This window comes from Burkholderia sp. NRF60-BP8, from assembly GCF_001522585.2.
In the GTDB taxonomy this organism is placed as follows: Bacteria; Pseudomonadota; Gammaproteobacteria; order Burkholderiales; family Burkholderiaceae; genus Burkholderia.
In genome coordinates this window covers 1,534,700-1,592,241 of sequence record NZ_CP013373.1, presented here as the reverse complement: position 1 = coordinate 1,592,241, position 57,542 = coordinate 1,534,700, and the positions used below count along the sequence as shown (strand labels likewise).

Here is a 57,542-nt window from a genome sequence, read left to right as displayed (position 1 = left end):
CACGGTTTCACGTATTCTGGTGAAGCTCGCAACAGACCCGCCCCATGCAGACGGGCGTACGGGCAAATCGAACAGACATGCAAAACAAGGAGGATGACAATGATTCAACTGACCCGCCCGTTGCGCGCGATCGCCATTGCCGGCGCTCTGCTCGCGTGCGCAACCCCCACGTTCGCGCAAGCCGACAGCCCAGTCGGCATGTGGCAGACGATCGACGACAACACCCATCAACCGAAGGCGCTCGTGCAGATCGCCGAGGACGGCGACGGCTCGCTGACGGGCAAGGTCGTCAAGGGCCTCGGCGCGAACGATACGCCCGATCGCCGCTGCACCGCGTGCACGGACGAGCGCAAGGATCAGCTCATCAAGGGCATGACGATCATCAAGGCGATGAAGAAGGACGGCGACCACTGGGACGGCGGCAACATTCTCGACCCGGAGAACGGCAAGGTCTACAAGTGCAAGATGACGCTTGAAGACGGCGGCCAGAAGCTCGTGGTGCGCGGCTACATCGGCGTGTCGCTGCTGGGCCGGTCGCAGACCTGGGTCCGCCAGCAATAACGCAGTACGCGCCAAAACGCGCGGCTCAATAAAAAAATCGGCCTGCGACGACGTCGTCAGGCCGATTTCCTTTTGGGGCGTGCACAACGAAAACCGAAGGACATCACGCCGCGTGCTTCATCGCATCCGATGCATAGCTACCCGGTGCACGATACGCGGGCGCCGCGTTGCTACGCGCCTCCGCCGCCTTCGATTGCGTATGCTTGCGCATCCGCGCGGACAGTTCGTTGCACAGATTCATGCCGGCGTCGCCGTAGAGCTCACGCATCACGTTCATCAGCGTGCCCGTTTCGTGCCATACCTTGAAGCGGCGATGGCATGTCTGATACGACGGGTAACGGCGCGGCATGGCCGACCATGTTGCGCCGCTGTAGATCACCCACAGCACACCGTTCAGCACGGCTCGCGTATTGGCTAACGGCCGGCCGCGCAACTCGGTGCGCGGCTGCATTTCGGGCAGAAGCGGCGCGACGCAGCGCCATTCGTGGTCGGTCAAATCGCGATACGGTGTCATGGACATCTCCAGCCTTAATAACCATGACACCACAATATCGGCTCACCTCAACGATGAATATAAGACAAATCCGAAAATACCCGAAGATTCGCTGAATCTAACCGAAATTGACGTTTGAATGACGCCGATTGCGAGCACCCGCCATCCGCTCAGGTCAACGACGTATCGACGATGCGGCGCGGCGTTTCGAGATACTCCTTCGACTGCATCTCGACGATGCGCGAGACCGTACGCGCGAATTCGTTGGCCATCGGGCCTTCGACGTACAACGCTTCGGCCGGCACCGCCGCGGACATCAGCAGCTTGACCTTGTGATCGTAGAGCACGTCGATGAGCCAGGTGAAGCGGCGCGCCTCGGACGCCATCCGCGGCGACATCTGCGGCACCTCGGACAGCACGATCGCATGAAAACGGCTCGCCAGTTCGAGGTAGTCGTTCTGGGAACGCGGGCCGCCGCACAGCGTCGCGAAATCGAACCACACGACGCCGTCCGCCTTGCGCAGCGCCTTCAGTTCGCGCTTCTCGATATGCAGGATCGGGCTTTCGTCGGGCACGGCCGCGAGCTTGCCGAATGCATGGCGCAGTTCGCGATCGGCTTCCGCGCCGAGCGGCGTGTGATACATCTTCACCTGCGCGAGTGTGCGCTGGCGATAATCGACCCCCGCGTCGACGTTGAGCACGTCGAGCTTTTCCTTGATCAGCGCGATCGCCGGCAGCATGCGATCGCGATGCAGGCCGTCCGGATACAGGTCGTCGGGATCGTAATTGGACGTCATCACGAACTGCACGCCGTTGTTGAACAGGCGATCGAGCAAGCGATACAGGATCATCGCGTCGGCGATGTCCGACACGTGGAACTCGTCGAAGCAGATCAGCCGGTAACGCTTCGCGATGCGCCGCGCGAGTTCGTCGAGCGGATCGGCCTGCCCTTTCAGCTCCTCGAGCTCGCGGTGCACTTCCCGCATGAATTCGTGGAAATGCAGGCGCGTCTTGCGCTGCACGGGTACGACTGCGTAGAAGCTGTCCATCAGGAAGCTCTTGCCGCGACCGACACCGCCCCACATGTAGACGCCGCGCGGGAGATCCGGGTGATTGATGAGCTTCTTGAAAGCGTTCGAGCGGCGCGCCTTGTAGTCGACCCACTCGTCGAAACAGCGCTGCAGGCGATCGACGGCCGCGCGCTGAGCGGGATCGGACTGATAGCCGCGCGTGGTCAGCTCGCGCGTGTAGTATTCGGTGACGTTCATCGGGCAAACCGGAAAGAACGAAGGCGAGCGGGAAACCCCGCCCGCCTTCGTCATGAGACGGCTGCGCCGGCCGACGGCCGGCAGAGCGCTACACCGTGCTCAGCTGTTCAGCGAGCGCTTGTCGACCGCGAGCGCCGCTTCGCGCATCACTTCCGACATCGACGGGTGCGGATGGCAGATGCGGGCGATGTCTTCCGACGCCGCCTTGAACTCCATCGCCACCACGGCTTCCGCGATCAGGTCCGACGCGTTCGCGGCGATCACGTGCACGCCGAGCAGTTCGTCGGTCTTCGCGTCCGCGATCATCTTCACGAAACCGTCCGGCGCGTTCATGCCGAGCGCGCGGCCGTTGATCGAGAACGGGAACTTGCCCGACTTGATCTCGCGGCCTTCGGCCTTCAGCTGCTGCTCCGTCTTGCCGACCCATGCGATTTCCGGGTACGTGTAGATCACCCACGGAATGCAGTTGTAGTCGATGTGCGGCTTCTGCCCGTCGATCACTTCCGCGACCAGCACGCCTTCGTCTTCCGCCTTGTGCGCGAGCATCGGGCCGCGCACCACGTCGCCGATCGCGTAGACGTTCGGCACGGCCGTGCGGCAGTGGTCGTCCACGTCGATGAAGCCGCGCTCGTTCGCCTTCAGGCCGATGGCTTCAAGGCCGAGGTTGTCGGTGTTCGGCACACGGCCGACCGACACGATCAGGCGGTCGGCGTCGAGCGTCTGCGCGTTGCCGTCCTTGTCCGTGTAAGCGATCGACACGCCGTTCGCGGTCGTCTTCACGTCGCCGATCTTCACGCCGAGATGAATGTCGAGGCCCTGCTTCTTGAACAGCTTCGCCGCTTCCTTCGCAAGCGCTTCGTCGGCTGCGCCGAGGAATGCCGGCAGCGCTTCGAGCACCGTCACGTCGGCGCCGAGGCGGCGCCACACCGAGCCGAGCTCGAGACCGATCACGCCCGCGCCGATCACGGCGAGCTTCTTCGGCACCGAGTCGAACGTCAGCGCACCTTCGTTGTCCGACACGATCTTGTTGTCGACCGGGATGTTCGGCAGGTGACGCGCCTTCGAACCCGTCGCGATGATCACGTTCTTCGCGGTGACGACTTCGGTTTCGCCCTCGCCGCTCACTTCGATCTGCACGCCGACATCGGTCTTGCCGGTGAACTTGCCATGGCCCTTCAGCCAGGTGATCTTGTTCTTCTTGAACAGGAACTCGATCCCGCTCGTCATCTTCTCGACGATCGCATCCTTGCGCCCGAGCATCTTCGCGACGTCGATCTTCACGCCGTCGACCGTGATGCCGTGGTCGGCCAGGTGATGCGACGCGTTCTCGAACTCTTCCGACGACGCGAGCAGCGCCTTCGACGGGATGCAGCCAACGTTCAGGCAGGTGCCGCCGAGCTTCAGCGCGCCGGCCGGGTTCTTCCACTTCTCGATACAGGCAACGGTCTTGCCGAGCTGCGCGGCGCGAATCGCGGCGATGTAGCCGCCGGGGCCGGCGCCGATCACGACGACGTCAAATTCCTTGGACATGACAATCCTTTCTACTTGTACGCCCGCAGGTTCACGCGTGCGCGCGAACCTGCGAACGGGTCGATGCAGTGAGACTCGGCTTACAGGTCGAGCAGCAGGCGTGCCGGATCTTCCAGCGCATCCTTCATCGCGACGAGCGACAGCACGGCTTCGCGGCCGTCGATGATGCGGTGGTCGTACGACAGCGCCAGGTAGTTGATCGGGCGGATCACGATCTGGCCGTTTTCGACGACCGGGCGCTCCTTCGTCGCGTGCACGCCGAGAATCGCCGACTGCGGCGGGTTGATGATCGGGGTCGACAGCATCGAACCGAACACGCCGCCGTTCGAGATCGAGAACGTACCGCCCGTCATTTCCTCGATCGACAGCTTGCCGTCCTTCGCCTTCTGGCCGAATTCGGCGATCTTCTTCTCGATTTCGGCGAGGCTCAGCTGATCCGCGTTGCGCAGGATCGGCACGACCAGGCCGCGCGGCGAACCGACCGCGATACCGATGTCGAAGTAGCCGTGGTAGACGATGTCGTTACCGTCGATCGACGCGTTCACGAGCGGGAACTTCTTCAGTGCATGAACGGCCGCCTTCACGAAGAACGACATGAAGCCGAGCTTCACGCCGTGTTCCTTCTCGAACTTGTCCTTGTACTTGTTACGCAGTTCCATGACCGGAGCCATGTTCACTTCGTTGAACGTCGTCAGGATCGCGTTGGTCTGCTGCGATTCGAGCAGGCGCTCGGCGATACGCGCGCGCAGGCGCGACATCGGCACGCGCTGCTCCGGACGGTCATTCAGCCACGTCGCTGCCGACGCCGGCACCTTCACTTCCGGCAGCGCCGGCTTCGCGGCGGCGGTCTTCGCCGGTGCGGCGGCCGGAGCAGCCTTCGGTGCGCTGCCTGCGGCCAGCGCGTCGCCCTTCGTGACACGGCCGTCACGGCCCGAACCTGCGACGTCGCCCGTCGACAGGCCCTTCTCGGCAAGCAGCTTCGCTGCGGCCGGCGATGCGGCGGCCGAGCTCGATGCGGTCGCGGCGGCCGGCTGTGCGGCCGGTGCGGCTGCAGCAGGCGCTGCCGCCGGCTTGACTTCGGCGGCGCCTGCCGCTGCTTCGGCAGCACCTGCCTTCGCTTCGGTGTCGATCGTCGCGATCACCTGATCGGCGACCACCGTGTCGCCGTCGTTCTGCAGCACTTGCGCGAGCACGCCCGCTGCCGGCGCCGGCACTTCGAGGACGACCTTGTCGGTCTCGAGTTCGATCAGGATTTCGTCCTGCGCGACTGCTTCGCCCGGCTTCTTCTTCCACTGCAGCATGGTGGCTTCCGACACCGACTCCGAAAGCTGGGGGACTTTGACTTCTACGATAGCCATGTGATTTTCCTGGATGCTTAATCTGGGGTGTGACGAGGTTCGTGCGATTCCTTCGGCCGGTGCGGCGCGCGACGCGCCCGGCAGGCCAAAAGGAACGGGAAAGCGCCGCGCGCCTTCCCGTTTCGCTTGACGTCGATTATTTCGCGATCGATGCGCTCTTCAGGCGGCCGAATGCACCTTCGATCAGGGCCTTCTGCTGCTCGTAGTGCTTCGCGTAGTAGCCAACCGCCGGCGAGGCCGAAGCCGGACGGCCGCTGTATGCCAGCTTCTGCCCTTCCTTCATGCCTTCCTTCAGGTGGTGCTCGACGTAGAACCAGGGGCCCTGGTTCTGCGGCTCGTCCTGCACCCAGACCACTTCAGTCGCGTTCTCGTACTTCTTCATTTCGGCTTCGAACTGCTTGTGCGCGAACGGATACAGCTGCTCGATACGGATGATCGCGACGTCGTTCGCCTTCGCTTCGCGGCGATGCGCGACGAGGTCGTAGTACACGCGGCCCGAGCACACCAGCACGCGCTTGACCTTCTTCGCGTCGATGCCGCCGTCGGTTTCGCCCAGCACCGGCTGGAACGAACCCTTCGCCAGTTCCGACAGATCCGAAACTGCTTCCTTGTGACGCAGCAGCGACTTCGGCGTCGCGACGATCAGCGGCTTGCGGAACAGGCGGATCATCTGGCGACGCAGCAGGTGGAAGATCTGCGCCGGCGTCGTCGGCTGGACGACCTGCATGTTGTGGTCGGCGCACAGTTGCAGGAAACGCTCGATCCGCGTGGACGAGTGTTCCGGACCCTGGCCTTCGTAGCCGTGCGGCAGCAGCATCGTGAGGCCCGACACGCGGCCCCACTTCACTTCGCCCGACGAGATGAACTGGTCGATCACGACTTGCGCGCCGTTGACGAAGTCGCCGAACTGCGCCTCCCACATCACGAGCGTGTTCGGCTCGGCGGTCGAGTAGCCGTATTCGAAGCCCAGCACCGCTTCTTCCGACAGCACCGAGTCGATCACCGTGAACTTCGCCTGACCTTCGGCGATGTTCTGCAGCGGCACGTACGTGCCGTCGTTCCAGCGCTCGCGGTTCTGGTCGTGCAGCACCGCGTGACGGTGCGTGAACGTGCCGCGGCCCGAGTCCTGGCCCGTCAGGCGCACCGAGTAGCCCGACGCGACGAGCGACGCGAATGCGAGGTGTTCGCCCATGCCCCAGTCGAGCGGCTGGTCGCCGCGCGCCATGTTGCGGCGGTCGTTGATCACGCGCTCGACGAGCGGGTGAACCTTGAAGTTTTCCGGAATCGTCGTGATGCGTTCGCCGAGACGCTTCAATTCGGCGAGCGGCACGGCCGTGTCGGCTGCGTCCGTCCACTTGCGGTTCAGGAACGGCACCCAGTCGACCGCGTACTTGCTCTTGTAGTTCGACAGGACCGGATCGACGGTGTGGTGGCCGTCGTCCATCGCCTTGCGGTACGCCTTCACGTAGTTGTCGGCGTCTTCCGCGGTGATCACGCCCTGCTGCACGAGCTTCTCGGCATACAGCGCACGGGTGCCCGGGTGCTGCGCGATCTTCTTGTACATCAGCGGCTGCGTGACGGCCGGCGTGTCCTGCTCGTTGTGACCCAGCTTGCGGAAGCAGACGATGTCGATCACGACATCCTTGTGGAACTGCATCCGGTAGTCGATCGCGATCTGCGTCGCGAGCACGACGGCTTCCGGATCGTCGCCGTTCACGTGCAGCACCGGCGCTTCGATCATCTTGACGACGTCGGTACAGTACAGCGTCGAGCGCGCGTCGCGCGGGTCGGACGTCGTGAAGCCGATCTGGTTGTTGATGACGATGTGCAGCGTGCCGTGCGTGCCGTAACCGCGCGTCTGCGCGAGGTTCAGCGTTTCCATCACGACGCCCTGGCCGGCGAACGCCGCGTCGCCGTGGATCTGCACCGGCAGCACCTGCAGGCCGTCTTCGTCGCCGCGACGGTCCATCCGCGCCTTCGCGGAACCTTCGACCACCGGGTTCACGATTTCGAGGTGCGACGGGTTGAACGCGAGCGACAGGTGGACCGGGCCGCCTTCCGTCGACACGTCCGACGAGAAGCCCTTGTGGTATTTCACGTCGCCGGCCGGCAGGTCGTCGACGTGCTTGCCTTCGAATTCGGCGAACAGGTCGGCCGGCATCTTGCCCAGCGTGTTGACCAGCACGTTCAGACGGCCGCGGTGAGCCATGCCGATGATGATTTCCTGCACGCCGCTCTTGCCCGCGTGCTGGACGACTTCGTCCATCGCCGCGATGAAGCTCTCGCCGCCTTCGAGCGAGAAGCGCTTCTGGCCGACGTACTTGGTGTGCAGGTAGCGCTCGAGGCCTTCGGCGGCCGTCAGGCGATTCAGGATGTGCTTCTTCTTGTCGGCCGAGAACGACGGGGTCGCGCGGATCGATTCCAGGCGCTCCTGCCACCAGCGCTTCTGTTCCGGATCGCTGATGTACATGTACTCGGCGCCGATCGTGCCGCAGTACGTGTCGCGCAGACCCTTGACGATGTCGCGCAGCGAAGCCTGGTCGAAACCGAAGTACAGGTTGCTTGCGCTGTACGTCTGGTCGAGGTCGCCTTCGGAGAAATCGTAGAACGCGGGTTCGAGCTCGGGAATGGCCGGACGCTCGCGACGCTTCAGCGGATCGAGGTTGGCCCATTGCGAGCCGAGGAAGCGATAGGCGCTGATGAGCGACTGGACGTGCACCTGCTTGCGTGCGGTCGCGAGATTGCTGGTGCTTTCGCGCGGAATGAAGGCATTGGCCTTCGCACGCTCGGCGAACGATTCGACGATCGGGAAGTGAGCGACGTCATTGGCATTCGAGCCGTCCGTCGCAGGCACGTTCTGCAGCGCGTCGAAATACTCTCGCCAGTTCTCCGGCACCGATGCCGGATTGTTGAGGTATGCATCGTACAGTTCTTCAACGTACGAAGCATTGCCGCCGAACAGATAGGAGTTCAGCTGAAACTGCTTCATTACATCTGACATTTTACGCTCACCTTTCTTCGAGCTTCTCGAGAAATAGCGGGTTACTCAACCTTCCGCGACACGGCCTGACCGTTTAGCGGATTGCGAATCAAGTCTTGCTTGGAAGGACCTAAAACTTGCGTGCGCGCAGCATATCACAGAACCGATACCGGAGTTCACGGCGAAATGCGCGTGAAAGCACCGCGCGGCGGGGTTTTGCCGGATTGCCGCGGCCTGCGGGAACAGTGTTTTGCAACCGGCCCGGTTGCCGGTCGCGCGAATGCAAAAAAGGCCGCCCGAAGGCAGCCTTTTCCCTGATATGCGGGAACGATCGATGCTCAGTCGACCGCGCCTTCGCGGCTCGCGCGGCGACGCTCGTGCTCCTTCAGGAAGCGCTTGCGCAGGCGGATCGACTGCGGCGTCACTTCGACGAGCTCGTCGTCGTCGATGAATTCGACCGCGTATTCCAGCGACATCTGGACCGGCGGCACGAGACGCACGGCTTCGTCGGTGCCCGACGCGCGCACGTTGGTCAACTGCTTGCCCTTGATCGGGTTCACGACGAGGTCGTTGTCGCGGCTGTGGATGCCGATGATCATGCCCTCATACAGCGCATCGCCCGGCTTCACGAACATGCGGCCGCGATCCTGCAGCTTCCACAGCGCGTACGCGACCGCGGCGCCATCGTCCTGCGAGATCAGCACGCCGTTGCGGCGTTCGAAGACCGAGCCGTCCTTGACCGGCGCGTACGAGTCGAAGATGTGGCTCATCAGGCCCGTGCCGCGCGTGAGCGTCAGGAATTCGCTCTGGAAGCCGATCAGGCCACGCGCCGAGATCTTGTATTCCAGACGCGTGCGGCCGCGGCCGTCCGACGCCATGTCGAGCATCTCGCCCTTGCGGCGGCCCAGCTCTTCCATCACGCCGCCCTGGTGTTCGTCCTCGACGTCGACCGTCAGCAGCTCGTACGGCTCGTGACGCACGCCGTCGATCTCCTGCATCACGACGCGCGGACGCGACACGGCCAGCTCGTAGCCTTCGCGGCGCATGTTCTCGACGAGAATCGTCAGGTGCAGTTCGCCGCGACCGGACACTTCGAACACCGTTTCGTCGCCGGTATCCTTCACGCGCAGCGCGACGTTGTGGTTCAGCTCCTTCATCAGACGGTCGCGGATCTGGCGGCTCGTCACGAACTTGCCTTCGCGGCCGGCGAGCGGCGACGAGTTGACGAGGAAGTTCATCGTCAGCGTCGGCTCGTCGACGGTGATCATCGGCAGCGCTTCCGGCGTGTCGACCGCGCAGATCGTCGCGCCGATACCGACGTCTTCAATACCGTTGATCAGCACGATGTCGCCCGCCTCGGCCGACTCGACCTGCACGCGCTCCAGGCCCTTGAATGACAGCACCTGGTTGATCTTGCGGTTCAGCACGTCGCCTTCCGGGCCGAAACGCATCGCGACCGGCTGGCCCGGCTTGATGCGGCCGCGCGTGATGCGGCCGACGCCGATCCGGCCGACGTACGTCGAATAGTCGAGCGACGTGATCTGGAGCTGCAGCGGCGCTTCCGGATCGGCCGGGCGAACCGGCACGTGCGCGAGGATCGCCTCGAACAGCGGGCGCATGTCGCCTTCGCGAGCAGCCGGGTCGAGCGACGCGTAGCCGTTCAGGCCCGATGCGTACACGATCGGGAAGTCGAGCTGCTCTTCGGTCGCACCGAGCTTGTCGAACAGGTCGAAGGTCTGGTTGATGACCCAGTCGATCCGCGCGCCCGGACGATCGATCTTGTTGACGACGACGATCGGCTTCAGGCCGAGCGCGAGCGCCTTCTTCGTGACGAAGCGCGTCTGCGGCATCGGGCCTTCGACCGCGTCGACGAGCAGCAGCACCGAGTCGACCATCGACAGCACGCGCTCGACTTCGCCGCCGAAGTCCGCGTGCCCCGGCGTGTCGACGATGTTGATGTGCGTGCCTTCGTATTCGACCGCGCAGTTCTTCGCGAGAATCGTGATCCCGCGCTCTTTTTCGATGTCGTTCGAGTCCATCACCCGCTCCGCAATCTGCTGGTTCTCGCGGAAGGTGCCGGACTGGCGGAGCAGTTGGTCGACGAGCGTGGTCTTGCCGTGGTCGACGTGGGCGATGATGGCGATATTGCGAAGGGCGCGGGTCATAGAAACCTGGAAATCGTTTGAACGCGCAAACGCGCGCGCTCGTTTTTCACGGGCGCGCGCGTTGCAGCTTGGAAAGCCTCAAATTATAGCACGTGCGAGTGTCGAGAGCCGACCCGCGCATTGCATTGCAGCAAAACGGGCCGCTCCGCCCTCCTGTGCCGAACGGACGAATCCTCTTCCGCACGCTCGCCGATCGGCCAAAAAAACCTTATCAAGATAAGGGATTCTCGCCAGACACAGCGCGGGTTTTGCCGTTCGATTAACATTTGCCGCGGCAAGCAATTGTGCCTATACTGCTGCCTAGTCAACTATTGCAGCTTCAGGGTTTTATGTCGGATTCTCCTACCTCTCCGCCCGTTTCGCAGTTGTCTTCGTATCAGATGAACGACAGCGTCGGTTATCTGATGTCGCGCGTGAAGTCGGTGATGACCAACCTCGTCACGCAGCGCACGCAGGAAGAGCTCGGCATCACGGGCACACAGGCGAGCATGCTGTTCATGATCGCGGTCGGCAAGTGCTCGACGGCCGCCGAACTCGCGCGCGAATACGGAATCGACGCAAGCGCGGTCACGCGCCTGCTCGACCGGGTCGAGAAACGCGGCCTGCTGTCGCGCGTGCGCAGCATCGAGGACCGACGCGTCGTGCGCCTCGAGCTCACCGACGAAGGCCGTGCGCTGGCCGAACGGCTACCGCCCATTTTTCGCAGCGTGCTCGACCAGGTGCTGGACGGGTTTACGCCGGAAGAAGTCGGGTTCCTGAAGAGCATGCTGCGCCGCATTCTCAGCAACTATTGCGAGACGGCCGGCGGTAGCATCACGTAATAGTTGCCATAACAATTACTTTTGACAGATTAATGTAAGGAAATCCTTGCAGTGTCCATCATTCATTCCGAGTCAGGGGTTAGCGCGATGAAATCCTCCCCGTTGTCCGTGCGCGCCGGGTCGTGCCGCGCCGCCGTCGCCGCCGCGGTCGCCGCGCTGGCGCTGGCGGGCTGCGCGAATTACATCGGCATCAAGAGCGACAAACAGATCGCCCCCGCGTCGCAATTCGAATCCGCCCAGAGCCTGCCGGCCCAGGGCGGCCAATGGCCGGCACTCGACTGGGCCAGCCAGTTCGGCGATCCGCAATTGCCGAAGCTGATCGACGAAGCGCTGCAGGGCAACCCGTCGATCGCACAGGCGCAGGCGCGCATCGCGAAAGCCTCGTCGTACATCGAATCGTCGCGCTCGAACCTGATGCCGAAGGCCGAAGCCAGTTATTCCTGGACGCGTGAACTGTATTCGGCGAACGGACTGTTCCCGCCCCCGTACGGCGGCCAGTGGTACAGCGAAAACAACGCGCTGGCGAGCGCCTCGTGGGAACTCGACCTGTGGGGCAAGAACCGCGAGCGCCTGCACACGGCCGTGTCGCAGGAAAAGGCCGCCGAAGCCGACATGCAACAGGCGCGCATCACGCTCGCGTCGTCGGTCGCACGCACCTACAACTCGCTCGCCCAGCTCTATGCGTTGCGCGACATCGCGCAACGCGAGATCACCAACCGCGAGACGGTCGGCAAGATCACCGACGGCCGCGTATCGGCCGGCCTCGATACCAACGTCGAACGCCAGACGGCCCGCGGCAACATCGCGACCACCCAGGCCTCCCTGTCGGACCTCGACGGCCAGATCACGACGGTGCGCTACCAGCTCGCCGCGCTGCTCGGCAAGGGTCCGGATCGCGGGCTGCAGATCGCGGCGCCGGTGATGAACCCCACTGGCGAAGTCGCGCTGCCCGGCAATCTTCCCGCCGACCTCGTGTCGCGCCGGCCCGACATCGTCGCCGCGCGCTGGCAGGTCGAAGCCGCGATGCACGACGTGAAGGAAGCGAAGGCCGAGTTCTTCCCGGACGTGAACCTCGCAGCCGGGTTCGGCTTCGATGCGTTCGGCTGGGGCAAATTCCTGAACTTCGCGAGTCGCCAGGCGCAGTTCGGCCCGGCGATCCACCTGCCGATCTTCGATGCCGGCGCGCTGCGCGCCCAGCTCAAGGGCCGCTACGCCGACTTCGACCTGTCGGTCGCGAACTACAACCAGACGCTGATCAGCGCGCTGAACGACGTCGCGACGCAAGTCGCGTCGATCCGCGCGATCGATCGCCAGATGGGCGACGCCCAACGCGCGCTCGACGCCTCGACGCGGGCGTACGATCTCGCGGTCATCCGCTACAAGGCCGGCCTGTCGCCGCAACTGCAGGTCCTGACGGCGGACAGCAACCGCCTCGCATCGGAGCAGACGGTGACCAACCTGAAAATGCGCCGGCGCGACATGCAGCTCGCCCTGATCAAGGCGCTCGGCGGCGGGTTCGACGCGACCGGCACGCCGCTCGCCGCGCCCGATGCGGCCACGCCGACCAAACAGGCCGCCAACTGATCCGGCGCCACCACTACGCAGACACTCGAAATAACGGACGGAGAAAATCGCCATGAGCGACCAACAAAACGCCGCCAGCGCGCAGCCGCAGAACAACGGCAAGCGCAAACGAATGATGACGCTGCTCGTCGCGGTCATCGTGATCGCGGCCATCGCATACGGCCTGTACTACTTCCTCGTCGCCCGCTTCCATGAAGACACCGACGATGCGTACGTGAACGGCAACGTCGTGCAGATCACGCCGCAGGTCACCGGCACCGTGATCGCCGTGAAGGCGGACGACACGCAAACGGTCAAGGCCGGCGATCCGCTCGTCGTGCTCGACCCGGCCGATTCGCAGGTCGCGCTGCAGCAGGCGGAAGCCAACCTCGCGCAGACGGTGCGCCAGGTGCGCGGCCTGTTCGTCAACGACGACCAGTACCGCGCGCAAGTCGCGCTGCGCCAGTCGGACCTGTCGAAGGCCCAGGACGACCTGCGTCGCCGCCTGGCCGTCGCGCAGACGGGCGCCGTATCGCAGGAGGAAATCTCGCACGCCCGCGACGCGGTGAAGGCCGCGCAGGCATCCGTCGACGCCGCGCAACAGCAGCTCGCATCGAATCGCGCATTGACCGCGAACACGACGATCGCCTCGCACCCGAACGTGATGGCCGCCGCCGCGAAGGTGCGCGACGCGTACCTCGCGAACGCGCGTAACGTGCTGCCGGCGCCGGTCACCGGCTACGTCGCGAAGCGCTCGGTGCAGGTCGGCCAGCGCGTGTCGCCCGGCAACCCGCTGATGTCGGTGGTGCCGCTCAATGCCGTGTGGGTCGACGCGAACTTCAAGGAAGTCCAGCTGAAGCACATGCGCATCGGCCAGCCGGTCGAGATGACGGCCGACATCTACGGTTCGTCGGTCACGTACCACGGCAAGGTCGTCGGCTTCTCCGCCGGCACGGGTTCGGCGTTCTCGCTGCTGCCCGCGCAAAACGCGACCGGCAACTGGATCAAGGTCGTGCAGCGCCTGCCGGTGCGGATCGAGCTCGACCCGAAGGATCTCGACAAGCATCCGCTGCGCATCGGCCTGTCGATGCAGGTCGACGTGGACATCAAGGACGAACGCGGCGACCAGCTCGTCAACGCACCGAACACCGTCTACGAGACCAACGTGTTCGCGAAATACGGCGACGAAGCCGACGCCGAAATCGCGCGCATCATCGCCGAGAACGCAGGCGGCAACGCGTCGGCGCCGGTCGCGGCGAAGCAGAGCAGCGCCGCGAAAATGATGTAACGGTTCCGACTCCGGAAAGGCAACCGACATGGCACAGGCTCCTGTCTCCCATCCGCCGCTGCAGGGCGGGCAACTCCTGCTCGGGACGATCGCGGTATCGCTCGCGGTGTTCATGAACGTGCTCGACACGTCCATCGCGAACGTCGCGATCCCGACCATCTCGGGCGACCTCGGCGTGTCGTCCGATCAGGGCACGTGGGTCATCACGTCGTTCGCGGTCGCGAACGCAATCTCGGTGCCGCTGACCGGCTGGCTGACCGACCGTTTCGGGCAAGTCCGCCTGTTCCTCGCGTCGATCGTCCTGTTCGTCATCTCGTCGTGGATGTGTGGGCTGGCGCCGAGCCTGCCGTTCCTGCTCGCGTCGCGCGTGCTCCAGGGGGCCGTCGCGGGCCCGATGATTCCGCTGTCGCAAGCGCTCCTGCTGTCGAGCTATCCACGCGCGAAAGCGCCGATGGCGCTCGCACTATGGGCGATGACGACGCTGATCGCCCCCGTCGCGGGCCCGATTCTCGGCGGCTGGATCTCGGACAACTATTCGTGGCCGTGGATCTTCTACGTCAACATCCCGGTCGGCATCGCCGCCGCCGCCGCGACGTGGGTGATCTACCGGAGTCGGGAGTCGGCCGTGCGCCGTGCGCCGATCGACGGCGTGGGCCTCGCGCTGCTGGTCGTCTGGGTCGGCTCGCTGCAGATCATGCTCGACAAGGGCAAGGATCTGGACTGGTTCGCGTCGACGACGATCGTCGTGCTCGCGCTCACCGCCGTCATCGCGTTCGCGTTCTTCGTGATCTGGGAGCTGACCGCCGAGCACCCGGTCGTCGACCTGTCGCTGTTCCGCATACGGAACTTCACCGGCGGCACGGTCGCGCTGTCGATCGGCTACGGCCTGTACTTCGGCAATCTCGTGCTGTTACCGCTGTGGCTGCAGACGCAAATCGGCTACACCGCGACCGACGCCGGCCTCGTGATGGCGCCGGTCGGGTTGTTCGCCATCCTGTTGTCGCCACTCACCGGGAAGTATCTGCCGCGCACCGATCCGCGCTTCATCTCGACGGCGTCGTTCCTCACGTTCGCGCTGTGCTTCTGGATGCGTTCGCGCTACACGACCGGCGTCGACGAATGGTCGCTGACGCTGCCGACGCTCGTGCAGGGCATCGCGATGGCGGGCTTCTTCATCCCGCTCGTGTCGATCACGTTGTCGGGCCTGCCCGGCCACCGCATTCCAGCGGCGTCCGGCCTGTCGAACTTCGTGCGGATCATGTGCGGCGGCATCGGTACGTCGATCTTCCAGACCGCGTGGGATCATCGGAACAACTTCCACCACGCACAACTGGTCGAACAGACGAATCCGTACAACCCGACGTTCAATCAGGCCGTCACGCAGATGGGTAATCTCGGGCTCACGCAGGAGCAGGCACACGGCCTGATCAACAACATGGCCACGCAGCAGGCGGCGCAGCTCGGCGTGAACGATCTGTTCTACATTTCGGCCGCGATCTTCGTGCTGCTGATCGGCTTGATCTGGATCACCAAGCCCGAACGCGCGGGCGGCGGCGATGCCGGTGCGGCGGCGTCGGCGGCACACTAAGCGCTACCCGGCAGCGGCATCACGGCGCGATCACGCCAAACGAAAGGCCCGGTCGAAAATCGACCGGGCCTTTTTCATGCTACTGCGTGCACGTGCGTGCGTCGCTGCGTCATGGCGCCGTCACGACGAGCCGTTCCGGTGCGAGCACGCCATTCGCCTTGCGTGCCACGCCGAGCAATCGCGTTGCGTCGTACACGCGCACGCGCTCGCCATCGGCCGCGTCGATCGGCTCGAGCGCCGACAGCGGCAGGCGCTGGCCGTGCAGGAACCGTTTCGCGGACGCGTCGTCGAGCCGAATGGCCGGAAACGTCGACAGCAACGCATCGACCGGCTGAAGCCATGCATCGCGCGCCGATTCGGCAGCGTCCGACAGCGCATCGAGCGTCACCGCGTGCTCGAGCGTCAGCGCGCCGACGCCCGTGCGACGCAGCATCGTCAGATGCGCCCCGCAACCCAGCGCCTCGCCGATGTCCTCCGCCAGCGTGCGCACATACGTGCCCTTGCTGCAGGTCACGCGAAACGTCACGTCGGGCAGCTCGCAGGCGAGCAGTTCCAGCGCGTGGATCGTCACGTTGCGGCCTTCCCGCTCGACGGTCTGGCCGGCCCGCGCATATTCGTACAGCGGCTTGCCGTCGCGCTTGAGCGCCGAATACATCGGCGGCACCTGCACGATGTCGCCGGTGAAGCGCACGAGCGCGGCTTCCACCGCCGCCCGATCGCATTCGACCGGGCGTGTGTCGATCACGTCGCCTTCCGCGTCGCCGGTGGTCGTGCGCTGGCCGAGACGCATCGTCGCTTCATAAGTCTTGTCGGCGTCGAGCAAGTCCTGCGAGAACTTGGTCGCTTCGCCGAAACACAGCGGCAGCAGGCCCGAGGCCAACGGATCGAGCGTGCCGGTGTGACCGGCCTTCTTCGCGAGAAGCAGGCGCTTCGCACGAATCAGCGCATCGTTGCTTGACAGGCCGACCGGCTTGTCGAGCAGAAGAACGCCGTCCAGCACGCGCCGGGGCACGCGCGGACGTTGGGGTGCAGCATTCGTCATAGGCCGGTCGAGCTCAGTCGTCCTTGGCAGGCGCGTCGGCCTCGTCGTCGTCCTTCGCGCGCGTCGAGTTCGCTTCCTTGATCAGGCGCGACATTTCGACGGCCTTCTCGATCGTCTGGTCGTAATGGAAATGCAGCGTCGGCACCGTATGAATGTGCAGGCGCTTGAACAGCAGGTTGTGCAGGTGACCCGACGCATGGTTCAGCGCCTCCTGCGTCTTGTCCGGATCGCCGGTGAGCGCCGTGAAGTAGACCTTCGCGTGCGCATAGTCCGGCGTGAGCTCCACGCTCTGGATGGTCACGATGCCGATGCGCGGATCTTTGACCTCGCGCATGATGAGTTCGGACAGATCGCGCTGAATCTGGTCGGCGATCTGAACGTTGCGATTGGGGGAAGTACGTTTCCTGGACATGATCGATCCGTGATCCGTTTATCAGGATGAAGCGGCGGCCATTTCGGCACGCCACCATGAAAATGGGCGGGGCAAGCCCAAGCCTGCCCCGCCCATGAGCCGATACGCGACGATTACAGCGTACGTGCGACTTCGGTCACTTCGAAGACTTCGAACTGGTCGCCTTCGATGATGTCGTTGAAATTCTTCACCGACATACCGCACTCGAAGCCTTGCTTCACTTCCTTCACGTCGTCCTTGAAGCGCTTCAGCGATTCGAGTTCGCCCGTGAAGATCACGACGTTGTTGCGCAGCACGCGCACCGACGACGAGCGCTTGACGATACCGTCCGTGACCATACAGCCTGCGACCGTGCCGACCTTCGGTACCTTGAAGACCTGGCGCACCTCGACCATGCCGGTGACGACTTCGCGCTTCTCCGGCGCCAGCATGCCCGACATCGCCGCCTTCACCTCATCCACTGCGTCGTAGATGATGTTGTAGTAGCGGATATCGATGCCGTTCGCCTCGGCCAGCTTGCGTGCCTGAGCATCCGCACGCGTGTTGAAGCCGATGATGACCGCCTTCGATGCCGTCGCGAGGTTGACGTCGTTTTCGCTGATGCCGCCCACCGCGCTGTGCACGATCTGCACGCGCACTTCGTCGGTCGACAGCTTGAGCAGCGACTGCACGAGCGCTTCCTGCGAACCCTGCACGTCTGCCTTGATGATGAGCGGCAGGTTCTGCACTTCGCCTTCGCCCATCTGCTCGAGCATGCTTTCGAGCTTCGCGGCCTGCTGCTTCGCGAGCTTCACGTCGCGGAACTTGCCCTGACGGAACAGCGCGATTTCACGCGCCTTGCGCTCGTCCGGCAGCACGATCACTTCCTCGCCCGCACCCGGCACTTCCGACAGACCCTGGATTTCGACCGGGATCGACGGGCCGGCTTCCTTCGTCGGCTTGCCGTTCTCGTCGAGCATCGCACGGACGCGGCCATAGGCCGTACCCGCCAGCACGATGTCGCCGCGGTTCAGCGTACCGGACTGCACGAGGATCGTCGCGACCGGGCCTTTACCCTTGTCGAGCTTCGCTTCGATCACGATGCCCTTGGCCGGCGCTTCGACCGGTGCCTTCAGTTCCAGCACTTCGGCCTGCAGCAGCACGTTCTCGAGCAGATCGTCGATACCTGCGCCCGTCTTGGCCGACACCGGCACGAACGGCGAATCGCCACCGTATTCTTCCGGCACGACGCCTTCCGCGACCAGTTCCTGCTTGACGCGATCGGGGTTCGCTTCCGGCTTGTCGATCTTGTTGATCGCGACGACGATCGGCACGCCACCCGCCTTCGCGTGGGCGATGGCTTCCTTCGTCTGCGGCATCACGCCGTCGTCGGCCGCCACCACCAGCACGACGATGTCGGTCGCCTTCGCGCCGCGTGCACGCATTGCCGTGAACGCTTCGTGACCCGGCGTGTCGAGGAACGTGATGACGCCACGCGGCGTGTCGACGTGATATGCGCCGATGTGCTGCGTAATGCCGCCCGCTTCGCCCGCGGCAACCTTCGCGCGGCGGATGTGGTCGAGCAACGAGGTCTTGCCGTGGTCGACGTGCCCCATCACCGTGACGACCGGCGGACGCGGCAGTTGCTCCGCATCGGTACCGGTTTCGCCTTCGACGAGCAGCGCTTCCGGATCGTCCAGCTTCGCGGCAACCGCGCGGTGACCCAGTTCCTCGACGATGATCATCGCCGTTTCCTGGTCCAGCACCTGGTTGATCGTGACCATCTGGCCCATCTTCATCATCACCTTGATGACTTCGGAGGCCTTGATCGACATCTTGTGCGCGAGATCGGCAACCGACACGGTTTCCGGCACGTGCACTTCACGGACGATCGGTTCGGTCGGCGCCTGGAACGACGATGCGCTGTCCTGGTGACGGCCGCGACCCTTCGGGCCGCCGCGCCAGCCGCGGTCGACGCCGCCGCTCGAGTCGCCGCGCGTCTTGATGCCGCGACGCTTCGATGCGTCGTCCTGCCAGCCGCCCTTGCCTGCGCCCGGCTTCTTGTTGCGGTCGCCCGCGCCTGCCGGCGCCTGCGTCGTGGCCGGTGCCGCGGCACCGGCCGGCTTCTTCACGGCCGGGCGCGCCTGCGCACCCTCCGGCTTCGCCGGCTTGTGCAGCGTGCCCTTCGCTTCGGCCGGCTTCGCCGCCTCGGCCGGCTTCGGCGGTTCGGGCGCCTTGACCACGGCCTTGCGCGGCGTGTTCATCATTTCGCGGATCGCGCGTGCTTCGGCTTCCGCCGCCGCGCGACGCTTGCTGATCTCTTCCTGCTCGGCGCGCGCCTTGTCGGCCGCCTCCCGGGCAGCGTCCTCGGCCTTCTTCGCCGCTTCGCGCTGCGCCGCACGTTCGGCGGCCGCGCGCGCTTCGTCCTGCGCGGACTGCGCACTCGGTGCTTCCGACTCCGCTGCGGCCGCCTGCTGCGCGGCCGCCTGCTGCCGTGCCGCAGCGGCTTCCGCCGCGGCACGCTTCGCCGCCGCTTCTTCCTCGGCGCGACGGCGCTCGGCTTCGGCCGCTTCCTCGCGGGCGCGACGTTCGGCTTCCTCGCGCTCGAGGCGCTCCTGACGCTCGCGCAGCTCCTGCGCCTGCTTCTCGAGCAGCTCGGCCTCGCGGCGCGCCTCTTCCTCGCGACGCTTCAGTTCCGCATCGTCGTCCGCTTCGGCGACCTGCGCCTGACCCTGTTCCGCACCTTCGCTCACGTCGTCGCGCTTGACGAACGTACGCTTCTTGCGAACCTCGACCTGAATGGTGCGAGCCTTGCCCGTCGCGTCAGATTGCTTGATCTCCGACGTATGCTTGCGGGTCAGCGTGATCTTGCGCTTGTCGCCGTCGGTTGCGCCGTGCGACTTGCGCAAATGATCGAGCAGACGCGCCTTGTCCGTTTCGGACAGCGCGTCGTCTTCACTCGCTTTCTGGACGCCCGCTGCCTGCAGCTGTTCGAGCAGCACACCAGCAGGCATTTTCAGTTCCGCGGCAAATTGGGCTACGTTGTTACTCGCCATTCATTCCTCTTAGTGCAAGGACCGATTCCTTGCGGTTAGCATCGGGTCAGGCCATACGGCCGCCATCAAATCAGTGCGCCATGGTCATTTCTCACTGGAACCAATGTTCACGTGCTTTCATGATCAACGCCTTAGCGGCATCCTCTTCCATCCCGGTCATGTCGACCAGTTCATCTACAGCCAGCTCGGCGAGATCGTCGCGCGTCTGCACGCCGTGTTCGGCCAGCTTCGCGAGCAGCTCCGGCGTGACGCCGTCGAGACTCTTGAGATCCAGCGCTGCGTTCTCGACCTTTTCTTCGTTCGCGATGGCCATCGTCAACAGCGCGTCGCGTGCGCGGTTGCGCAGTTCGTGCACGGTGTCCTCGTCGAACGCTTCGATTTCGAGCATTTCGTTGAGCGGCACGTATGCGATCTCTTCGAGGCTCGTGAAGCCTTCGTCGATCAGGATGTCGGCAACTTCCTCGTCGACGTCGAGACGCGCCATGAACAGTGCACGCAGCCGGTCGCGCTCTTCGCCCTGCTTCAGCGCGGATTCGTCCGGCGTCATGATGTTGATCTGCCAGCCGGTCAGCTCGCCGGCAAGGCGAACGTTCTGACCGCTGCGGCCGATCGCGACAGCCAGTTCGTTTTCGTCGACGACGACGTCCATCGAATGCTTTTCTTCATCGACGACGATCGACTGGACGGCTGCCGGCGCGAGCGCGCCGATCACGAACTGGGCGGGATCTTCCGACCATAGCACGATGTCGATGTTTTCGCCACCGAGCTCGTTGCGCACGGCCTGCACGCGCGAGCCGCGGATGCCGACGCAGGTGCCGATCGGATCGATCCGCTTGTCGTATGCGATGACGCCGATCTTCGCGCGCACGCCCGGGTCGCGGGCAGCCGCCTTGATCTCGAGCAGGCCCTGCTCGATTTCCGGCACTTCCATCTCGAACAGCTTCATCAGGAATTCGGGCGCCGTGCGCGACAGCTCGATCTGCGGGCCGCGCGCGGTGCGGTCGACCTTCGCGATGTAGGCGCGCACGCGGTCGCCCACGCGCAGGTTTTCCTTCGGGATCAGTTGATCGCGGCGCAGCAGCGCCTCGACGCGGCCCGATTCGACGATGAAGTTGCCCTTGTCGAGGCGTTTCACCGTACCCGTCATGATCTTTTCGCCACGCTCGAGGTAGTCGTTCAGGATCTGCTCGCGCTCCGCGTCGCGTACCTTCTGCAGGATCACCTGCTTCGCGGCCTGCGCGCCGATGCGACCGAACTCGATCGACGGAACGGGTTCCTCGACATACTCGCCGACTTCGACGTCGGGCTTCTGCTCACGAGCCTCGAACAGCAGGATCTCGCGATCCGGCTCCTGCAAGCCTGCCTCGTCGGGCACGACGAGCCAGCGACGGAAGGTTTCGTGCTCGCCGCTTTCGCGATCGATATGGACGCGGATTTCAGCGCCTTCGTCGAACAGCTTCTTGGAAGCGGACGCGAGCGCGGCCTCGAGGGCGCCCAGCACCACATCCTTGTCGACGTTTTTCTCGCGCGCCAGCGCATCCACCAGCATCAACACTTCGCGACTCATTATTTGCGGCTCCTAAAGTCAACTTGCGGAATCAGGCGGGCTTTGTCGATATCGGCCAGCGTGAAATCCAGCATGGCTGCCTCGCCCTTCTTCCCCTCAAATTCCAAACCGATCGTTTCGCCATTCGGCGCGTGCAGAATGCCCCGGTACGTCTTGCGCCCGTCCAGCGGCTTTTTCAAGGTCACGGAAACTTCGCTGCCGGCGAAGCGCTCGAAGTCGGCCAGCTTCTTCAACGGGCGGTCGAGCCCCGGGGACGAGACTTCGAGCCGTTCGTAATCGATGTTTTCGACCGTCAAGACGTGCTGGAGCTGACGCGTGACCTTTTCGCAATCTTCGAGCGAGATGCCGGCAGGCTGATCGATATAGATGCAAAGCATGCCGCGCCCGGTGCGCTCGAGATCCACCAACTCGTAGCCGAGCCCGGTGACCGTGGTTTCTATCAGTTCCGTCAGTTGCACAGTGTCCTCTCAGGTGTTCGCGCCCGCCGCTCGCGATTCACCCGCGGGCGCGCGCCTTAGCCGGCGCAGGAAGCGCTACCCGAGATGCCTAACCGTTTCAGCAAAAAAAAATGGGCGGAACGCCCATCTTCTTACTGGTGGTCGCACCTGAGCCGCACATTGAATCCGTACGCCCAGCGACTCCGCGATTATAGCGATTTTTGGCGCAAACGCCAAGCCAGCCGGTAAAAGCAGCGCGTCGGCCGCCTTTACGAACCGAAAATGCGAAATCGGGCTGCCCGATCGACCGACACCCACTACCGAACCGGTGATCGCCGTTGTCGCGGTACGCGACATCATAAATGCAGCCGAAATCCATCAATGCAATGCGTCGCGTCGACAAAACCGGCCGAACGCCGGTCGGACCGGCGAGCCGGCAGCCTCGCGCGCCGCACGCCAATCCAGTCAATAGACGCTTAGCGGCTACGCGTACGACTGCGCTGCGGACGCTGACCGCCGCGCGGGCCGCCGCCGTTGCCGCCGTCGGCGCGATTGCCGTTCGGATTGCGGTTGCCGCCGCCCTTGCTGCCGCCGCGCTTGCCGCCCGCGCCATCGCGCTTGGGGCCCGCGCCATACGACGCGCGATTGCCGTCGACGTCGCGACCACCGCCGGCGCGGTTGCCGTCGCGGCCGCCACCCATGCGATTGCCATCACGACCGCCGCCCATGCGGTTGCCGTAGCCCGACGGCGCAACCGGCAGGCTACCGTAGCCGCTCAAGCCCGGCAGGCCCGGCCCGCCGCGTCGGCCACCGCCGCGACGCGGCTGGTCGAGTTGCCCGTGCGTCGTCAGCACCGGCTCGCGGCCGATGAAGCCCATCGACGTCTGCATCGGATCGGGCTGGCGACGCTCGGTCGGACCGGCGCCGCCGCGCTTGCCCTTCTCCTCGGACGGCGCCTTCAGGCCGACGGTCGCCATCAGCTTGCGCACCTGCGCGTCGTCGAGCTCTTCCCAACGACCACGCTTCAGGCCGCGCGGCAGCGGAATCGGGCCGTGACGCGTACGGATCAGCCGGCTCACCATCAGGCCGACCGCCTCGAACATCCGGCGCACTTCGCGGTTGCGGCCTTCGGCCAGCGCGACGTGATACCAGTGGTTCGTGCCTTCGCCGCCGCCATCGCGGATGCGCAGGAAATTCGCCGGACCGTCGTCGAGCTCGACGCCGTGCAGCAGCTTCTGCCGCATGCCTTCGGACAGCTCGCCGACGACGCGCACCGCGTACTCGCGCTCGACGCTGTAACGCGGATGCATGAAGCGGTTCGCGAGGTCGCCGGAGGTCGTCAGCATCAGCAGACCTTCGGTATTGAAGTCGAGACGGCCCACCGCAAGCCATTTCGCCGTCTTCATCGGCGGCAGGCGGTCGAACACCGACGGACGGCCTTCCGGATCCGCATGGCTGACGATTTCGCCGGTCGGCTTGTGATACAGCAGCACGCGCGGCGGCTTGTTCGGCAGCTTGCGCTTGACCGGCTTGCCGTTGATCCGCACCTGGTCGGTCGGCATGATCCGCTGGCCGATGTGCGCAGGCTCGCCGTTCACCGACACGCGGCCGGCGACGATCAGTTCTTCCATTTCCCGGCGCGAACCCATGCCCGCTTCCGCCAGCACCTTATGGAGCTTCGGCGCATCGTCGTCCGGCGACAGCACACGCTTGTTCGCCGACTGGTTGCGGCCGCGGCGCAGCATCGGCGCACGCACGCCGCTACCGCCCGCGGAGTTGTCCGCGTCGAAGGCGGGCGACGTCACGTACGCGAACAGTTCATCCTCGGATGCATCGCCTTCCACGGCTTTCGCCGCGCCGCCTTCGGCCTTCGATGCACCGCGACGGCCCTGGCCGCCCTGACCACCCTTGGCCGCGCCTTCGCGCTTGCCGGTCGGCTTGCGACCGCCCTTGGCCGCGCCTTCCTTGCGCGGCGCACGCGCAGGCTGCGCGTCGGCAGCGTCGACCGGTTGCGCATCCGCGCCCTCGGCACCCTGCTGCTCGCCTTCGGCGCCCTTCGACTTGGCCGCCGCGCGACGCCGCGCGATCAGGCTGCGCGGGCCGCGCCGCAGACCGCGGCGGGGACGCTCGTCGCCACCCGCGGCCGAAGCATCCTGCTCCGGCGCATCGTCGGCACGCGCCGCCTGCACGGCAGGCGCGGACGATTCAATATCGTGGATATCTGTCAAAACAACCTCAAAATGTCAGGTCTCGCGCCCGGCGCGGGCGCGGCAAGAAGTTGGCCGCGATCAGGCGCGACGCTGTTTGGGTTCTGCTTCGTCGTCCGGCAGCGCGTCGGCGCCGATGGGCGCACTGGCGCTTCGTACGGCATCCGCGAGACTGTCGGACGTGTCGTCCAGCGTCTCGTCGTCCGCGGGACCGGAACGGGAGGCGTCGGCCCGATCGGCCTCGCCGGGCATGTCGCCGGCCGCTTCCGCTCCGTCTCCGGCAGCCGCTTCGGCGGCCGGCTTGCGATCTTCCTCGCTCCAATCCGCACGCTGCGGCTCGGGCTGCACACCGGTCGGCACTGCTTCGGCGCCGACCTGTTCAGTATGTTCCGTTTGCCGGCGATCAGCGTCGAGCGTATCGCGACTCGGAATTTCGTGCGTCGACGCGACGTCGGCCGGCCCCTCGGTCGACCGGCCGTCGGGCGCTTCATCCGCGAGCACCTGCGGCACGTCGGCCGCCGCGTCGCTGGCCACCGGCATGTCGCCATCGAAATCCATCGCCTGCTGCGCGAGCAGCGCGGCCTCAATGTTCGCGGCCGGCTCTTCGAGCGCCGGCAGGTCGTCGAGCGCCTTCAGACCGAGATCGTCGAGAAACTGCTTGGTCGTCGCATACAGCGCCGGACGCCCCGGCACGTCGCGATGACCGATCACCTCGATCCAGCCGCGATCCTCGAGTTGCTTGACCACCTGCGTATTGACCGTGACGCCGCGAATCTCTTCGATGTCGCCGCGCGTGACGGGCTGTCGGTACGCAATGATCGCGAGCGTTTCGAGCACCGCGCGCGAATATTTCGGCGGCTTCTCGGGGTGCAGGCGATCCAGATAATGACGCATCGCCGGCTTGCTCTGAAAGCGCCATCCGGTCGCCAGCGCCACCAGTTCGACACCGCGACCGGACCAATCCTGTTTCAGATCTTCGAGCAACGTGCGGACCGTGTCAGCCGACACGCCGTCGGCAAAGAGCTTGCGCAAATCGCCGAGCTTCAGCGGTTCCTGCGCACAGATCAAAGCAGTCTCGAGGACGATCTTCGCCTCTTGGGTATTCATGCAGCTAGGCCAGACCCTGTGGTCAAACGAACCGGATCAACAAACAGACGAAAGGAACGGAAGACGCGCTCGCCCGATTCTGATCGGTCATATTGATGGGAGCACGAACCGGGGGCGGCGAACCAACTTCAGGCCAGGCCCAAACCGGACGGAACAGCACGGCTCAACGACGGAACCGCGTGACTGAACGCCATATTACGCAAAATTGCCCGGTGCGTAAAGATGAGCAGAACAGGCCGCCGCACGGCACGGGCGCCCGCTCCGTCCCCGCTTCAGCGAGAGCCCGCGCCATGCGCAAGGAACCGGCGTAGCCGCTCGACGCCCGCATCGAGCCGCGCCGGATCGCACGCATAGCACCAGCGCACGAACCCTTCCCCCTCCGGGCCGAACGCCCGACCGGGCGCAAGGCCGAGCCCCGCGTCGCGCACCAGCGTCTTGCAGAACGCCAGGCTGTCGGCCGCCCCCGGCAGTCTCAGGAACAGGTACATCGCGCCCGGCGGAGGCGGCACGTCGACGCCCGGCAGCGTGCGCAGCGCGGCGACCAGGTGATCGCGCGCGTCGCGCAGCGCCGACACGAACGATTGCACGAACGGCTCGCCGTCGCGCAACGCGACCTCGGCCGCAGCTTGAACGAAGCCTGGCGCACACGACATGTTGTATTCGACGAGCTTCGACAGGTCGGCCATCACCGATGCCGGCGCAATCAGCCACCCGAGCCGCCAGCCCGTCATCGCCCACGCCTTCGAGAATGAATTGACGACCACGACACGCTCGTCGCGAGACGCGATATCGAGGAACGACGGCGCGCCGCCCTCGTCGAATGCAAGCCGCTCGTACACCTCGTCGGCGACCAACCAGATGCCGTAGCGACGGCAATGGGCGAGCACGGCCCGCTGATCGTCGCGCGACATCGTCCAGCCGGTCGGGTTGTTCGGCGAATTGATCAGCAGCATCCGCGTATCGGGCGTCAGCGCCGCGAGCAACCGTCCGACATCGAGCTGCCATCCCGCATCGCCGTAGTCGAGCGGCACGCACTCGACCTGTGCGCCGAGGATCTTCGGAATCTCGACGAGATTCGGCCACAGCGGCGTGACCGCGACGACACGCTCGCCCGGCCCGACCAGCAGCTGGGCAGCCAGCATCAGCGCACTCACGCCGGAGCTCGTCACGGCCACCGTATCGGCCGCCGTCGCACCGTGACGCGCGCCGACATAGGCCGCGATCGCGTCGCGCAGCGGCGCCGTGCCGAGATTGTGCGTGTAGAAGGTCGCACCGTCGCGCAGCGCCGCCGCCGCGGCGTCGCGGATGAAGTCCGGCGTCACGCGGTCGGATTCGCCGAACCAGAACGGCAGCATGTCCGGCACGCCGAAGCCGGCGTTTGCAACCTCGCGGATCAGCGACGGACGCAGCGCGTGCACCGTGGCGCGCGCCGCCGGCTCATCGTTCGCCGGGAAAAAACCTGCGGAATGCGTCATCGAGAACCACCGCCCAGGAACACGATCCGCGTAGTGTACCGGCCGGCAAGCCGGACAGGCGCAACGTCAGTCGAGATCCTCGGCCCTCGCCGGCATCTGCCGCACGAGCTCCCAGATCGCTTGCGCGGCGGGCGACAACGATCGGTCGCGGCGGCGCACCAGTTCGACGGTGCGTTCGGTGCGCGGCGTGAGCGGCCGTGCGACGAGCGTCGAGCCGGCCGGCAGCGGCAGCGACAGCCACGGCTGCACGCTCACGCCGACACCGGCCTCGACCAGCCCGAACACGGTCGCCGAATGACCGAGTTCCTGCATGACCATCGCGTTGACGCGATGCGTGGCCAGCGCCGCATCGATCAGCGGCCGGCTGCCCGACGCATGGTCGAGCAACACGAGGCGCTCGCCGTCCAGCGCCGTCCACGGCACCTCGGCCCGCGCCGCGAGCGGATGATCGGCGCGCGCGACAAGGCAGAACGAATCGGTCATCAGCGGCTCGCAGACGAGATCGGCGACGGTCAGCGGCCCGATCACGACGCCGAAGTCGACTTCGCTCGATTTCACCTTGCGCAGCACGTCGCTCTGCACGTCGTCGCGCAGGCCGAGCGTGACGAACGGGAACTGGCGTTCGCACGACGCCACCACGCGCGGCATCAGCCTGCATGCGATCGTCGGGCTTGCCGCGACGATCACGCGCCCGCGGCGCTGTTCGCCGATCTCGCGAATCTCGCGCAGCGTGTCGTCGAGGTCGTCGAGCAAGCGGGACACGCTCGCGATCAGGTTCGCGCCGACGTCGGTCAATTGCACGTCGCGCGTCGTGCGGTCGATCAGCTTCAGCCCGAGTTCGGCCTCGAGCTCGCGCACGCAACGGCTGACGGCGGACTGCGTGAGCCCGATCTCGTCACCCGCCCGGCTGAAGCTCTTGAGCCGCGCGACTTCGATGAATACGCGAAGCTGGCGCAGCGTAACGTTCATGTCCCGACCTCATCAATCGTCGATATCGATGCGGGATTCTAATGTGCGAAACCGGCTTCGGCGAACGAATCCGGCACCCGCGGCCCATGTTTCGCTGCGGTGCAATACATTCGCAAACGCACGCGACATGGGCGAATTGCACAAGATTGGTGATTGTCCCGATTTGCTCACGGGTTATTTTGGCGTCTTATACGCCCCTAGCTGACTTAGCCGTTAGCTCGCTGCCAAGCGGCTCTCGAGGGATTCACCTCCGACATGGCACGCTTCGTGCATCACCTGGCGCACAGGGTGCAGGTTTCGTCGGACGGAAGAGCAGAAACGCCGCTGCCGGCCAACCGGACGCCCCCACCCGGCACTCGACGATCGAGTGCCTGAAGAGTGCGCGGCGCAGGGCAGCGCACCGGAGTTAGCTTCGCTGAGGTGAGGACATGATGCTGTTCGACGATTTGAGAGATAACGAATGGGCGCTGGTCGAGGGTCTGTTTTGCTCGGAGCCCGCACGGAGTGAGCGGCGCGGCCGTCCCCGCGTGGAAGCCCGCTCGGTGGTCAACGCCGTGCTGTGGGTGCTGTCGACGGGCGAAGGCTGGTCGAAACTGCCGGGTCGCTATCCGTCCCCGCCGACCTGCCGCCGCCGCTTCGACGAATGGCAGGCGGACGGTACGCTCGCCGAAATCGTGAAGCGACTCGGCACGAGCGGCCGGCAGATCTCGCTGCGCGGACGCATCGGCGCAAGCGCGGCGAAGCCGCCCGCCCCGCCGAGCCGCGACCGGCTGCGCGGCGCCTTCTGGACCAATCCGGAATCCTGGCGCGCACCCGTCAAGATGGCGTAACGAATGCTCGACCGGGCGGCTTCGGCCGCCCGGCTTCTTTTTGCGACGCGTCCTTTTTCGCGACGCATGCCTTGCCGTCGATTACCGTTGTCGTGCCGCGAAACAACTATTTACCAATATTTACAGCAAGCCTGCACTCCCACGCTTACCTTAGCGACATATCAACAGGCCGCACGGACGGCTTGAAGGGAGCCCCGCCATGAAAACAATGTCACTGCTCGTTGCATGCGGCATTGTCGTTTCCATGGCGCTGAGCACTCCCGTCCACGCCGACGATCGCGCGAAGCCACCCCATCGCCAGCAGGATCACAGGAACACCTTTCGACAGCCGCCGTCCGCGAACCCGTCCAGCCGGCAAACCGTACCGCGCGGCGACTTGCGCGGCGACATCGCCAGCAACGCGCGGGCCCGAATCGGCTCACAGCCGCCGGGCGTGCCGCGTCATCCGTAGTCCTGCCGATTTCGAGATTTCGCCAAAGAAAAATGCCCGCATTCGGGAACTGCGCCGCATGCGACGAGTCACATCGTTGCCATGAGCACAGCGTGGCAGCAGCAAAAGTATCCGGTACGCCCGTATCCTCGCGATACGGGCTTTTTTTGCATCGCCGTCCCGTGCGGCGATGCACGGGACGGGATGGAGAACCGCTAAAGGCGACTTTCGAGAATCGCCACGGCGCTCGCTTCGCTCAATGCGTAGTCGTCCATGCGGCGATCGGTCCAGGAAAGTAATTTCTCGTCGCGCTCGAGGCGCGAGAATTCGGCTCGGCCGCTGTCGGTCAGCACGGCGATGTCGACCGGTGCATGAAAGCCCGGTGCGGGAGCAACGGTTTTCTGCCTGACCGTGTCCATCAGGCCGAGTGAACGGAGATACTCGAACACGCCCGGGCGGCGTGCCCACGGTACCTGGCGGTACTGCACTCGTCTCAATGCGTCGAGCACCGCTTCGTTGGAATACGTGGCCATCTCGATTCTTTCTTAAAGTGCAGCGACAATGCGAAGCGGCGAGCCGGGCGGGGTCTCCGCCCGCCGAAACCGCCACCGATTCTGGAGGCCGACGTTGTTCGGCGTCGCGTCAGGGCCGTATCGTCAGCCGTCCATAAAAAGACACCATACCCCAATCAAATTGATTCTGTTCGATTCATTTGTACTTCTCTTCATCGGTTTCATGCTCTTCCGCAAGCAGCGTCGAACCATTGCCATCGCCGCCGCCGTGCTGTTCTGGCTACTGGCGACGGGCTGGCTCGCGGCGCCGCTCATCGCCTGGTCCGAGGCCGGCGTCACGCCGGTCGAACACCCCGACATGCATGGGCGAACCACGCTGATCCTCATCGGCGCCGGCACGCACCGCACCGACGCGGGATTGCAGCCGCCGCCCGACGGCGTCGCGCGCATCCACAAGGTCGCGGCGCTCTATCGCACGTGCCGGCAGCAGGCCGAACGCTGCACCGTGGTGATGTCGGGCGGCGACCCGCAGCATCACGGCGACACCGAGGCGGCCGTCTACGGGCGCCAGCTCGTCGCACAAGGCGTGGCGCCGTCCGACCTCGTGCTCGAACCGAACAGCCGCACAACCTACGAAAACGCGAAATTCACTGCATCTATACTACGCTCACAGTATGACGACGCGCGCGTTCTCGTCACGTCGTCGTACCAGATGCGCCGGGCGCTGCTCGATTTCCGCCGTTTCGGCATCGATCCGCAGCCCGTTTATGCGAACCTCCGACGCGCGCAGACGGGCTGGTTGCCGCGCTGGCGCAATGTGGCGAACGCCGAGCAGGCGCTGCACGAGCTGGTCGGAATCTCGCAATTCCACGTGTATCGCTGGCTCGGCTGGTTCTGACGATACTGCGAAAATCGCTGCACCACCCCGGATGGCAGATGCGTGACGAAGTGCGCGAAGTGTTGCGCGACTTCAACGGGGCCTTGCGTCGTGCGCCGATCCGATGCACATTGATCCGTCACTTTTGTTACACTCGACACGCACTCGATTGCAGTCGCCAGACAAAACGGCACACTCGGGTTCATCACCACTTAGCGGAGGTAAAGCAATGAAGAAGACGTCCCTGGCTATCCTGGTAGCGATGTCGGCGCTGACTGGCGCAGCGTATGCGCAAGAGAGCACGCAGATCCAGACCATCACCGATCCGGCCAAGATCGCCGAGATCGAGCAGCGTGCACAAGCGCTGCAACAGCAGCAAGCGGCCGAAGCGGCTCAGCCGGCGGCGCAGGAAGAGCATCACCACGGCAAGAAGGCTGCGCATCACAAGGCAGCGAAGAAGGCCGGCAAGAAGGCGAAGGCTGCAGACGCTGCCAGCCAGTAAGTTCGGCGGCACCGCAACAGCGACAAGCCGAATCCGGGCAACCGGATTCGGCTTTTTTGGTTGCGGCGCCCGCGCGCTGTGCTAAAGTCGCGCACCGAAATTTTCCACCCGTGCGCACCCCGGTGCGGAGGACAGCATGAGTAACATTCAACTCGACATCGAGTGGACCGAAGCCGCCACTCGCCGGATCAAGCAACTGATGCCCCGCGGCTCGGACGACGCGTTTCTCGCGCTGCCGCCGATCGAGTGCCTGCCGATGGAGGGCGACGTGCTGTTCCTCGGCCCGCAAGGCAAACAGGAACCGTTCATCGTTGCCGAGCGCCAGTATCACCATGACGGCGACGCCGACTGGACGATCATCCTGATCCTCGACGTACCCAGCGCGTCGCACTGACGCGCGGCCGCGACCGGACACGTCCGGTCGCTCCACCCCGCTCGACTCAGACGAGCTTCGACAGCACGCGGATTTCGGAACGTTCGATCCAGTCCGCGGCCGCTTCGCGATAAGCGAGAATATGCGCGGAACGCGCATGAGCGGCCAGCGCCTCCTCGCTCTCCCAACGCTCGACGAATACGAACCGCGCGGGCTCCTTCAGATCCCGGTGCAGGTCGTACTGCAATGCGCCGGCTTCGTTGCGGGTCGGCTCGACGATTCCCTCGAGCGCGGCGCGCAGTTTTTCCTCGGCGCCAGGCTTCGCCACGATCAGCGCCACGACTGCAATTTCCGCCATTCCCGCCCCCTCCTTCCGAAAAAGTCCGAGAATACGCGAATCTCGCACCGCGCATCGGCTACGCCGAGACGGCATGACGACGGCATGACGACGGCACCAAAAAAATAGCCCGCGCTTCAGAGAAGCGCGGGCGAAACCGTCGCCCTACGAGGATAGGCGACGGGGCCATCGAGATCCGCACGCTGGCGCGGATCGTCATCTGTTGCGCCGGCGCTTGTCGCGTCGGCATGTGAAGGCGTCGAGACCGTTGTTCGGGCGCTCGCGGCGCACTCCCGGACTCTGACGCCATCCTCCCTGTTCTAACGATTCCCACCTATAAAGCAGGTTGCGTGCCAGGCATCGAACGCCCAACATTCCGTTGATTTATAAGGACAATTTTTTAGATCAGCGACAATGTGACACTTGTTTTGTCGTCGTAACGCTCGGATGTTACGTAACGTCACGACGCGGGGTCGAACCACTCGCCGCGCCGCGCGCCAGCGCGCGGCCATGAAAAAAGCCCGCCGGAATGGCGGGCTTTTCAAGGATGCGGGAAACGCCGGGATCAGCGGAGCTGATTCACGAGCAACCCCATGATCTGACGAGCCGGCGACGACGTATCGATCGCGCCCGAATCGTCGACGACCGCGACGCGCGTCTGATCGGCCGTGAGCGCCTTCACGTTGACGCGATACTGCTTCGCCTGCTTTTCCTTCTTGCCGTGGAACAGCTGGCTCCAGAAACCCTGCTCGGCCGAGCTCAGATCCTTCGGATCGACGTAGCGCACGAAATACAGGCCCTTCGAGCGATCGCGATCGTCGACGGTGAAGTTCGCGCGATCGAGCGCGAGACCGACGTGCAGCCACGACCGGTCGTACGGCTCGCCGAGCGTGACTTCGGACGGCACGGCCGCTTCGGCCGCGTCGTTGCCTTGTGCCGACGTGCGCGAGACGTTCTGCGCAGCGATCGCCGCGGCAGCCTTCGACGACGCGTCGGCATCGGCCTTCTTGTCGCTCGGTACCGCGTTGTCCTTGATGTTCGCGATCGGCGGTTCGCCGTTCTTCGCGCGTTGCTCGTTCTGCGCGAGCACGGCCATCAGCCGCTTCAGGTATTCCGTCTCGAGCGCGGGATCGTTCGGCTTCGGTTCCCATTTGCTCGAATCGTTGTTCGCGCCGGTGATCGCCTCGCGCATCCCCTTCTGGCTGATGAACACGTAGGTACCGCCGTTCGGCGCCGAATCGAGACGCGTACGGTACTTGTTGCGCTCGGCCGTCACGTACGAATTGCCCATCGCCTTCGAGATCACGCTGCGGATCAGGCCGTCGTTGATCTGCGGATGGGTTTCGTTCCAGTCGGTTTCCATCACGCCCTTGTCGCGCTGGTCGACGACGAGCAGGAAGCCCTGCTCCTGCCAGAAACGGCGAACCTGCGGCCAGATCGCGGCCGGCTGCTTGCCGTCGATCACGAGCCAGCTTTCGGTGCCGTCGCGCTGGATATGCATGCCAGCCACGGCCGGCGCGACGGTGTCCAGAGCGGGCGCGGCCTGCTGGACCTGCTTGAGCGCGGACAGGGAAGTCGCGCCGCCCTGGGGCGGCAGCGAACGCTGATCGGCCGTCTCGTCGAGCATGTTGGGCGGCACTGCGAGCGACGCTTCCTTCGATTTCGAATCGCTCTTGTAGTCCACTTTCGTGGGCGACGACGTACCGCAACCGGCGACGAGCGCGCCGGTGGCGAGCACTGCAGCGAACCGCATGGTAAGACGAAGATCAGTCATGTTCGGGGAATCCTCTTCCGCTAAATCACGGCGCTTTCCGTGGATCAACCTTGCATTTTACCGGGGCCACGCCGCGATGTGCAAAAAAGCGACGGCCATGAAAAAACCCGCGTCAGCCTGAGCTGACGCGGGTTCTTGTCTGGTCGGGGCGAGAGGATTTGAACCTCCGACCACCTGCACCCCATGCAGGTACGCTACCAGGCTGCGCTACGCCCCGAAAGAAAAAAATTATAACAGACAGTTCCTCGATTTAGAACGGGTCGCATGCATTTTGTGAATGTTCTCGTGAAATTTTTTGGCGCGATGGCGCCGATGCAAGCAATCTGCGGCGCCGGCCCCCTTTGCGTCACGGCTTGCGCGCGACGCAGATGACCGTCAGGCCGCCGACGCGATTGAAGCGGAACATCGGCAACTCGATGCGGCAGATCGTCTTGAGCAAGCCGTTGACCAACGGATGATGACGACGCAATTGCGACGCAGGCTCGCGCGGATGCGAGCGCGCGCGCTCGCCCAGCCGCAGCGCGGCCGCGAGCGGAAACGTGAGACCGAAATAATATGCGCCGTGCTCGACGTCGAGCCCCGCACGCCGGGCCACGTCCTCGAGGCCGCCGAGCGTATACCTGCGCTTGTGCTCGAGGAAATCGTCGTGGCCGCTCCACAGGAACTGGAACGCCGGCACCGTGATCAGGAACCGGCTGCCCGGAGGCGCCCCCTTCACATACTGCGTCAGCAGACCGACATCGTCGTCGACATGTTCGAGCACGTCCATCAGCAACACGAGATCGGCATCGAATCGATCGACGGACCGCCGAAAATGGATGGGCTTGCCGGCCGCCTCGCCGTCGCTGTCGTCGGCGTAGCTCGTATCGACGCACCAAGCCTCCGTCGCCTGCGTGCACTCGAGCAGATGCTTCGAGAAAAAACCGGAACCCGCACCGACGTCGAGTATGCGGTTCGCGCCCGACGCGCCCAGGAACCGGCGAACTGCGCTCGCCTTCGACGCGTAGTACCAGTGGTCACCCACCCCCGCACCGAGTACGTCGACTTCCTTCAGGTCCATGGCGCTTCCCCGTGATGGCTGCCGTGTTTGTGATATCGAACCTGCCATTGATGCCGATCTTACCTCGCGGCCAGCGTCGATCGTATCCGTCGATGCCCGGGGCCGCGCCGCTCGGGCATCGGGTGAAACCCGCGCCGGCCAAGGCCGGTCGCGGGTTTTCAGGGCCGCTTCGACAGACGCCGACCGCCGCGCCGGACAAACCAAACGACCGTTTGATCCAGCCGCCCATCCCCCGCGAATCCATTGTCTGGCCGCGCGCCGGCGCGCCGCGCCCGGGCGCCCGTTGTTTGGTGACGCCGCTCTAGCGCGCTATGACACACTGCACGGCATCGACGCTCGCGCCGTGCAATGGCGCGCACCGCCGTCGATCAAGACAAGACATGGAGACAGACGATGCGGAATGCGGTCCGGCGCGGCCATCGCTCGCCTTTGGCAATTTTCGACTGGGTTTCCGGCCGGCGACGCACGGCCGCCGCGGGGTCGCGCACGACATCCCGCGTGTTCGGCTGCGGCGCGCTGGCGCTCGCGCTGCTTTGCACCGGCTGCGCGGAATCGGCTGCGCAACGCGACAGCAATACATCCGGCGCGTCGACGAAGATCGAGCGCACCAAGGCCGAGCGGCTCGCGCACGAGCAGCAGATCGCGCGTACCGTGCCGTCGCTCGCATCGATCAGCCTCACGCAACCGCGCCCGTTCACGCTGCGCGACTCGGGCCAGAACGGCGCGATGACGTTCCTGCGCGACGTCGATTTCCGCGTCGTCAACAACCTCGGCTTCTTCATCCATCAGTTGTCGGCCACGCTCGTACCGACGCAGGCCGGCGCGCCGATCGTGTTCGACGACCCGACGAGCTTCGAGATCGACGTGCACGAAGGCACGGTCACGCTCGACGACGCGAAGCTGACCGCCCTCTTCAACACCTATATCTTCGGCTATCGCAACGCGCCGCTGCGCAAGCTCGCGGTGTCGGCCGGCGACGGCGTGATCCATCTGCAAGGCGAGATGCAGCGCGACGGCTGGGTACCGTTCTCGCTGACCGGCACGCTCGCGATCCGCGACGGCAGCCAGCTCGTCTTCCACCCGACCGGCGTGCGCGTGTCGGGCATCAACGCACAGCCGGTGATGCGCGCGGCCAACGTGAAAATGGCCGACCTGCTGAAGGTGCAGACGCCGATCGCGCAACTCGCCGGCGACGATCTCGTGATGGCGGTCGACAAGCTGATGCCGCCGCCGCGCCTGAAACTCACGATCACCGCCGTGCGCGTGACGCCGGCGGGCCTCGACCTGAAGCTCGACGACGGCACGCATGCCGGCTTCGCGATGCCCGCGAATGCACCGCAGCAGGCGATGTACATCCGCGGCGGCGACGTGAAATTCATGCGCTCGATGCCGATGAACGCGGATATCCTGATCGGTCCGATCGACGCGTCGAGGCGCGACCAGACGTTCGTGTTCGACCTGTATCACTATCGAGACCAGGTGTCGGCCGGCTACTTCAACTTCGACGAAAGCGGCGCGATGGCGATCCGGATGCCGTCGTATAGGGGCCCGGCCAGCGGCGCACTGCTCGGCAACGCGGCGGCGCGCCTGAACGACAGCTTCCTCGCCGCGCAACAGAATACGCTGCGCGACGTGCGGCAACACTGGGAAGCGTACGCGCTCGCGGCGGACGCGGTGCAGCCCGGCATGCAGAAGGTCGCGATGCGGCGCACGTCGACGACGCCGTTCAACGAACGGCACGTGTCGAACCGCAACCCGACGATCCACCTGCGCAACGTCGACTTCAACCTGTCCGGCGATATCGGCTTTCATGTCGAGGATCTCGACGTGGAGCTCGTGTCGAAGCGCCCGGGCGAACCCGTCGATCTCGACGATCCCAACCAGTACGACATCCGCATTCTCGGCGGCACGGTCGTCGAGTCGTGGAAGGCGATGTCGGCGCTCTTCAACAATTACCTGCTCGACTATTCGCCGCGTTCGCTGAACGATCTGCAGTTGAGCGCGGACGGCCAGAATCTGCGCGTCCGGGGCGGCATCAAGCTGTGGAATCACGTGCCGGGCGTCTGGCTGCCGACCGACATGAAGGGCTCGCTGACGGTGCTCGACGACCGCCACCTCGCATTCAAGCCGTCGCAGGTATCGGTGCTCGGCATCCCGCAGGCGACGCTGCTGCGCTCGCTCGGCATCGAGCTCGCGTCGCTGACGCCGTTGCAGCGGCGCGGCGCGGAACTGCGCGGCGACACGCTCGTGCTCGACCAGTACACGGTGTTCCCGCCGCCCGTGCTGAACGGCAAGCTCGGCCAGGCAACGGTCGAGCGCGACGGATTGCGGCTCACGTTCCGGCGCGCGGCGGGTGCGCCCGCGCCGAAGCGGCCGCAGATCGACGCGCCGAGCTACATGTGGATGGAAGGCGGCGACATGAAGATGTTCAACGTGCTCGAACTGAACGTGCGCGCGCTGATCCGGAATTCGGCCGAGGCCGGCCCGATGCGGTTCGACCTGTACGGGTATCGCAGCCAGGTCGCGCAGGGCTCGGTGCGGATGCTGCCGGACGGCACGCTGGTCGTCGACATGGGGCGGAAGAATCCGCTCGCGTCGCGCTGATCCGCGTGCAGGACACGCATGAAAAAAAGCCCGGTGGCAGGTCGCCAACCGGGCTTTTCAATGCATCTTGCGCGCCGTGCGCTCAATCGTGTTTCAGTCCATCGATCACGTCCAGCAACGCCTGCCGCAACGCGATGACGTCGACGGTTGCGCCCGGCTTGATCGCCCCGCGCGCATCGACGGCCCGCGCATCGGGTTCGACCGGCTCCGCCGCGGCCCGCTCGCTGCCCGGCGAATCGAGCCGGTTGCGCGCGCCGTTGATCGTGAAGCCCTGTTCGTACAGCAACTCACGAATCCGCCGGATCAGCAGCACTTCGTGATGCTGGTAATACCGACGATTGCCGCGCCGCTTCACCGGCCGCAGCTGCGTGAATTCCTGTTCCCAGTAACGCAGCACATGTGGTTTGACCCCGCACAGTTCGCTGACTTCGCCGATCGTGAAGTAGCGCTTCGCGGGAATCGGAGGCAAGACGACTTTCTCAACCGTGGTGGTCATCGTCGGTTAACCGTCGGTAAAGGGTGCGCGGCGGCCGCGCGGGGCGTGGGCGCGCGTATTACTCCGCGCCGTTTTCGACCAGCGCCTTCAGCTTCTGGCTCGCGTGGAAGGTTACCACCCGGCGGGCCGCGATCGGAATCGCCTCGCCCGTCTTCGGATTGCGGCCCGGACGCTGCGGCTTGTCGCGCAACTGGAAATTGCCGAACCCCGACAGCTTGACGCTTTCGCCGTTTTCGAGCGCGTCGCGGATCACTTCGAAAAACGCCTCGACCATGTCCTTCGCTTCACGCTTGTTCAGCCCGACGCTGTCGAACAGCAGCTCCGCCAGTTCCGCCTTCGTCAGCGTCGGCGTCTCGGTGGACGCCGGCGCCGAAGCGTCGCGGTTCATCGCGCTGCGTTGCGCCGTCAGGAGGGCTTCGAATTCACTCGAGGTCATGTCGTTCATATCTGCCATACAGCGCGTTGAATCAAAACTTACGATGGAAACAAGCCGCCCGCGAACGGGCCGGCCCCTCTCCTTAGCCGCGCAGGCGCGCGCCGGCACGAGCCATCCGCTCGACCAGCGTCTGGATCGCCTGATCGACGATCTCGTCCTGCAGCGTGCCAGCTGCGTCCTGCAGCGTCACGCGGAAGGCAAGGCTCTTCTCGTTCGCGGCAAGACCACCGGAAGTGTTTGATTTTGCACGAAATTCGTCGAAGAGTACAACCTTCTGAACGAATCGGCAGGCCTCTTCGGCAAGCGCCTTCTTCATTTCGTCGAAAAGTGCCTGAACCTCGACCGCCTGATCGACGACAACGGCGATATCGCGACGGACCGGCGGGAATTTCGACACGTCGGTCGGTGCGGGCAACGCACGTGCAGTCAGCGCGTCCGCATCGATCTCGAACATCACCGGCGCGTGCGGCAACTCGTACTTCTGCATCAGGCGCGGATGCAGCTCACCGATCCAGCCGACCGCGCGGCCATCGACTTCGATGCGTGCGCTGCGGCCCGGATGAAGGGCCGGATGCTCGGCCTTCACGAAGCGTGCAACCGCCGGCGCGAGCAGCGCTTCGAGATCGCCCTTCACGTCGAAGAAATCGACCGGGCGGGTCGCCGCGCCCCATTGCTCGTCGAGTGCCGGACCGTACGCCAGCGCGCCGACGCGCTTCGGCTGCGCGTGACCTTCGACCGCCAGCTCGCCGGCCTTCACCGACGGATCGGCGACGAACACGCGCCCCGATTCGAACACGCGCACGCGATCGGCGCGGCGGTTCAGGTTGTGACGCAGCACGGCGATCAGGCTGCCGAACAGCGTCGTGCGCATCACCGAAAGCTGGCTCGCGATCGGGTTCAGCAGCCGGATCGGGTTGTCGTTGCCCGCGAAATCGTGCTCCCACTCCGCATCGACGAAGCTGAAGTTGACGGTTTCCGCATAGTCGCGCGCGGCGAGCGCGTGACGGATATCGTGGATCGAACGCCGCGTCTCGTGGGTCGCGCGCATTTCGCTCGTCGCGACCGGCGGCCGCGCCGGGATCTTCTCGAAGCCGTAGATGCGCGCCACTTCCTCGATCAGGTCTTCCTCGATCTCGATGTCGAAGCGGTGCGACGGCGGCGTGACGAGGAACGCGTCGTCTTCACGCTCGAACGGCAGCCCGAGGCGCGTGAAGATGTTCGCGATCTCGTCGGCGTCGATCTTCACGCCGATGATGCGGTTCGCACGCGACACGCGCATCTTCACCGGCGCGCGCTGCGGCAGGTTCACCGCCTGATCGTCGACCGGGCCGGCCTTGCCGCCGCAGATCTCGAGGATCAGTTGCGTGATGCGCTCGACGTGCTCGACGGTCGTCGCGTAATCGACGCCGCGCTCGAAGCGGTGCGCCGCATCCGTCGAGAAGTTGTACTTGCGCGCGCGGCCGCGGATGCTGTCCGGCCACCAGAACGCGGCTTCCAGATAGATGTTCGTCGTATCGAGCGTGACGGCCGTGCTGTCGCCGCCCATGATGCCGGCCAGGCTTTCGACTTGAGCGGCGTCCGCAATCACGCCGACCGTTTCGTCGAGTTCGACCGTGTTGCCGTTGAGCAGCTTCAGCGATTCGCCGCGCTTGCCCCAGCGCACTTCGATGCCGCCGTGGATCTTGTCGAGATCGAACACGTGCGACGGGCGGCCGAGTTCGAACATCACGTAGTTCGAGATGTCGACGAGCGCGGACACGCTGCGCTGGCCCGAACGCTCGAGACGCTCGACCATCCACTGCGGCGTCTTTGCGCGCGCGTTCACGCCGCGGATCACGCGACCCGAGAAGCGGCCGCACAGATCGGGCGCGGCAATGCGCACCGGCAGCGTTTCGTCGAGCTCGACCTTCACCGGGCGAATATCGACCGGCGTCAGCGGCGCGCCGGTGATCGCGGCCGTCTCGCGAGCGATACCGAACACCGACAGGCAGTCGGCCTTGTTCGGCGTCAGCTTGATTTCGAAGATCGTGTCGTCGAGATTGAGGGTGTCGCGGATGTCCTGGCCGACCGGCGTGTCTTCCGGCAGGATCAGCAGCCCGCTGTGATCCTCGGACAATTTCAGCTCGCGCGCCGAGCACAGCATCCCCTGGCTCTCCACCCCGCGCAGCTTCGACAGCTTGATCGCGAACGGCTTGCCGCCCTCTTCCGCCGGCGGCAGTTCCGCGCCGACCAGCGCGACCGGCACCTTGATGCCCGGCGCCACGTTCGGCGCGCCGCAGACGATGTTCAGCGTCGCGCCGGTGCCGGCGTCGACCTGGCAGACATTGAGCTTGTCCGCATCCGGATGCTTGACGACTTCGAGCACGCGGCCGACGACGATCTTCGACGTCGGCGGCGCAGCCTTGCTCAGCGATTCGACTTCGAGCCCCGCCATCGTCAACGCGTGCGACAGTTCGTCGGTCGTCAGCTGCGGGTCGACAAAGGTTCTCAACCAGGATTCAGGGAATTGCATGGATGTCTACGTTCGAAACAGGTTAGATCGACGCCCGGGCCCCTCGGAAACGTCCGTCGGGGCGTGCGCGGGCACAGGTCGGCGCGGCGAGCGGCGTTATGCGAACTGGCGCAGGAAACGCAGGTCGTTCTCGAAGAACAGCCGGAGATCCTGCACGCCGTAGCGCAGCATCGTCAGGCGCTCGAGGCCGCTGCCGAACGCGAAACCGATGTAGCGCTCGGGATCGAGGCCCATGTTGCGGATCACGGTCGGATGCACCTGCCCCGAGCCGGAGATCTCGAGCCACTTGCCGGCGTTCTTGCCTTGCTCGAACATCATGTCGATCTCGGCCGACGGTTCCGTGAACGGGAAATACGACGGACGGAAGCGCACGAGGATGTCGTCGCGCTCGAAGAATTTTTTCAGGAAGTCGGTATAGACGCCCTTGAGATCGGCGAAGCTGATGTTTTCGTCGATCCACAGCCCCTCGACCTGATTGAACATCGGCGAGTGGGTCGCATCGCTGTCGACGCGATACGTGCGGCCCGGCGCGATCACCTTGATCGGCGGACGGTTCATGCGCGCATAACGCACCTGCATCGGGCTCGTGTGCGTGCGCAGCAGCAGCTGGCGGCCGTCGGCATCCTTGCCTTCGACGTAGAAGGTGTCCTGCATCGAACGCGCCGGATGGTTCTCCGGGCTGTTCAGCGACGTGAAGTTGTACCAGTCGGTCTCGATTTCGGGGCCATCGGCCACATCGAAACCGATCGAGCCGAAAATCCGTTCGACACGCTCCCACGTGCGCATCACCGGGTGCAGGCTGCCGGCGCCGGCGCCACGGCCCGGCAACGTCACGTCGATCGCTTCGGCGGTGAGGCGCTGATTCAGCAGCGCGTCGGCCAGTGCCTGGCGACGGGCGGTGAGCGCGGCTTCGACCTGCTGCTTCGCGACGTTGATGCGTGCGCCTTCGGTCTTGCGTGCTTCGGGATCGAGCTTGCCGAGGCCCTTGAGCAACTCGGTCAGCGCACCCGATTTACCGAGAAATCGCGCTTTCTCGTTTTCGAGCGTGGTGATGTCGGCAGCGTGTTCGAAGGACTGCTGCGCGTCGGCGACAATCTGGTCCAGATCCATAGATCCCATCATTTCCAACGTCATTCGGTCTTGGCGAGCGAAACCGCCCACCAAACAAAAAAGGGGCTCGGAAGAGCCCCGTTTTCGCTGCAGCGGCCGAGACTACCGGAACCTCGCTGCAACTAACCACGCAGTGCTAATTTCGCAATTAGGCTGCAACGGCGGCTTTCACCTGCTTGACGATCGCAGCAAAAGCAGCCTTGTCGAACACCGCCATGTCGGCCAGCACCTTACGGTCGAGTTCGATCGACGCCTTCTTCAGGCCGTTGATGAACACGCTGTAGGTCATGTCGTGCTGGCGAACTGCCGCATTGATACGCGTGATCCACAGTGCACGGAACACACGCTTCTTGTTGCGGCGATCGCGGTACGCGTACTGACCAGCGCGCATCACCGCCTGCTTGGCGATGCGGTAGACGTTATTGCGGCGGCCGCGATAACCCTTGGCCAGGTTGATGATCTTCTTGTGGCGGGCCCGTGCGGTTACCCCACGTTTGACTCGAGGCATGTTTCTCTCCTTGGAGTATCAGTTGAGGGGTTACGCGAACGGGAGCATCGCGCGGACGGAGTTCAGATCGGAATCGTGAACTGCCGTTGCGCCGCGCAGATGGCGCTTGTTCTTCGTGGTTTTCTTGGTCAGGATGTGGCGCTTGAAGGCTTGACCGCGCTTGACGGTACCGCCCGGACGCACCACGAAGCGCTTTGCAGCGCTCTTCTTGGTCTTCATCTTAGGCATGACGAACAACTCCAGTTTATTAGATGGCGATGGGTGTGCGGTTGGCTTGCGCCCTTGACCCGCCCTTCGAAACCCAGTCCACTTGTGTACGGCGACCCGCTTGCGCAGCCGCCGTCATTGTTGGCGCGCCGCCCGGACCGGGCAGCGCGCCGAACCACTGTCGAACCTGCGCGCGATGCGCGCGGGCCCGTTACTTCTTTTTCTTCGGCGAGAGCACCATGATCATCTGGCGCCCTTCCATCTTCGGCATCTGCTCGACCTGGCCGACTTCCTCGAGATCCGTGCGCAGACGCTCGAGCATCCGCATACCGATTTCCTGGTGAGCCATTTCGCGGCCGCGGAAACGCAACGTGATCTTCGTCTTGTCGCCCTCTTCGAGGAAGCGCACGAGATTGCGGAGCTTGACGTTGTAATCCCCGTCATCGGTACCCGGGCGGAACTTGACTTCCTTCACCTGGATGACCTTCTGCTTCAGCTTCGCTTCGTGCTGCTTCTTCGATTCCTGGTACTTGAACTTGCCGTAATCCATCAGACGGCAAACCGGCGGCACCGCTTGCGGCGCGATTTCCACCAGGTCAACATCCAGTTCTTCCGATTTACGGAAAGCGTCAGCGAGTTTTACGATACCGAGCGGTTCGTTCTCGATCCCGACCAGGCGCACTTCCGGCGCAGTGATTTCACCGTTGATGCGGTGCGACGACTTATCAGTAGCGATGTTACGTTTCCTCTAAAAATTAAAAAAACGAGCCGCGCTGCCAGGGCGGTTACTTGAACGAGCGCAGGTCTTCCTGCAGACGCTCAACGAAGGCTTCGACCGGCATTACGCCAAGATCGACGCCGCCACGGGCACGCACGGCTACCGTTTGCGCATCACGCTCCTTATCGCCCACGACGAGGAGATAAGGCACCTTTTCCAGCGTGTGCTCGCGTATTTTATAGCTAATCTTCTCGTTGCGCAAATCGGCCGCCACTCTAACCCCTTGTTTTTGCAACGATTGGGCCAGGGACTGCGCATATTCGGCCTGACTTTCGGCGATATTGAGCACAATTGCCTGGTACGGCGCGAGCCAGACCGGCATTGCACCAGCATGGTGCTCGATCAAAATGCCGAGGAACCGCTCCATCGACCCGACGATCGCGCGATGCAGCATCACCGGCCGGCGGCGGCTGTTGTCTTCCGCCACGTACTCGGCGCCGAGGCGCTCCGGCAGCACCATGTCGAGCTGCAGCGTGCCGCATTGCCACGAGCGGCCGAGCGCGTCCTTGATGTGGTACTCGATCTTCGGGCCATAGAACGCGCCCTCGCCCGGCAGCTCCTCCCAGGACAGACCGCACGCCGTGAGCGCGTCGCGCAAGCCCTGCTCGGCGCGATCCCACGTTTCGTCGGTGCCCGCACGCTGTTCGGGGCGCAGCGACAGCTTGATGTCGATGTGCTCGAACCCGAAATCCTTGTACACGCTCATCGCCAGCGTGTTGAACGCGATCGACTCGGCGATGAACTGCTCTTCCGTACAGAAGATGTGCGCATCGTCCTGCACGAAGCCGCGCACGCGCATCAGGCCGTGCAGCGCACCCGATGCCTCGTTGCGGTGGCACGAGCCGAATTCCGCGTAACGCAGCGGCAGGTCGCGGTACGAGCGCAGGCCGTGCTTGAACACCTGGACGTGGCCCGGGCAGTTCATCGGCTTGATCGCGTAATCGCGCTTCTCCGACTCCGTCGTGAACATGTTCTCGCGATAGTTCTGCCAGTGGCCCGACGCCTCCCACAGCGAACGGTCCATGATCATCGGCGTCTTGATCTCGAGATAGCCGGCTTCGTTGACGCGGCGGCGCATGTACTGCTCGACCTGCTGCCACAGCGCCCAGCCCTTCGGATGCCAGAACACCATGCCCGGCGACTCTTCCTGCATGTGGAACAGGTCGAGCTGCTTGCCCAGCTTGCGGTGGTCGCGCTTTTCCGCCTCCTCGAGCATGTGCAGGTACTGATCCTGGTCTTCCTTCTTCGTCCAGGCCGTGCCGTAGATGCGCTGCAGCTGCTCGTTCTTCGAATCGCCGCGCCAGTACGCGCCTGCGACCTTCATCAACTTGAAGACCTTCAGCTTGCCGGTGGACGGCACGTGCGGGCCGCGGCACAGATCGGTGAAGCCGCCGTGCGAATACAGCTTGATTTCGTCGCTTTGCGGGATCGACTCGATGATCTCGGCCTTGTACTTCTCGCCGATGCTGCGGAAGTAACCGGCCGCCTCGTCGCGCGACACGACACGGCGCGTGACCGGCTCGTCCTTCTTCGCGAGTTCCTGCATGCGCTTTTCGATCTTTTCCAGATCTTCCGGCGTAAACGGGCGGTTGTACGAGAAGTCGTAATAGAAACCGTTGTCGATCACCGGGCCGATCGTCACCTGCGCGTCCGGATACAGTTCCTTCACCGCGTACGCGAGCAAGTGAGCGGTCGAGTGGCGGATGATGTCGAGGCCGTCGACATCCTTGTCCGTGACGATCGCGAGCGACGCGTCGCGATCGATCACCGTCGACGTATCGACGAGCTCGCCATCGAGCTTGCCGCCCAGCGCAGCCTTCGCCAAGCCGGGACCGATGGAGGCCGCAACCTCGGCAACTGTCACCGGATGCTCGTATTGTCGAACTGAGCCGTCAGGCAAGCGTATCGAAACCATAGCAATCTCCGTGATGCCGACAGTGGGCGGCAGACCAGGTACGCGAGTCGAACTCACGCGGGAAAATTCGCGACAAAAAAAATGCGGCCCCGCTTTCGAGGGGCCGCATTCGATACTTCACTCAACTGAAAGGGCGAAAACGTTCCTCGACTAGCGTCGCTCCGAAGTGGTTTCGGTCAACGTTCGCGGTGTCATAACCGTATTCGCCTTGTTCGCGTTGAGTTGTGTACTGCATCGAACACCCGGAAGCCGGGCATTCTCAATTCGTTGGTAGGCTCGATTGGACTCGAACCAACGACCCCCACCATGTCAAGGTGGTGCTCTAACCAGCTGAGCTACGAGCCTAGAGAAGCTAAGATTATATGGAGTTGCTGCTGGCTTGGCAAGTGTTTTATGCGGTTGCAGCAAAATAACGCTGTTCCAACCCCATCACGATTTTCGCCCTGCCCGCACGACGCCCTGCACCTCGCCGAGCAGCGTGCACGCGCGCTGCACCTGTGCCGAATTCGATACCTCGACCGTGAACTGCATGAATGCCGCATTGCGGCGGCTCTGCGTCTTCACGCCCACGACGTTGATCTTTTCGCGCGCGAACACTTCGGAGATATCGCGCAGCAACCCTTGCCGGTCGCTCGCCTCGATCATCAGGTCGACCGGGTAGACGGACGCGCCACGCCCGCCCAGCACGTCGGCCGACCAGGTCGTCTGCAGCACGCGCTCCGGCGCGCGCTCGACCATCCGGCGAAACGTCGGGCAGTCGGTGCGATGGATCGACATCCCCTTGCCGCGCGTGACGAAACCGCTGATCGGATCGGGCGGCGCCGGACGGCAGCAACGCGCCAGTTGCGTCAGCAGCGCGTCGACGCCGACCACCAGCACGCCGGTCGACGCACCATGCGCGACGCTCGCGCCGCTGCTGCGCTTCTCGAAATCGGCCGGCGCCTCGGGCGCCGGTTCCGGCGGCGGCGCATCGGACAGCGCGTGCTCGACGTTGCGCAGGCTGAATTCTTCCTTGCCGACGACCGAGAACAGCTCCTCGGGCGACTTGAAGCCGAGCTTCGCGGCGAGATGGTCCAGATTGACCGACGTCTTGCCCTCGCGCTGCAGCGTCTTTTCGACGAGCGCGCGGCCGTGCGCGACGTTTTCTTCCTGCTCGATCGAGTTGAACCACGCACGCACCTTCTGCCGCGCGCGCGAGCTCTTCAGGTAACCGAGCTGCAGGTTCAGCCAGTCGCGTGACGGCCCGCCTTCCTTCACCGCGACGATCTCGACCGTCTGGCCGTTCGCGAGCGACGTGTTCAGCGGCACCATCACACCGTCGACGCGTGCGCCACGGCAGCGATGGCCGAGCTCGCTGTGCAGGTGATACGCGAAATCGACCGGCGTCGCGCCCTGCGGCAGCGCGATCACGCGCGCCTGCGGCGTCAGCACGTAGATGTGGTCGTCGTCGAGCGACGTTTCGCGCAATTGCGCCCACGCCTGGTCGCCCGACACTTCGGCGCCGTCCTCGACGTCGTCCTTCCACGCGAGCAACTGACGCAGCCACGCGATCTTCTCGTCGTACTTGTCGCTCGCCGAGAACTGGCCACCATAGCCGCGCGCGCCGGCCTCCTTGTAGCGCCAGTGTGCCGCGACGCCATACTCGGCGAAACGATGCATCTCCTGCGTGCGGATCTGCACTTCGAACGCACGGCCGTCGTCGCCGATCACGACCGTATGCAGCGACTTGTAGCCGTTCGGCTTCGGCCGCGAGATGTAGTCGTCGAACTCCTTCGGCACCGGCTGCCACAGGTGATGCACGATGCCGAGCACCGCGTAGCAATCCTTGATGTCCGGCACGATCACGCGAAACGCGCGCACGTCGTACAGCTCGGAGAAATCGAGCTCCTTGCCGCGCATCTTGCGCCAGATGCTGTAGATATGCTTCGGCCGGCCGCTGACGTCGGCCTGGATGTTCGCCTCCGCGAGCTCGTGCTGCAGCCGCGCGATCGCCTGCGTGACGTACGCCTCGCGCTCGATGCGCTTCTCGTCGAGCAGCTTCGCGATCCGCTTGTAGGTGACCGGATCCTCGAAGCGGAACGCGAGATCCTCGAGCTCCCACTTCAGTTGCCAGATACCGAGACGATTCGCGAGCGGCGCATAGATCTCGAGCGTCTCGCGCGCAACGTCCGGCGGCGGGTCGATCTTCGCGGCCGCGTAGTAGCGCAGCGACTGCAACCGCGACGCGAGCCGGATCAGCACCACGCGGATGTCCTGCGCGAATGCGAGCAGCATCTTGCGCAGCGCCTCGATCTGCGTACGCCGCTCCTGCGCCGCGTCGCGCCCGGCGTCGGGCTTCGCGTTCTGCGCGACGCGCAGGCTGACGGTGCCGAGCCGCAACAGCTTGCGCACGTCGAACACGAGCCGCGCGACTTCGTCGCCGAAACGCTCGGTCAGCTCGCGCTCGGGGTCGCTCAGGTGCGGCGTCAGCACGAACAGCGCGGCAGCCTGCATCGCGGACGGATCGACGTTCAGCGTGCGCATGATCGCCGCCGTGCCCGCCGAGTGATCGGCGAGCAGCTCGCCGGACGACAGGTGCGCATCGCCGGCCCGCTCGCGCACGAACGCGAGCACGTCGTCGAACGACGGCGCCGCGACGGAGGATGCGGAAACGGATTCGGTCATTGCACGGCCTGCCGGAATACGGTCATCGTCGGATAACGCTCAGCTCCGTTGCGCGGCGACGACGACGATCTCGACGAGCAGCGCCGGATCCGCGAGCTTCGCCTCGACGGTGGCGCGCGGCGGCGTGTTGCCCTGCGCGACCCATGCGTCCCACTCCGCATTCATGCCTTCGAAGTTCGCGAGATCCGAGATGTAGATCTGCACCGACAGCAGATGCGCCTTGTCGCTGTTCGCTTCGGCGAGCAGGCGGTCGATGTGGCCGAGCACTTCGCGCGTCTGGCCGCGGATGTCCTGCGTGGTGTCTTCGGCGATCTGGCCGGCCAGATACACGGTGCCGTTGTGGATCGCGGTTTCGGAGAGACGGGGCCCGACGTGGTGACGAATGACTGCCATGAAATGTTCCGGTCGTGATGAGTGAGGAATCGGGCGGCACGGCCCGCGTGCCGCCGAACCGCATATTATGACGCGTTTAGGCGTCGCCTTCGACGAAAAACCGCCGCGCGAGCGCAATCTGGTCGGCGCTGACGAACGCCGGCGCGTGGCCCGCCCCCGGGATCTCGACCTGCGTCACATGCCGGCCGCGACGGACCATTTCGGCCGCCGTCTCGCGCGACAGCAAGTCGGACGTCTCGCCGCGCACGACGAGCAGCGTCGCATCCGTCGTCTCGATCGCGCGCCACAGCGCGGCCTCGCCGAGCGCGGCCAGCTCCGGCGTCGTCGCCTTGAACGGCTCGGCGATGCGCGGATCGTAGCGCATCGTCCAGTCGCCTTCGGGCAGTTGGTGCAGCAGCGGCCCGTTGATCTCGCGCCACTCGTCGGCGCTCAGCGCTCCGAACGGCAGCGACAGCGACGTCAGGTAGTCGATCCCCTCCTGCTCGGTCGCAAAGCGCGGCTGCACGCCGAGGTACTCTCCGATGCGCGTCAGCGAATCGGGCTCGATGCGCGGGCCGACGTCGTTGACGATCATCCGCCGCAGCGGCGAACCGGGCAGCCCGGCGAGCGCCATGCCGATCAGGCCGCCCATCGACGTGCCGAACCAATCGACCGACTCCACGTCGAGCCGCGCGATCAACGTCACCATGTCGGCCACGTACTGCGGAATCGCATAGAGCCGCGGATCGGCCAGCCGGTCGGACCGGCCACGCCCGGCGACATCGGGGCAGACGACGCGATACGTATCGGACAGCGCGGCGGCCAAGCGGTCGAAATCGCGCCCCGAGCGCGTCAGGCCGTGCACGCAGACCAGCACGCGCGGATTCGCGGGATCGCCCCATTCCGTATAGGCAACGTGGTGAAGACCGGCGGCGCTCGCACACTGCACGCGTCGCTGACGGGGAACCGGGGAATTCGCTGAAGTCGTTGGCATCGTTGGCATCCTGTCGAACGAGGGGCGGACGCGCGGGGCAACACTTGCGACGCCCGATGCAAACGATTGTAAACCGCTTCCGCCGGACGGGTCGGCCCATCGGGGACCCAACAGGCTGGCCGTCGACGCGCAATGACAAACGCCCCGCATGCCGTCGTCCGGCATGCGGGGCGTCGGACGCGTGCCCGTGCGGTGAACTTAGGCCACGGCGCTGACGTCGAGCGGCGCGCCCGTCTTCGCCTGGATCTCTTCCGCGCTCACGCCGTCGGCGAGTTCGAGCACCTTCAGCCCGTCCGGCGTCACTTCGATCACGCCGAGGTCGGTGATGATCAGATCGACCACGCCGACACCCGTCAGCGGCAGGTTGCATTCGTCGAGAATCTTGTGCTGGTCGCCCTTCGCGACGTGCTCCATCAGCACGACGACGCGCTTCACGCCCGCGACGAGGTCCATCGCGCCGCCCATCCCCTTGATCATCTTGCCCGGGATCATCCAGTTCGCGAGGTCGCCCTTCTTGCTGACCTGCATCGCGCCGAGGATCGCGAGATTGATGTGGCCGCCGCGAATCATCGCGAACGAATCGGCCGACGAGAAGATCGACGAACCCGGCAGCGTCGTGACGGTCTGCTTGCCGGCGTTGATGAGATCGGCGTCGACTTCGTCTTCGGTCGGCGACGGCCCGATGCCGAGCAGGCCGTTCTCCGACTGCAGCCAGACCTCGACGCCTGCCGGCACGTGGTTCGCGACGAGCGTCGGCAGGCCGATGCCGAGGTTCACGTAGAAGCCGTCCTGCAGTTCCTTCGCCGCGCGTGCGGCCATCTGGTCACGATTCCAGGCCATGTCAGTCTCCTTTCGCGCGTACGACGCGTTGTTCGATGCGTTTTTCAGGCGTCGCGTTCAGCACGATGCGCTGCACGAAGATCCCCGGCGTATGAACCTGGTCCGGATCGAGCATGCCGTTCTCGACGATCTCCTCGACCTCCGCCACGGTGATCTTGCCGGCCATCGCGCACATCGGGTTGAAATTGCGCGCGGTGCGGCGGTAGATGAGGTTGCCCGACTTGTCGGCCTTCCACGCCTTGACGAGCGCGACGTCGGCCGTCAGCGACGGCTCGAGCACGTAGTGGCGATCGCCGAACTGGCGCGTTTCCTTGCCTTCCGCGATCACGGTGCCGTAGCCGGTATTCGTGAAGAACGCGGGGATGCCCGCGCCGCCCGCGCGCAGCTTTTCGGCGAGCGTGCCCTGCGGCGTGAATTCGAGCTCGAGTTCGCCGGCCAGGTATTGGCGCTCGAACTCCTTGTTCTCGCCGACGTACGACGAGATCATCTTCTTGATCTGGCGCGTTTCCAGCAGCAGGCCGAGGCCGAAACCGTCGACGCCCGCGTTGTTGCTGATGCAGGTGATGCCCTTGACCGCCGAATCGCGCAACGCCGCGATCAGCGCCTCGGGAATCCCGCACAGGCCGAAGCCGCCCACCGCGAAGGTCTGTCCGTCGCGGACGATCCCCTCCAGCGCGGCAGCCGCGCTTGGATAGACTTTGTTCATCAGTTGTCCCTTCCTCTATGGAAACCAGCAAAACCGGTTCACGCGCCACGTGGCGCAAGCCCGCCGCACCATTCTATGCATGCGCGGCAATGCCTGCGTCGAGGCGCGCTGTTTTTATGTCGCGACATACCGCCGCGAGATGCCTGAAAGGGTACGATGTGACGCCGATGCGGCACAATACGCAAAAATACATAAGCATTTGCCTCCGCTTGCCCGCGCCATGCCCGATCTCGATTACCAGACCGCCTTCCACCTCGCGCCGCTCGGCCTCGTGCTGTCGCGCGATCGCGTGATCGAGGACTGCAACGACGCGCTCGCGTCGATCTTCCGCTGCGCGCGGGCCGACCTGATCGGGAAGTCGTACGCGGTGCTCTACCCGTCGACGGACGAATTCCAGCGGATCGGCGAGCGCATCGCACGCGTGATGGTCGCGAACGGCGTCTACTCGGATGACAGAATCATGAAACGCGCGGACGGCGAGCTGTTCTGGTGCCACGTGACGGGACGCGCGCTCGACCGCACCGCGCCGCTCGCGGCCGGCGTCTGGACCTTCGAGGACTTGAGCGCGACGCGCCGCGTCGCGGTCGAGCTGACCCCGCGCGAGCGCGAGATCGCCGCCCAGCTCGCGACCGGCAAGACCAGCAAGCAGATCGGGCGCGTGCTGGACATCAGCTCGCGCACGGTCGACATCTACCGCGCGCGGCTGATGCGCAAATACGGGACGAACAATACGCCGGAGCTGCTGCAGCGCCTGCTCGGGCAGTGAACGCGCATTGCGTGACGGCGCTCCGATGACGATCGGCCGCACATGGCGGCCGATCGGGGGGAAACATCGAAAAACGCGCACGGCACGCCACCGGCGATCCGGTGCCGGCGCGCCGGCAGCCGCGCTCAGCCGACTTTCGTCGCGAGCGCCTGCTCGATCGTGTCGCGCAGCAGTTGCGGCAGCGGCACCGACTTGCCGAGCGCGTAGTCGACCCACACGCAGCGCGCGTTGCCGCGTGCATAGACATGCCGCGGATCGTCCGCGCGCGTGAGCTCGAAACCGGTGTCGAAACTGCTTCGCCCGGGTTTCGCGGCCGACATCTTCGCGATCACGTCGCCCGGATAGTGCAGTTGCTTGAGGAATTCCATCGACGCGGTGACGATGACGGGCCCCTGCCCCTCGCCGTTGCCGCCGGCGATGCCGAGCGCCTCGAACCACGAAATCCGCGCCTGCTCCATGTAGCGGAAATAGACCGTGTTGTTCACATGGCCGAACGCGTCCATGTCGCCCCAGCGGATCGGCATCGACATCTCAAAAACGGGTGAGTAATCGCTTGTTGCGCTCATTGCAGTCTTCTTTGTTGCGGAATGTCATCCGCTCACGCGAGGCCGAAACCGTCGTCGGCGGAGATGATCGAGCCATTGATGAACTGCGACTCGTCGGCCGCGAGCAGCAACAACAGCCCGTCGAGATCCTGCGGCTTGCCGACGCGCCGGCGCGGCAGCATCGACTGCAGCTTCTGGCCCTGCTCGGTTTCCCACAGGTAATGATTGATTTCGGTATCGATATAGCCCGGACAGATCGCGTTCACGTTGATCCCGTGGCGGCCCCACTCCAGCGCCATCGCGCGCGTCATCTGCACGACCGCGGCCTTGCTCATCGCGTACAGCCCGATCTGCGGGAACACGCGCAGCCCGGCCACCGACGCGATGTTGATGATCCGGCACGGCGGCTTGCCGTTGCCGCCGCCGTTCGCGCGCATGATCATCCGCTTCGCGACTTCCTGCGCGACGAAAAATGCGCCGCGCGTGTTCGTATCGAACACGAACTCGAAATCCGCCGGCGTCACGTCGACGAGCTTCTGCATCGTCGACACGCCGGAATTGTTCACGAGGATGTCGATCGTGCCGGCTTCCGTCTCCGCATGCGCGACGGCCGCCTTGATGCTCTGCACGTCGGTCACGTCGAGCGACACGACGTGCGCGGCACCGCCCGCCGCCTCGATCTCCGCGCGCAGTTCCTTCAGGCGTTCGACGCGGCGGCTCGCGAGCACGACCTTCGCGCCGGCCTGCGACAGCACCTGCGCAAAACGCTGCCCCAGGCCGCTCGACGCGCCCGTGACCAGCGCAACCTTGCCTTCCAGATTGATCGATCGACCCATTTGCCCATCCCCTTTCGATGTCGTTTCGCCAGCCCGGGCGGCACAGCCCGGGCGGCATTACCCTAGCACAAAAAATAGAACGATCGTGCTAATCTAGCTGCATGTTGTTGCGGCAAGCGTTTCGTTTCGCAGACAATACGCTCCCGAATAAAAGCATTCTAACGGTTAGAGGAACGCCAATGACCCCCGCAAGCCTCATCGAGCAATACGGCCCGCGCGAATCGATGGAATACGACGTCGTGATTGTCGGCGGCGGCCCCGCCGGGCTGTCGGCGGCGATCCGGCTCAAGCAGCTGGCCGCCGAGAAAGGCACCGAGATCGGCGTGTGCGTGCTCGAGAAGGGTTCCGAGATCGGCGCGCACATCCTGTCGGGCGCGGTGATGGACCCGCGCGCGATCACCGAGCTGTTCCCCGACTGGAAGGCGCGCGGCGCACCGCTCGATGTCGAGGTCACGGAAGACCGCTTCCTGTTCCTGTCCGAGAAAAGCGCAGTCACGACACCGAACTGGGCGCTGCCGGACAACTTCAAGAACCACGGCAACTACGTGATTTCGCTGGGCAACGTGACCCGCTGGCTTGGGGCACAGGCCGAGGCGCTCGGCGTCGAGATCTTCCCGGGCTTCCCTGCTGCCGAGATTCTGTACAACGACGACGGCTCGGTCAAAGGCGTCGCGACCGGCAACATGGGCGTGGGCAAGGACGGCGAGCCGACCGAGAACTTCCAGCTCGGCATGGAGCTGCACGCGAAGTACACGCTGTTCGCCGAAGGCTGCCGCGGCCATCTCGGCCGCCAGCTGATCACGAAGTTCAAGCTCGACGCGAACGCCGATCCGCAGGCGTACGGGATCGGCATCAAGGAGCTGTGGGAAATCGATCCGGCCAAGCACAAGCCGGGCCTCGTGATCCACACGGCCGGCTGGCCGCTGAAGTCGGATACGTACGGCGGCTCGTTCCTGTATCACATGGACAACAACCAGGTGGTGGTCGGCTTCGTGGTGGGCCTGGGCTACACGAACCCGTACCTGTCGCCGTTCGAGGAATTCCAGCGCTACAAGACGCATCCGTCGATCCGCGCGTTCCTCGAAGGCGGCAAGCGCGTGTCGTACGGCGCGCGCGCGATCACGGCCGGCGGCCTGCTGTCGTTGCCGAAGACGGTGTTCCCGGGCGGCGCGCTGATCGGCGACGACGCGGGCTTCCTGAACGCGTCGCGGATCAAGGGCAGCCACGCGGCGATCAAGACCGGTATGCTCGCAGCCGACGCCGCATTCGACGCGGTGCAGGCCGGCCGCCAGTCGGACGAACTCAACGCGTACCCGGACGCATTCAAGCAATCGTGGCTGTACACGGAGCTGTACCGCGCGCGCAACTTCAAGCAGTGGATGGCCAAGGGCCTGTACCTGGGCACGCTGATGGTCGGCATCGAGCAGAAGGTGATGGGCGGCAACGTGCCGTGGACGCTGCATCACCAGCATGCGGACCACGAGATGCTGAAGCCGGCGTCGCAGTGCGAGCCGATCGCATATCCGAAGCCGGACGGCAAGCTGACGTTCGATCGCCTCTCGTCGGTGTTCATCTCGAACACGAACCACGAGGAGAACCAGCCGGCGCACCTGACGCTGAAGGACGCGAGCGTGCCGGTGAACGTGAACCTGCGCACGTACGCGGGGCCGGAGGCGCGGTTCTGCCCGGCGGCGGTGTACGAGTTCGTGAAGAACGACGACGGCAGCGAGCGGCTCGTGATCAACGCGCAGAACTGCGTGCACTGCAAGACCTGCGACATCAAGGACCCGACGCAGAACATCGTGTGGGTCACGCCGGAAGGCGGCGGCGGGCCGAATTACCCGAACATGTAAGCTGCCGGAACGCGCCGCCACGAGCGGCGCGTTTCGTTTGGCCACTGCACATCGCCGCAAACGAAACGGGGCGCTGCATCACGCAGCGCCCCGCTTGCATTCGTCGTTCGACGGTCGAGACGGTGCGCGCTGCGCCCCGCCCGCTCGTATCAGGTCGCGCTGCCGGCGATCTTCGGCGTCGGCGTCTCGACGTCGCCGCACTGCGCGCGGTGACGCAGCGCATGATCGATCAGCACCAGCGCGAGCATCGATTCGGCGATCGGCGTCGCACGAATGCCGACGCACGGATCGTGGCGACCGAAGGTTTCGACCGTCGCCTCTTCACCGCTCTTCGTGATCGAGCGGCGCGGCGTGCGGATGCTCGACGTCGGCTTGATCGCGATCGACACGGTGATGTCCTGCCCCGTCGAAATCCCGCCGAGCACGCCGCCTGCATGGTTGCCGACGAAGCCGGCCGGCGTCAGTTCGTCGCCGTGGACCGAGCCGCGCTGCGCGACGCTGTCGAAGCCCGCGCCGATCTCGACGCCCTTCACCGCGTTGATGCTCATCATCGCCTTCGCGATATCGGCGTCGAGCCGGTCGAACACCGGTTCGCCCCAGCCGACCGGCACGCCCGACGCGACGACGTCGATGCGCGCGCCGATCGAATCGCCGTCCTTGCGCAGCGCGTCCATGTACGCCTCGAGCTCCGGCACGACCGCCGCGTTCGGCGAGAAGAACGGGTTCTCGTGCACGTGCGACCAGTCGACGAACGGCACGTCGATTTCGCCGAGGCCGCTCATGTAGCCGCGCACCTCGACCCCGAAGCGCTCGCGCAGCCACTTCTTCGCGACCGCGCCGGCGCCGACGATCGGCGCGGTCAGGCGTGCGGACGAGCGGCCGCCGCCGCGGTAGTCGCGGATGCCGTATTTCTGCCAGTAGGTGTAGTCGGCGTGGCCGGGACGGAACGTCTCGACGATGTTGCCGTAATCCTTGCTGCGCTGGTCGGTGTTGCGGATCAGCAGCGCGATCGGCGTGCCGGTCGTCACGCCTTCGAACACGCCCGACAGGATCTCGACCTCGTCGGCCTCCTGCCGTTGCGTCACGTGCCGCGACGTGCCCGGCTTGCGGCGATCGAGCTCGACCTGGATGTCGGCTTCGGTCAGCCCCATCCCCGGCGGGCAGCCGTCGATCACGCAGCCGATCGCGGGACCGTGCGATTCGCCGAAGGTCGTGACAGTGAAAAGCGTGCCGAGGGTATTGCCGGACATGATGGAACCGCCCAAAGAGAAATGGGCAAACCGATGCGCTGCCGGGGCCGCAGGCAGGTCGATCGTTTGCCGGTCGAGAAAAGAGGTAAACCGCTATTATGCCAGCCGTCCCGGACCCGCGGGCCGCCCGACCGCCGGCCACGCGCAGGCTGCGTGCATGCGCGGCCCACGAAAGCGCGTCCGGGAGGCCCGCCCCAGCCCGGACGCAGCCGAATTCTCGCGCGTTGCCGGGTCCAGCGCTCGCCTACTTCCGCGCGCCGCGCAGCTCCGTCACCGCCGCCTGCAACGCCTCGGGCGTCGCCACCGACGCCGGGACCGGCTCGCCGACCGCCAGCGTCAGCCGGCTCATCACGCCGCGCTTGATGGGACGCGGCATCCGCGCATCGGTATGCCGCGAAAAATAGCTGCCCCACAGCCCGCGCAATGCCATCGGGATCACCGGCGCCGGCGTGCGGTTCAGGATCTCGGTGATGCCGTGGTGGAACGTGTTGATGTCGCCCGTCTTCGTCAGCTTGCCCTCGGGGAAGATGCACACGAGTTCGCCGTCCTTCAGCGCGGCCTCGCACAGGTCGTACGCGCGCGCGAGCATCGCGGGATCCTCGTGACGCGGCGCGATCGGGATCGCCTTCGCATGCCGGAATACCCAGCTCGCGAAACGCGTCTTGAAGATCCGGTGATCCATCACGAAACGAATCGGGCGCGGGCTCGCGGCGGCCAGCACGAGCGCGTCGACGTAGCTGACGTGGTTGCACACGAGTACCGCGGCCCCTTCCGCCGGGATTCGCTCCGCGTGCACGAGGCGGATCCGGTAGAAGGTATGCACGAGCACCCACGCGACGAAGCGCAGCAGGAACTCGGGCACGAGCAGGTAGATATACGTCGCGACGACCACGTTCAGCAGCGCGGTGACGAGGAACAGCCCGGGAATGTCGACACCGGCCTTGGTCAACCCCATCGCCATCACGGCCGACAGGATCATGAACAGCGCGTTCAGGATGTTGTTCGCGGCGATGATTCGCGCGCGGTGCGTCGGCGCGCTGCGGCTCTGGATCAGCGCGTACAGCGGCACGCTGTAGAAGCCGCCGAACATCGCCAGCAGGAACAGGTCGGCCAGGATGCGCCAGTGGCGCGCACCGGCCAGGAATTCGCCGACCGACAGCAGATGGCCGGGCGACGGCAGCGCGTGACTCGCGAAATACAGCTCGATCGCGAACACGCTGATGCCGATCGAGCCGAGCGGCACGAGGCCGATCTCGACGCGCCGCTGCGACAGCCGCTCGCACAGCAGCGAACCGAGGCCGATGCCGACCGAGAACGTCGCGAGCAGGATCGTGACGACGTCGGGGCTCGCGGACAGCACGTCCTTCGCGAAATTGAAGAACGACGTGAGGAACGTCGCGCCGACGAACCACAGCCACGAGATGCCGAGCAGGCTCAGGAACACCGTGCGGTTCTGGCGCGCGAGGCCGAGGTTGCGCCAGGTCTCGCTGACCGGGTTCCAGTTGATCACGAGGTCGGGCTGCGGCGCGGGCGTCGACGGCACGCGCTGCGCGACGAGCCGCCCGGCCAGCGCGATGACGACGACGCTC

At 65.0% G+C, this 57,542-nt stretch carries 48 protein-coding genes, 2 tRNA genes and 1 pseudogene (1 of these 51 cut by a window edge); 13 read left to right on the top strand and 38 right to left on the bottom strand.

Going from position 1 to position 57,542, the window contains the following annotated elements:
• The first annotated feature begins 99 nt into the window (after positions 1-99).
• Entirely contained in the window at positions 100-561 is a 462-nt protein-coding gene (locus WS54_RS20755; protein ID WP_034207127.1) for a DUF2147 domain-containing protein, read from the top strand.
• A gap of 103 nt (positions 562-664) precedes the next feature.
• On the opposite strand, the gene WS54_RS20750 is transcribed toward WS54_RS20755, so the two are convergent.
• The 6 genes from WS54_RS20750 to typA form a co-directional block, all read right to left on the bottom strand.
• Positions 665-1,108, bottom strand: coding sequence for a transposase (locus tag WS54_RS20750; RefSeq protein WP_159086700.1), 444 nt, complete (start codon positions 1,106-1,108; stop codon positions 665-667).
• 116 nt (positions 1,109-1,224) lie between these two features.
• Positions 1,225-2,322, bottom strand: coding sequence for a cell division protein ZapE (zapE, locus tag WS54_RS20745; RefSeq protein WP_059499047.1), 1,098 nt, complete (start codon positions 2,320-2,322; stop codon positions 1,225-1,227).
• Between the two features lie 99 nt (positions 2,323-2,421).
• Positions 2,422-3,852 carry a dihydrolipoyl dehydrogenase gene (lpdA, locus tag WS54_RS20740; RefSeq protein WP_059785460.1) on the bottom strand — a complete coding sequence of 477 codons (1,431 nt, stop codon included), beginning with the start codon at positions 3,850-3,852 and terminating at the stop codon, positions 2,422-2,424.
• Between the two features lie 80 nt (positions 3,853-3,932).
• Positions 3,933-5,210 (bottom strand): 2-oxoglutarate dehydrogenase complex dihydrolipoyllysine-residue succinyltransferase, encoded by a 1,278-nt coding sequence (gene odhB, locus WS54_RS20735; RefSeq protein WP_059785457.1) that lies wholly within the window; start codon positions 5,208-5,210, stop codon positions 3,933-3,935.
• 136 nt (positions 5,211-5,346) lie between these two features.
• Entirely contained in the window at positions 5,347-8,211 is a 2,865-nt protein-coding gene (locus tag WS54_RS20730; protein ID WP_034207122.1) for a 2-oxoglutarate dehydrogenase E1 component, read from the bottom strand.
• A 317-nt stretch (positions 8,212-8,528) separates the two neighbouring features.
• Entirely contained in the window at positions 8,529-10,355 is a 1,827-nt protein-coding gene (gene typA / locus WS54_RS20720) for a translational GTPase TypA (protein ID WP_034207121.1), read from the bottom strand.
• Between the two features lie 329 nt (positions 10,356-10,684).
• Here typA and WS54_RS20710 point away from each other — a divergent pair, with 329 nt between their 5' ends.
• The 4 genes from WS54_RS20710 to WS54_RS20695 all read left to right on the top strand — a co-directional run bounded on the left by WS54_RS20710 (position 10,685) and on the right by WS54_RS20695 (position 15,615).
• Positions 10,685-11,176: a MarR family winged helix-turn-helix transcriptional regulator gene (locus WS54_RS20710; protein ID WP_034207120.1), complete on the top strand. Its 492-nt coding sequence runs from the start codon at positions 10,685-10,687 to the stop codon at positions 11,174-11,176.
• Positions 11,177-11,263: 87 nt separating this feature from the next.
• Positions 11,264-12,760: an efflux transporter outer membrane subunit gene (locus WS54_RS20705; RefSeq protein WP_034207119.1), complete on the top strand. Its 1,497-nt coding sequence runs from the start codon at positions 11,264-11,266 to the stop codon at positions 12,758-12,760.
• A 52-nt stretch (positions 12,761-12,812) separates the two neighbouring features.
• A complete protein-coding gene (locus WS54_RS20700; protein WP_034207118.1) occupies positions 12,813-14,027 on the top strand; it encodes an HlyD family secretion protein in 1,215 nt (404 codons plus the stop codon).
• Between the two features lie 28 nt (positions 14,028-14,055).
• The gene (locus WS54_RS20695) at positions 14,056-15,615 is read left to right on the top strand and encodes a DHA2 family efflux MFS transporter permease subunit (protein ID WP_034207117.1); all 1,560 of its coding nucleotides are present in this window, start codon (positions 14,056-14,058) and stop codon (positions 15,613-15,615) included.
• Positions 15,616-15,724: 109 nt separating this feature from the next.
• Here WS54_RS20695 and truB read toward each other — a convergent pair whose 3' ends face one another.
• The 9 genes from truB to WS54_RS20650 form a co-directional block, all read right to left on the bottom strand.
• Entirely contained in the window at positions 15,725-16,657 is a 933-nt protein-coding gene (gene truB / locus WS54_RS20690) for a tRNA pseudouridine(55) synthase TruB (RefSeq protein ID WP_059785454.1), read from the bottom strand.
• Positions 16,658-16,670: 13 nt separating this feature from the next.
• On the bottom strand, positions 16,671-17,069 hold the full coding sequence (gene rbfA, locus WS54_RS20685) for a 30S ribosome-binding factor RbfA (RefSeq protein ID WP_006495346.1): 399 nt from the start codon (positions 17,067-17,069) through the stop codon (positions 16,671-16,673).
• Positions 17,070-17,182: 113 nt separating this feature from the next.
• Positions 17,183-20,104: a translation initiation factor IF-2 gene (infB, locus tag WS54_RS20680; RefSeq protein WP_034207115.1), complete on the bottom strand. Its 2,922-nt coding sequence runs from the start codon at positions 20,102-20,104 to the stop codon at positions 17,183-17,185.
• A gap of 91 nt (positions 20,105-20,195) precedes the next feature.
• The gene (gene nusA, locus WS54_RS20675; RefSeq protein ID WP_034207114.1) at positions 20,196-21,671 is read right to left on the bottom strand and encodes a transcription termination factor NusA; all 1,476 of its coding nucleotides are present in this window, start codon (positions 21,669-21,671) and stop codon (positions 20,196-20,198) included.
• Positions 21,671-22,129, bottom strand: coding sequence for a ribosome maturation factor RimP (rimP, locus tag WS54_RS20670; protein ID WP_011351796.1), 459 nt, complete (start codon positions 22,127-22,129; stop codon positions 21,671-21,673). Before rimP ends, nusA begins: the two co-directional genes overlap by 1 nt.
• 455 nt (positions 22,130-22,584) lie before the next feature.
• Complete coding sequence (rluB, locus tag WS54_RS20665) at positions 22,585-24,336, bottom strand: 23S rRNA pseudouridine(2605) synthase RluB (RefSeq protein WP_059785451.1); 1,752 nt, start codon at positions 24,334-24,336, stop codon at positions 22,585-22,587.
• A gap of 60 nt (positions 24,337-24,396) precedes the next feature.
• Positions 24,397-25,422 (bottom strand): SMC-Scp complex subunit ScpB, encoded by a 1,026-nt coding sequence (scpB, locus tag WS54_RS20660; RefSeq protein WP_059785449.1) that lies wholly within the window; start codon positions 25,420-25,422, stop codon positions 24,397-24,399.
• A gap of 272 nt (positions 25,423-25,694) precedes the next feature.
• Complete coding sequence (locus WS54_RS20655) at positions 25,695-26,897, bottom strand: pyridoxal phosphate-dependent aminotransferase (protein ID WP_059785446.1); 1,203 nt, start codon at positions 26,895-26,897, stop codon at positions 25,695-25,697.
• 66 nt (positions 26,898-26,963) lie between these two features.
• On the bottom strand, positions 26,964-27,866 hold the full coding sequence (locus WS54_RS20650) for a LysR family transcriptional regulator (RefSeq protein ID WP_059785442.1): 903 nt from the start codon (positions 27,864-27,866) through the stop codon (positions 26,964-26,966).
• Positions 27,867-28,297: 431 nt separating this feature from the next.
• Between WS54_RS20650 and WS54_RS20645 the strand changes: the two are divergent.
• Together WS54_RS20645 and WS54_RS34295 are read left to right on the top strand one after the other, a co-directional pair.
• A pseudogene (locus WS54_RS20645) lies at positions 28,298-28,693 on the top strand (transposase); the annotation flags it as partial.
• 202 nt (positions 28,694-28,895) lie between these two features.
• A complete protein-coding gene (locus WS54_RS34295) occupies positions 28,896-29,147 on the top strand; it encodes a hypothetical protein (RefSeq protein WP_082725183.1) in 252 nt (83 codons plus the stop codon).
• Between the two features lie 194 nt (positions 29,148-29,341).
• On the opposite strand, the gene WS54_RS20635 is transcribed toward WS54_RS34295, so the two are convergent.
• Positions 29,342-29,659, bottom strand: a complete 318-nt coding sequence (locus WS54_RS20635) for a hypothetical protein (RefSeq protein ID WP_006495354.1) — start codon at positions 29,657-29,659, stop codon at positions 29,342-29,344.
• 160 nt (positions 29,660-29,819) lie between these two features.
• On the opposite strand from WS54_RS20635, the gene WS54_RS20630 reads away from it, so the two are divergent.
• The 3 genes from WS54_RS20630 (at position 29,820) to WS54_RS20620 (ending at position 31,411) form a co-directional block, all read left to right on the top strand.
• A complete protein-coding gene (locus tag WS54_RS20630; RefSeq protein WP_059785439.1) occupies positions 29,820-30,536 on the top strand; it encodes a YdcF family protein in 717 nt (238 codons plus the stop codon).
• 208 nt (positions 30,537-30,744) lie between these two features.
• Positions 30,745-31,017, top strand: a complete 273-nt coding sequence (locus tag WS54_RS20625; RefSeq protein WP_034207109.1) for a hypothetical protein — start codon at positions 30,745-30,747, stop codon at positions 31,015-31,017.
• Between the two features lie 136 nt (positions 31,018-31,153).
• Positions 31,154-31,411, top strand: a complete 258-nt coding sequence (locus WS54_RS20620; protein WP_034207108.1) for a hypothetical protein — start codon at positions 31,154-31,156, stop codon at positions 31,409-31,411.
• Between the two features lie 46 nt (positions 31,412-31,457).
• Here WS54_RS20620 and WS54_RS20615 read toward each other — a convergent pair whose 3' ends face one another.
• From WS54_RS20615 to WS54_RS20600, 4 genes are all read right to left on the bottom strand, one after another.
• Positions 31,458-31,748, bottom strand: a complete 291-nt coding sequence (locus WS54_RS20615) for a putative quinol monooxygenase (RefSeq protein WP_034207107.1) — start codon at positions 31,746-31,748, stop codon at positions 31,458-31,460.
• Positions 31,749-32,292: 544 nt separating this feature from the next.
• Entirely contained in the window at positions 32,293-33,501 is a 1,209-nt protein-coding gene (bamC, locus tag WS54_RS20610) for an outer membrane protein assembly factor BamC (protein ID WP_059785435.1), read from the bottom strand.
• 140 nt (positions 33,502-33,641) lie between these two features.
• A tRNA-Pro gene (locus tag WS54_RS20605) sits at positions 33,642-33,718 on the bottom strand.
• A gap of 129 nt (positions 33,719-33,847) precedes the next feature.
• Positions 33,848-34,561 (bottom strand): class I SAM-dependent methyltransferase, encoded by a 714-nt coding sequence (locus tag WS54_RS20600; RefSeq protein WP_059785432.1) that lies wholly within the window; start codon positions 34,559-34,561, stop codon positions 33,848-33,850.
• Positions 34,562-34,954: 393 nt separating this feature from the next.
• Here WS54_RS20600 and WS54_RS20590 point away from each other — a divergent pair, with 393 nt between their 5' ends.
• Positions 34,955-37,165 (top strand): hypothetical protein, encoded by a 2,211-nt coding sequence (locus WS54_RS20590; RefSeq protein WP_059785963.1) that lies wholly within the window; start codon positions 34,955-34,957, stop codon positions 37,163-37,165.
• A gap of 82 nt (positions 37,166-37,247) precedes the next feature.
• Here WS54_RS20590 and WS54_RS20585 read toward each other — a convergent pair whose 3' ends face one another.
• The 14 genes from WS54_RS20585 to WS54_RS20515 all read right to left on the bottom strand — a co-directional run bounded on the left by WS54_RS20585 (position 37,248) and on the right by WS54_RS20515 (position 50,703).
• Positions 37,248-37,661 (bottom strand): MerR family transcriptional regulator, encoded by a 414-nt coding sequence (locus WS54_RS20585; protein WP_034207104.1) that lies wholly within the window; start codon positions 37,659-37,661, stop codon positions 37,248-37,250.
• 58 nt (positions 37,662-37,719) lie between these two features.
• A complete protein-coding gene (locus WS54_RS20580; RefSeq protein WP_006486093.1) occupies positions 37,720-38,106 on the bottom strand; it encodes an integration host factor subunit alpha in 387 nt (128 codons plus the stop codon).
• 73 nt (positions 38,107-38,179) lie between these two features.
• On the bottom strand, positions 38,180-40,609 hold the full coding sequence (gene pheT / locus WS54_RS20575; protein WP_034207103.1) for a phenylalanine--tRNA ligase subunit beta: 2,430 nt from the start codon (positions 40,607-40,609) through the stop codon (positions 38,180-38,182).
• 96 nt (positions 40,610-40,705) lie between these two features.
• On the bottom strand, positions 40,706-41,719 hold the full coding sequence (gene pheS / locus WS54_RS20570; RefSeq protein WP_059785429.1) for a phenylalanine--tRNA ligase subunit alpha: 1,014 nt from the start codon (positions 41,717-41,719) through the stop codon (positions 40,706-40,708).
• A gap of 148 nt (positions 41,720-41,867) precedes the next feature.
• Positions 41,868-42,227, bottom strand: a complete 360-nt coding sequence (rplT, locus tag WS54_RS20565) for a 50S ribosomal protein L20 (RefSeq protein WP_004192938.1) — start codon at positions 42,225-42,227, stop codon at positions 41,868-41,870.
• Positions 42,228-42,257: 30 nt separating this feature from the next.
• Complete coding sequence (rpmI, locus tag WS54_RS20560; protein WP_004191477.1) at positions 42,258-42,455, bottom strand: 50S ribosomal protein L35; 198 nt, start codon at positions 42,453-42,455, stop codon at positions 42,258-42,260.
• A 190-nt stretch (positions 42,456-42,645) separates the two neighbouring features.
• Entirely contained in the window at positions 42,646-43,170 is a 525-nt protein-coding gene (infC, locus tag WS54_RS20555) for a translation initiation factor IF-3 (RefSeq protein ID WP_071734130.1), read from the bottom strand.
• Between the two features lie 49 nt (positions 43,171-43,219).
• On the bottom strand, positions 43,220-45,127 hold the full coding sequence (thrS, locus tag WS54_RS20550) for a threonine--tRNA ligase (RefSeq protein WP_059785425.1): 1,908 nt from the start codon (positions 45,125-45,127) through the stop codon (positions 43,220-43,222).
• Between the two features lie 268 nt (positions 45,128-45,395).
• Positions 45,396-45,472, bottom strand: a tRNA-Val gene (locus tag WS54_RS20540).
• A gap of 84 nt (positions 45,473-45,556) precedes the next feature.
• Positions 45,557-47,791: a RelA/SpoT family protein gene (locus WS54_RS20535; RefSeq protein ID WP_034207100.1), complete on the bottom strand. Its 2,235-nt coding sequence runs from the start codon at positions 47,789-47,791 to the stop codon at positions 45,557-45,559.
• Between the two features lie 39 nt (positions 47,792-47,830).
• Positions 47,831-48,184: a RidA family protein gene (locus tag WS54_RS20530; RefSeq protein WP_059785422.1), complete on the bottom strand. Its 354-nt coding sequence runs from the start codon at positions 48,182-48,184 to the stop codon at positions 47,831-47,833.
• Between the two features lie 76 nt (positions 48,185-48,260).
• Positions 48,261-49,157: an alpha/beta fold hydrolase gene (locus tag WS54_RS20525; RefSeq protein ID WP_034207099.1), complete on the bottom strand. Its 897-nt coding sequence runs from the start codon at positions 49,155-49,157 to the stop codon at positions 48,261-48,263.
• A gap of 198 nt (positions 49,158-49,355) precedes the next feature.
• Entirely contained in the window at positions 49,356-49,997 is a 642-nt protein-coding gene (locus WS54_RS20520; RefSeq protein WP_059785420.1) for a CoA transferase subunit B, read from the bottom strand.
• A gap of 1 nt (position 49,998) precedes the next feature.
• Positions 49,999-50,703 (bottom strand): CoA transferase subunit A, encoded by a 705-nt coding sequence (locus WS54_RS20515; protein ID WP_059785415.1) that lies wholly within the window; start codon positions 50,701-50,703, stop codon positions 49,999-50,001.
• A 220-nt stretch (positions 50,704-50,923) separates the two neighbouring features.
• Between WS54_RS20515 and WS54_RS20510 the strand changes: the two genes are divergently transcribed.
• Positions 50,924-51,469: a LuxR C-terminal-related transcriptional regulator gene (locus WS54_RS20510; RefSeq protein WP_012328362.1), complete on the top strand. Its 546-nt coding sequence runs from the start codon at positions 50,924-50,926 to the stop codon at positions 51,467-51,469.
• A gap of 125 nt (positions 51,470-51,594) precedes the next feature.
• On the opposite strand, the gene WS54_RS20505 is transcribed toward WS54_RS20510, so the two are convergent.
• A complete protein-coding gene (locus tag WS54_RS20505; protein WP_034207097.1) occupies positions 51,595-52,035 on the bottom strand; it encodes an acyl-CoA thioesterase in 441 nt (146 codons plus the stop codon).
• Between the two features lie 32 nt (positions 52,036-52,067).
• A complete protein-coding gene (locus tag WS54_RS20500; protein WP_011545236.1) occupies positions 52,068-52,850 on the bottom strand; it encodes an SDR family oxidoreductase in 783 nt (260 codons plus the stop codon).
• A 179-nt stretch (positions 52,851-53,029) separates the two neighbouring features.
• On the opposite strand from WS54_RS20500, the gene WS54_RS20495 reads away from it, so the two are divergent.
• Complete coding sequence (locus tag WS54_RS20495; RefSeq protein ID WP_108041934.1) at positions 53,030-54,703, top strand: electron transfer flavoprotein-ubiquinone oxidoreductase; 1,674 nt, start codon at positions 53,030-53,032, stop codon at positions 54,701-54,703.
• Between the two features lie 149 nt (positions 54,704-54,852).
• On the opposite strand, the gene aroC is transcribed toward WS54_RS20495, so the two are convergent.
• Complete coding sequence (aroC, locus tag WS54_RS20490; RefSeq protein ID WP_034207095.1) at positions 54,853-55,953, bottom strand: chorismate synthase; 1,101 nt, start codon at positions 55,951-55,953, stop codon at positions 54,853-54,855.
• A 244-nt stretch (positions 55,954-56,197) separates the two neighbouring features.
• Positions 56,198-57,542 carry the 3' portion of an MFS transporter gene (locus WS54_RS20485; RefSeq protein ID WP_059780262.1) on the bottom strand. It continues 590 nt past the right edge of the window, so the window shows 1,345 of its 1,935 coding nt (coding positions 591-1,935); the start codon falls outside the window, past its right edge; its stop codon occupies positions 56,198-56,200.

Excerpts from the sequence above, each read along its gene's own strand:
- WS54_RS20755 (WP_034207127.1), top strand. The coding sequence starts at position 100 with ATGATTCAACTGACCCGCCCGTTGCGCGCGATCGCCATTGCCGGCGCT.
- zapE (WP_059499047.1), bottom strand. The coding sequence starts at position 2,322 with ATGAACGTCACCGAATACTACACGCGCGAGCTGACCACGCGCGGCTAT.
- lpdA (WP_059785460.1), bottom strand. The coding sequence starts at position 3,852 with ATGTCCAAGGAATTTGACGTCGTCGTGATCGGCGCCGGCCCCGGCGGC.
- odhB (WP_059785457.1), bottom strand. The coding sequence starts at position 5,210 with ATGGCTATCGTAGAAGTCAAAGTCCCCCAGCTTTCGGAGTCGGTGTCG.
- WS54_RS20730 (WP_034207122.1), bottom strand. The coding sequence starts at position 8,211 with ATGTCAGATGTAATGAAGCAGTTTCAGCTGAACTCCTATCTGTTCGGC.
- typA (WP_034207121.1), bottom strand. The coding sequence starts at position 10,355 with ATGACCCGCGCCCTTCGCAATATCGCCATCATCGCCCACGTCGACCAC.
- WS54_RS20710 (WP_034207120.1), top strand. The coding sequence starts at position 10,685 with ATGTCGGATTCTCCTACCTCTCCGCCCGTTTCGCAGTTGTCTTCGTAT.
- WS54_RS20705 (WP_034207119.1), top strand. The coding sequence starts at position 11,264 with ATGAAATCCTCCCCGTTGTCCGTGCGCGCCGGGTCGTGCCGCGCCGCC.
- WS54_RS20700 (WP_034207118.1), top strand. The coding sequence starts at position 12,813 with ATGAGCGACCAACAAAACGCCGCCAGCGCGCAGCCGCAGAACAACGGC.
- WS54_RS20695 (WP_034207117.1), top strand. The coding sequence starts at position 14,056 with ATGGCACAGGCTCCTGTCTCCCATCCGCCGCTGCAGGGCGGGCAACTC.
- truB (WP_059785454.1), bottom strand. The coding sequence starts at position 16,657 with ATGACGAATGCTGCACCCCAACGTCCGCGCGTGCCCCGGCGCGTGCTG.
- rbfA (WP_006495346.1), bottom strand. The coding sequence starts at position 17,069 with ATGTCCAGGAAACGTACTTCCCCCAATCGCAACGTTCAGATCGCCGAC.
- infB (WP_034207115.1), bottom strand. The coding sequence starts at position 20,104 with ATGGCGAGTAACAACGTAGCCCAATTTGCCGCGGAACTGAAAATGCCT.
- nusA (WP_034207114.1), bottom strand. The coding sequence starts at position 21,671 with ATGAGTCGCGAAGTGTTGATGCTGGTGGATGCGCTGGCGCGCGAGAAA.
- scpB (WP_059785449.1), bottom strand. The coding sequence starts at position 25,422 with ATGAATACCCAAGAGGCGAAGATCGTCCTCGAGACTGCTTTGATCTGT.
- WS54_RS20655 (WP_059785446.1), bottom strand. The coding sequence starts at position 26,897 with ATGACGCATTCCGCAGGTTTTTTCCCGGCGAACGATGAGCCGGCGGCG.
- WS54_RS20650 (WP_059785442.1), bottom strand. The coding sequence starts at position 27,866 with ATGAACGTTACGCTGCGCCAGCTTCGCGTATTCATCGAAGTCGCGCGG.
- WS54_RS34295 (WP_082725183.1), top strand. The coding sequence starts at position 28,896 with ATGAAAACAATGTCACTGCTCGTTGCATGCGGCATTGTCGTTTCCATG.
- WS54_RS20635 (WP_006495354.1), bottom strand. The coding sequence starts at position 29,659 with ATGGCCACGTATTCCAACGAAGCGGTGCTCGACGCATTGAGACGAGTG.
- WS54_RS20625 (WP_034207109.1), top strand. The coding sequence starts at position 30,745 with ATGAAGAAGACGTCCCTGGCTATCCTGGTAGCGATGTCGGCGCTGACT.
- WS54_RS20620 (WP_034207108.1), top strand. The coding sequence starts at position 31,154 with ATGAGTAACATTCAACTCGACATCGAGTGGACCGAAGCCGCCACTCGC.
- WS54_RS20615 (WP_034207107.1), bottom strand. The coding sequence starts at position 31,748 with ATGGCGGAAATTGCAGTCGTGGCGCTGATCGTGGCGAAGCCTGGCGCC.
- bamC (WP_059785435.1), bottom strand. The coding sequence starts at position 33,501 with ATGACTGATCTTCGTCTTACCATGCGGTTCGCTGCAGTGCTCGCCACC.
- WS54_RS20600 (WP_059785432.1), bottom strand. The coding sequence starts at position 34,561 with ATGGACCTGAAGGAAGTCGACGTACTCGGTGCGGGGGTGGGTGACCAC.
- WS54_RS20590 (WP_059785963.1), top strand. The coding sequence starts at position 34,955 with ATGCGGAATGCGGTCCGGCGCGGCCATCGCTCGCCTTTGGCAATTTTC.
- WS54_RS20585 (WP_034207104.1), bottom strand. The coding sequence starts at position 37,661 with ATGACCACCACGGTTGAGAAAGTCGTCTTGCCTCCGATTCCCGCGAAG.
- WS54_RS20580 (WP_006486093.1), bottom strand. The coding sequence starts at position 38,106 with ATGAACGACATGACCTCGAGTGAATTCGAAGCCCTCCTGACGGCGCAA.
- pheT (WP_034207103.1), bottom strand. The coding sequence starts at position 40,609 with ATGCAATTCCCTGAATCCTGGTTGAGAACCTTTGTCGACCCGCAGCTG.
- pheS (WP_059785429.1), bottom strand. The coding sequence starts at position 41,719 with ATGGATCTGGACCAGATTGTCGCCGACGCGCAGCAGTCCTTCGAACAC.
- rplT (WP_004192938.1), bottom strand. The coding sequence starts at position 42,227 with ATGCCTCGAGTCAAACGTGGGGTAACCGCACGGGCCCGCCACAAGAAG.
- rpmI (WP_004191477.1), bottom strand. The coding sequence starts at position 42,455 with ATGCCTAAGATGAAGACCAAGAAGAGCGCTGCAAAGCGCTTCGTGGTG.
- thrS (WP_059785425.1), bottom strand. The coding sequence starts at position 45,127 with ATGGTTTCGATACGCTTGCCTGACGGCTCAGTTCGACAATACGAGCAT.
- WS54_RS20535 (WP_034207100.1), bottom strand. The coding sequence starts at position 47,791 with ATGACCGAATCCGTTTCCGCATCCTCCGTCGCGGCGCCGTCGTTCGAC.
- WS54_RS20530 (WP_059785422.1), bottom strand. The coding sequence starts at position 48,184 with ATGGCAGTCATTCGTCACCACGTCGGGCCCCGTCTCTCCGAAACCGCG.
- WS54_RS20525 (WP_034207099.1), bottom strand. The coding sequence starts at position 49,157 with ATGCCAACGACTTCAGCGAATTCCCCGGTTCCCCGTCAGCGACGCGTG.
- WS54_RS20520 (WP_059785420.1), bottom strand. The coding sequence starts at position 49,997 with ATGGCCTGGAATCGTGACCAGATGGCCGCACGCGCGGCGAAGGAACTG.
- WS54_RS20515 (WP_059785415.1), bottom strand. The coding sequence starts at position 50,703 with ATGAACAAAGTCTATCCAAGCGCGGCTGCCGCGCTGGAGGGGATCGTC.
- WS54_RS20510 (WP_012328362.1), top strand. The coding sequence starts at position 50,924 with ATGCCCGATCTCGATTACCAGACCGCCTTCCACCTCGCGCCGCTCGGC.
- WS54_RS20505 (WP_034207097.1), bottom strand. The coding sequence starts at position 52,035 with ATGAGCGCAACAAGCGATTACTCACCCGTTTTTGAGATGTCGATGCCG.
- WS54_RS20500 (WP_011545236.1), bottom strand. The coding sequence starts at position 52,850 with ATGGGTCGATCGATCAATCTGGAAGGCAAGGTTGCGCTGGTCACGGGC.
- WS54_RS20495 (WP_108041934.1), top strand. The coding sequence starts at position 53,030 with ATGACCCCCGCAAGCCTCATCGAGCAATACGGCCCGCGCGAATCGATG.
- aroC (WP_034207095.1), bottom strand. The coding sequence starts at position 55,953 with ATGTCCGGCAATACCCTCGGCACGCTTTTCACTGTCACGACCTTCGGC.